Raw genomic sequence first — 57,543 nt, forward strand, 5'->3', positions numbered from 1 at the left:
GCACCGTACAGGACTCGGGGGCCAATCAGCGGGTCGGGGACACGTTCACCGTCGTGGTCAGCGACGGCGACACGCTGCGTATCGACGTTTCACAGGGGCGCTCGTGCAAGCCCAAACAGGACGGCGGGGACTGGGACTTCGACGCGGCCATCCAGGTCGGTGACAGCGACGACGACGGCGCGAACGATAGCGACGGGGACGGCGTCAGCAACGACGACGAGACCGACGCCGGTACGGACCCAGACGACCCGGACGACACTCCCGAAGACGATGGTGAGGAGTCAGACGATGGTGAGGAGTCAGACGATGGTGAGGAGTCAGACGATGGTGAGGAGTCAGACGATGGTGAGGAGTCAGACGATGGTGAGGAGTCAGACGATGGTCAAGACGAGGACGATTTCACGGACAGCGACGACGACGGACTGACTGACGAGCAGGAGGACGCCCTCGGTACCGACCCGAGCGACGACGACACGGACGACGACGGTGAGTCCGACGGAGAGGAAGTCGGTGATGAGGCCACTGACCCGACCGATACCGACGGCGACGGCGACATCGACGCCGTGGAGTCCGACGAGACCGATAGCGACGACGACGGCGTTCCCGACGAACGGGACGCCGAGAACGACGACGGTTCGAACGACACGGACGGCGATGGTGTCAGCAACCAGGAGGAGACCGCCGCGGGAACCGACCCGGAAGACGGCGGCGACACGCCGACCGACACCGACGGGGACGGAACCTTCGACGGCAACGACCCCGACGACGACGGCGACGGCGTCTCCGATGACCGCGAGGACGAGCTAGGGACCGACCCGACAGACGAGGACAGCGACGGTGACGGGCTCACTGACGGCGCGGAAGTGGACGCTGGCACGGACCCGACGGACGCGGACACGGACGGGGATGGCGAATCCGACGGCGAGGAGGTCGGCGACGATGTCGACGCGCCGACTGACACCGACGGGGACGGCGATGTCGACGCCGTGGAGTCCGACGAGGACGACGCTGACGGCGACGGCGTGGTCGACGAGCGCGACGCCGAGAACGACGACGGTTCGAACGACACGGACGGGGATGGCGTCAGCAACGACGACGAATCCGACGCCGGGACCGACCCGGAGGACCCCGACGATACCCCCGCCGATGAGGACTCCGGGGAAGAGGACGATGGTGAGGACTCCGGGGAAGAGGACGATGGTGAGGACTCCGGGGAAGATGACGATGGTGAGGACTCCGGGGAAGATGACGATGGTGAGGACTCCGGGGAAGATGACGATGGTGAGGACTCCGGGGAAGATGACGATGGTGAGGACTCCGGGGAAGAGGACGATGGTGAGGACTCCGGGGAAGAGGACGATGGTGAGGACTCCGGGGAAGAGGACGGCCCCACGGACAGCGACGGCGACGGGCTGACGGACGAGCAGGAGGCCGACATCGGCACCGACCCGACCGACGACGACACCGATGGGGACGGCGAGACAGACGGCGAGGAGGTCGGCGACGACACCGACGAGCCGACCGACACGGACGGTGACGGCGACATCGACGCCGTGGAGTCCGACGAGGAGGACGCCGACGGCGATGGCGTCCCCGACGAGCGCGACGCCGACGATGACGACCCGTCGAACGACAGCGACGGCGACGGCATCAGCAACGAGGACGAGAGCGACGTCGGCACCGACCCCGAGGACGACGGCGAGACGCCGACCGATACGGACGGGGACGGCACCCCGGACGAACTCGACGATGACGACGACGGCGACGGCGTTCCCGACGCGGACGACGACGCACCGCTCCAGCCCGAGGACGAAGACGGTGTCGAGGACGGCGACGGTGCGCCGGAGACCGACGCCGACGGCGACGGGCTGACAGACGAGCAAGAGGACGACCTCGGCACCCACCCGACGAACGGCGATACGGACGACGACGGCGAATCCGACGGTGAGGAGGTCGGCGACGACACCGACGCGCCGGTCGATACGGACGGAGATGGCGACATCGACGCGCTCGAACCGGACGACGAGGACAGTGACGACGACGGCGTGGTCGACGAGCGCGACGCCGACGATGACGACGGGTCGAACGACAGCGACGGCGACGGTGTCAGCAACGAGGACGAGACCGCGGCCGGAACTGACCCCGAAGACGACGGCGACACGCCGACCGACACGGACGGGGACGGCACCCCGGATGCGCTCGACGATGACGACGACGGCGACGGGCTGACGGACGAGCAGGAGGCCGACCTCGGGACCGACCCGACCGACGCGGACACGGACGGTGACGGAGAAAGTGACGGCGAGGAAGTCGGTGCGGACACCACTGACCCGACCGATACCGACGGCGACGGCGACATCGACGCCGTGGAGTCCGACGAAACCGATAGCGACGACGACGGCGTTCCCGACGAACGGGACGCCGAGAACGACGACGGGTCGAACGACACGGACGGCGACGGCGCCAGCAACGACGACGAATCCGACGCCGGCACCGACCCCGAAGACGACAGCGACACGCCGACCGACGGCCCGTCGCTGACGCTCTCGGAGTCGGCCGTCCAGTTCTCGCCCGTCGGCGCGGGCGACCGGGCCACCGTGACCGTCGACGTGACCAACACCGGTACCGACGCCGGGGAACTCTCGAACCTCAGCATCACCGGGACGGATGCGGACCAGTTCGCCGTCGCCAACGACTCGCTCGTCGTCGCTCCCGGAGAGTCACGTCAGCTCTTGCTGACGTTCGAACCGACCGTCCACGGCGAGTTCGACGCGGCGCTGGCCGCCGACGCCGCGACGACGCTCCTGACGCTTTCGGGCTCGGCCGTCAGACCGACGATTGGCATCGACGTGGACCGCCTCCAGTTCGACGCCGTCTCGGCCGGACAGACGGTCTACATGAACGTCACCGTCCGGAACCTCGTCCAGTCGCGGACGAACCTGACGGTGACCGACCTCCCCATCGTCGGGGAGGACCCCGACGAGTTCGCCGTCGCCCGCGGCGGGGCGCCCTTTACCCTGGCGCCCGGCGAGTCCCGCGACATCGAAGTCGCGTTCACCCCGATTACGGACGGTAACCGGAGCGCACAGCTCCAGATATTCAGCAACGCGGCGAACCGCTCGCAGATATCGGTCTGGCTCTCGAACACGCGCTCGTACGTCGTCGTCCAGGGCGTCGACACGGACGCGACGGCCGAGAACACGGTCAACGTCGACGTGAACAACGCCGTCCCGGGCGGCTGGTTCGCCGTCAACGTCTCCCAGGTGTCGACCCGAGACCACGCCGTCACCGTCGACCGCCTGGAGATGACGGCGATTCCCGGCGGCGACTTCCTGATGAACCTCACGCAGTCGGCCGACCCCATCGCCCGAGCGCCCGAGTTCAGCGTGGCCGACGGCGAAATCGCACTCCAGCATATCGAACTCACCCACTCGATCCCGAACTCGGATTTCGACGACACCGCCATCGTCTTCCGGGTCGACCGGGACGCCCTAGACGAGGGCACCGACCCCGCGGCGGTCGCGTTACACCGGTACAACACGACCGAGGGCCAGTGGAACCGTATCGACACCGAACTGGTCCGCACGACGGCGGGTCACTACCACTACCGCGTCGAGACGCCGGGCTTCTCGCAGTTCGTTATCACCGGCCCGACGGCCGGGTCGGGCGACTCGACCGACAGCGGCGGAAGCGCCGGTGACACGTCGAGTGGGGGAAGCGCCGGTGACACGTCGAGCGGCGGAAGTGCCGGTGACACGTCGAGCGGCGGAAGCGCCGGTGACACGTCGAGCGGCGGAAGTGCCGGTGACGGTTCCGGTGCTGACACCTCGACTGACGGGAGTTCCGGCGACAGCTTGACCGCCGGAAGCACGGCCTCACCGAGCAGTACCGACGGCCCGTCCGCCGGAAGCGGCGGGTCCACCGGCGGGAGCGCGACGACCGCGACCGGAGGTGCCTCCGGCGGCACGTCGACCGACGGCGGTTCCGGCGACGGTGACAGCTCCGACGACAGCGAGCCGTCGGGCGGGAGCGACGGCCCCTCGGGTGACAGCGAGGGCGGTGTGACCGACGGTGACGACGCCGAGGACGACACGTCCACCGACGACGGGCCGACCGGCGACAGCGCCCCGAGCGCGACCGACGGCTCGACGGCGACCAGTACGCCCGTCGCGGCAGCCGGGAGCGGGTCCGGCGACGCAGCGCCCAGCGCGGACGAGTTCCAGTTCGGGGGGAACCTCTCCGTCCTCGGCGGAATCGTCGGCCTCGCCGGCCTGCTCGCCGGGCTGTTGGCCGTCGCCCGGCGGCGCAGACGGGACACGACGCTCTCGCTTACCGCCACCGACCCGGCGCTTCGCCTCGAACCCGGTGAGGGCACCGACGGCGTCACCGTGACGCGGCTTCGCCGGCCCGACGCCGCGTCGACCGCCGACCGCGAGGACGCGCCGCCGGAGCGAGCCGTCACCGACGGCGCCGGCGCCGCGAACCTGTTCGACGCGCAGGTGGTCCTCGAACCGTCCGAGCGCCGCCCCGAACCGGCCGCCGGGCTCCACGTCGCGTTCGAGCGGGACGGCGACGGCGTCGGCCCGACCGACGCGAACTCGGCGCACTTCGCGGACGTCTTCGAGGTCGTCAACGGTGGCGTCGATACCGTCGCCGTCACCGCCAGCGGTATCGAGACGCCACGCGTCGCGCTGCTCGCCGGGAGCGACGCGCTCTCTGACGGGGCGGTCCGCCTCGGCCCGAAGGAACGGCGCTCGGTCAGCGTCACGTTCGAGGCCGACTTCCGGGCGGGCGAGGACGTCGAGGCGACGCTGACGACCGCCGCGGAGTGACCCTGCCTCCGACAGGAGGATTGACGCCGCTGGAGTGCCACCCGTGGGATAGATGAGCCTCGACCGGCCGCCGTTCGGACGCGCCCTCCGACAGCGGGTCGAGGGCCGGGACCTCGCGGTACTCGCCGTCGTCCCCTGTGTCCTCCTCGCAGCGTTCCTCCTCCCGGTGTCGACGCGACAGGCGCTCGCATTCGAGTACGCCGACCCGTCGCTGCTGTCGGCGTTCGCGAGCGCGTACGTCCACACGACGGCGGCACACCTCGCGGTCAACCTGCTCGGCTACCTCCTCGTCGGCTCCGTGACGTTCGCGACGACGCTCCTGTGTGGCTACCGGACCCGGCTCTACGTCGCCCTGTTCACCTATCTCACCGTCTTTCCGTTCCTGCTTGCGGGTTTCGGACTGCTGTTCGTCCGTCAGGGAGTCGGCCTCGGCTTTTCGGGGGTGTTGCTCGCGCTCTATGGCTACCTCCCCCTCGCGCTGAGCGACTTCGTCACGGAGCAGTTCCACCTCGACGCGGAGCGCAACGCCGCGCCGCTGCTGTTTTTCCTGGGGCTGGGTATCGTCACCGTCCTCGGCGTGTGGCCGTCGCTCTCGGACGGGACGGTCCTGCTGGGGTCGGCCGGGCTGGTGGTCGTCATCGCGCTCGTCCTGGCGTGGTACGGGCTCGCCATCATCGACGAGGACGACGAGTTGCGAACGACGCTGTCGCTCGCCTGGCGCGCCTCGGGCTACGCCGAACTGTTCGTCGTCGCGCTGGTCGTGTTCGTCACCTTCCCCCTCGCCATGTTCCCGCCCGATATCGTCCCACAGCGGACCGTCGTCGACACCTACACCCACCTGCTGGCGTACGCGCTGGGGTTCACGGCGACGTACGTCGCGTCGCTCGCCAGCGACGCCCTCGCCGACGGAGAGCGGGCCTGGCTGTGACCGGTCCGCTCACTCGTCGTACTCGATATCGGTCACGCGGCCCCGCCAGGCCCGCAGGTCGCCCGCCGGGAGCCCCCAGATGACCTCACCCGTCCGTGGAACCACCAGCCCGTCGCGGCGTTCGTAGTCGCTCCAGCGCCCGGTCCAGGGCGTCCGCTCGAACCCGTCGCCCACGCGCCGGTAGCGCTCGCCGTGAACTTCCGTCACTCGTCCGTCGTCGAACGTGAACGTCAGCGAGGCCGTGACGCCGGCGCGTTCGACGGTCGCCTCGGCCGTCCGGTCGTCGATTGGCTCCCAGCGAACGCCCTCGCCGGGGAGCAGCGCCGTCGGATACCAGACCGCCTCGGCGAGGTAGCGCTGGAGGTCGGCCTCGACCAGTTCCGGACTCGTCCCGGCGCTGTCGATTGGGAGGACACCCCACAGCGAGACGGCCGCCGACCCCTCGCCGTCGCGCAGCGAGTCGCGGACCCAGACGTCCGCGAGCGGTGCGAGGCGCACCCGCGCGTCCCACAGGAAGCCGGGCGGGTCGACCGTGACGTGGTGGGTCGCCCGGAAGGGGCGCCACCGCGACGACGCGTCGCCGGTGCGCAACTGCCCCGTCTGCTCGACGCGTGCCGTGTCGACGAGGGGCCGCCCGTCGGGAATCGCCGCCGTCAGATACCGGCGAACGGGGCCGGGGAGGGCCGCGACCGAGTCGGGCGAAAACGTCGCCTCGCGCCCGGTGGCCGCCGACCGCCGGAGTGTGGCCACTCGCTGCCTCGACCGGCGCGCCCGCACGCGTCGGACGGCGACGGCGGCGCCCGCCATCGCGAGTCCCACACCGGCGAGTCGCCGTGGTGAGTGCATACGAGTTGTTTCCCGGCCCGCGCTGAAAAGCCGTCCCCCGTCGCCGTGACCGCCGGCGGTGTCGCTCGCTCACGTGCCCGCACCTCGGAGCTGTCGTCGTCCCACGGCCCCCGCTCCCGCCTACTGGGTCCGTATCTCGAACCGGGCCCCGCCCAGTTCGCTCGTCGCGACCGATATCTCCCAGCCGTGGGCACCGACGATTTCCTCGACGATGGAGAGGCCAAAGCCGGTCCCGTCCGCGTTCGTCGTGTAGCCGTGGTCGAAAACCTCGGCCCGCGCCTCGGGCGGGATACCGACGCCGTCGTCTTCGACGGCGAAGCCGGCGATACCGCCGCCCGGTGCCGTCTCGACGACGGAGACGCGGACGGTCAGGGGTCGACCGTCCGTGGACCCGTGTTCGATTGCGTTGCGAAAGAGGTTCTCGAAGAGCCGCAACAGTCGGGTGCGGTCGGCCTCGACCGTGACGGTTCCGGGGACGTCTACGTCGAGTGTCGCCCCGTCCGTCTCGACGGTCGCCCAGCCGTCCCGCGCCGCCGTCGTGAGGGCCACGGGCGCGCGCTCGTCGACCGACTGCCCGGACCGTGACAGCGCCAGCAAGTCCGCGATGATGGCTTCCATCCGCCGCCCGGACCGCTCGACTGCGGCGAGATGCTCGCTCTCCTCGCGCTCTCGCAGATACGCCACCCGACCGAGAATCACCTCAAGCGGGTTCCGGAGGTCGTGGCTGACCACGCTCGCGAACTTATCGAGGCGCTCGTTGTGGGCTACCAGTTCCTGCTCGCGTCGCTGCAATCCCTCTCTGGCCCGAATCGAGTCGATGGCGTGTCCGACCGTCTCCCCGAGTTCGCCAAGCACCGCCAGTTCCTGCGTGTCGAAGTCACCGTCGCTCGCTCCGACCCCGAGCAGTCCGTGGACGTCGTCGGTCCCGACGATGGGGACGACCGCCAGCGACTCGACGCCGCCCGCTTCGAGCGCCTCCCGCGCCGTCCCTATCACGTCGTCCGCTCGCACGTCCGTGACGACCTGTACGGTCCCCGTCTCGACTGCCGCGGTGGACGCTGTCTCCGGTCCGACGGGGAGTTCGAGCCCGTCCAGCGCGGCGCCACCGGGGCCAGCCGACGCTACCACCCGCACGTGTGTCTCCGCCGCGTGGTACCGCCCGACCCACGCCGTCTCGTAGGCCGTCGATTCGGTCAGCCGGCCACAGACCGCCCGTTCGAGCGCCCTCCGGTCGTGCTGTTCGACCAGCTCTCCCGTCGCGATTCGAAGCGTCTCGTTGAGTTGCCCGACCGCCTCTAGCGCACGCTTTCGCTCCGCGGCGCGGGCGTCGTAGACGCCGACGATGGCGCCGACGAGCGCGCCGAACGTGGTGATGGTAATCCCCCCGACCGGCCTGCTCAGCAACTCGTTGCCGGCGAACACGATTGCCAGGCCGTAGAGATACGCGGCGAGGACCGAGAGCGACACCACGCCGCCTGCCATCCACGCCAGCAGTCGCGGGAGGTACCGCGCCTCGATGAGCCGACCGTGAGCCAGCAACACGCCGGTGCCCGCGAGCATGAGCGAGAGGGCAATCGGATACGCCTGGACGGTCCAGTACACCGACTCAGAGGTTATCGCCGCGTCCACGAGCAGGAACACGGCGAGGCCGCTGCCCAGCAGCGCGATGAGTCCGCCACTCAGCTGTCGACGCTCCATGTCCACTACCTGCCGTGTCGTTGTTTCAGCCACGTGCGTTCGTCCTCGTAAACCGCAGCCGGACCGGGACAGCGACGGTTCAGCGAGAGATAGCCCTCGTCGGTCGTTGCACGGTATCTCGCCCCCTCGGTCGACTGTCCGCGACCGTTCATACGTCCCGTACTGGAACTGTCTATATCAGCCTACGGGTGCCGTTCTGGCCGTCGACCGCGCGTCTCCAATCCCTAGTCGAGTTCTCTCACGACCGTCGCCGGGTTGCCGCCCACGACGGCGTCGGCGGGCACGTCGTCGGTGACGACGGCCCCCGAGGCCACCACTGCGCGGTCGCCGATATCGACGCCCGGGTTGAGGACCGCCTGCCCGCCAATCCAGACGTCGTCGCCGACGGTGACGGGCTCGCCACACTCTCTCCCCGCTGCTCGCGTCTCCGCGTCCAGTGGGTGGGTCGCCGCGTAGACGTGGACGGACGGCCCCAGCAGACAGCGGTCGCCGAACGCTATCGGGCAGACGTCGAGAAAGACACAGCCGAAGTTCGCGAAGAAGTCGTCGCCGACGCTGAGTTGCTCGCCGTAGTCACACCGGAACGGGGGCTCGACGGTCGGGCGCTCGCCGACGGCGCCGAACAGTTCGGAGAGGAGCAGCCGTCGACTCTCGCGGTCGGTCGCACCCGTGCGATTGTACAACTGGACGAGTTCCCTGGCCCGTTCGCGTTCGGCGACGAGTTCGGGGTCCCGCGGGTCGTACAGCTCGCCGGCGAGCATCCGTTCTCTCTCGGTGGGCATACGAGTCGTTTCGGCGGCGAAGGGATACCACTGGTGCTCACGGGCCCGCCGTTCCCGGCGGTCTGCCGACGCTGCAGTTGCGACCGTGTCGTCTACGCGTTCCGTGCCAGTCGGTCACGGACAAAGCGCCGTTTGAGTCTCCCGAACCGTTATTTTATACCCAACTGACAGTATGCGTGATGGCACGTACATCGCTGCTCCTCCTCGTCGTCGTCTCGGTGACGATAGCCGGCTGTTCCGGCGTCCAGAACCCGGGCACACCGACGGCGGAGCCGACCGGCGTCCCGCCCGACAACAGCACCGTCGCACCCAACCAGATACCCGGTGTCTCGGACGGGACACTGACGAACGCCACGGCGCTCGCGACGGCCAACGGGGCCGGTATCGTCGACGGCGGCGCGACGGTTCGAATCACGCGGACGAACGGCGACAGCGAGGAGACGGCGCTGCTGACGGTGGCCGCCGACGGCACCGCCGAGTTCTCGCGGACGATGTCGGCCGGCGACAACGAGTCCACCGTCGCGTACTACGCCAACGACTCGGCGACCTACGTGCGGGTGGACAGCGGCGGCGAGACCCGCTACCGCGTCGTCGAGCAGGCCTTCCGACCCCTCGACGGCGTCAACTCGTCGCTCGAAACCGTGCTGGCCGCCGGAAACTTCACCGTCGCCAACGAGTCGACCGGCTCGGCGACCGTCGTGTTGACCGCCGACGAGTTCGACGCGCCGCTGGACGACGTCCTCGACGACGCGACGCCACAGCGCGCTCGCCTGGTGGTGGCGGCGGACGGCGGGGTCCGGAACCTCACGCTCACCGGCGAGCGAGACGGCGCGGCGGTTACCTACGCGTACGAACGACGTGACGCCGCCGTCGACCGGGTCCCCACCCCCGACTGGCTCGCCGACGTGCCGCCGACGGCCGACCTGCACGCCGACCTCACGACGGACGTGGTGAACGACTCGTACCTCCGTCTCGACCACGACGGGGGCGACACGGTCCCGGGGAACTCGACGCTCCGGTTCACCGTGAACGACACCGCCGGCACCGTCACGTTCGACGCGCCGTTCGAAGCCGGCGACACCCGGTACGCCTACTTCGCGGCGTCGGACGGCTCGCTCGTGGTGAGCGACGACCGACCGGCCGCCGACGCGACGGCGTCCTTCGACAGTCCGGCGTCGGTCACGATTACGACGGCCGACGGCGTGACGCTGCTCAGTGCCGGGATGGCCTGGGGCTCCGAATCGGTGAGCGCGGAGGCCGCGGCCGACGGCGGCGGAAACGGGAGCGACGCGTAGCCGGTCCCGGACGGCCTCGCCGTAGCCGACAGCGTGCGGGCCGGGGTGCCCGACAGCGGCTATCACCCCGGTAGCGTCGCCCGTGGCCGTGGCGAGACGCCGTTCAGCGAAACGCTTCCAGCGTCGCTTCGTCGATACCCGACCGCGAGTGGATAGTGACGAAGTCGTTGGCCCGTATCTGTGTCGCCCCCGCTGGCGTGATGGCCTCGTCGTCTCGGTCGATACGGACGACCAGTACGTCCGAGGGAATCACCCCCTCCTCGTTCGCCTCTTCGAGTGTCATCCCCGCTACCTGGGCCGCGTCGCCGACCACGAGTTCCAGTACGTCCGCGTCGCCGGCGATACCCGAGACGCCGGTGACCGGTGAAATCGGTTCCTGCTCGCGGGAGCCAAACTGCGCGTAGGGCCGGAAGTACTCCCGGTGGACGAGGTCCTCGTCGTCGATTTCGATGCCGAGCGCCGCGATGTCCTGTGCGATTCGCGTGAGGTCGTCCGTATCTTCACCGACGACCTTGATGTGGAGGTTCCCCTTCCCGGACATTATCTCGCGGACGTTCACGACCCCGGCGACGTCGAGGACGCGCTGAGCGAGTTCCTGTCGCTCTGTCGCCGAGGTGCTACAGACGAGCAGGTCGGTCAACCGACCGTCGACCCGCTCGTACTCGACGTGGGCGTGGTAGCCGCTGATGACCCCCGCCTCTTCGAGCCGACGGATACGGTTGCGAACGGTCGGGGCCGACCTGTTCACCTGCTCGGCGATATCCGGTGCGGACGTGTGACGGGCTTCCTCGGTGAGATAGTAGAGGATGCGCTCGTCGACGGTATCGATTTGAATTCCCATTTTTATACGTCCCCAACATTCCCGTACGGCCACTTAAATCGTGTTTGGGGTTCGGCCGGGTGAGACGCCCCTCGTCGGATGCACGGGCCCCTCCTGACGCGAGAACTGTCACGACAGTCCGAGTATGTCGCCTTCGACAGAGATAAACGATAACAACAATTGCGACAAACTAACAAACGCATCAGTACTGAAAGCTAGATATATTTACGGTATCGTTCTAAATGTGTAGCTATGTACCGCCGGGCTCGCTCGCCGTGGAACCGAGCATACATCTCTGGAGGTCGCAGTATCTATGGATAACGTCGCCGACGATATCCCGCCCGCAGACCGCCTCCCCGTCGAACTCGTCGAACGCCTCGACGCGCTCGACACACAGCAACTCCGAGCGGTGAGCGACTACGTCGACGAACGACTCGCCCACGCCGGCCCGCCGACCGAGGCGGCAGTCAGGGCGGACACCGCGCGGACGGTCGTCGACGTCGCGAGGCGGGACCTGTACACACTCGTCTGGACGCGGTCGGAGGAGACCGCGGCCGAGAACGGCACGTCGCGGACAGCACTCTATCTCGTCCAGCGAGAGCGGACGCTAGACGGCGACGAACAGCTCCACTGGGCGTACCTCGGCGCGGTCAGGGACACAATGGAGTGTGACGAATGTGGCGCCGTGGTCGGACCGGACGACAACTGTCCCCGCTGTGGGAGCGGCCCGACACGGGGGGAGTAAGTATGTACATCATCGTCGTCGGTGCGGGTGACATCGGAACGCCGCTTATCGACATCGCCACGCGGGGCGGCAACGAAGTCGCTGTCATCGAACACGACGCCGCCCGTGCGAATCAGATCGCGGACCGGTACGACTGTCTCGTGCTCAACACGGACGCGACGGTCAAAGAGTCGCTCGCGGACGCCGGCGCCGAGCAGGCGGACGCCGTCATCTCGACGACCGACCAGGACGCGACCAACATCATGGTCTGTCTCCTCGCGAAGGAGTTCGACATCCCGGGCATCCTCTCGGTCGTCCACAACCCGGCACACAAGAACGTCTTCCGTCAGATCGGCGTCAACACCATGGAGAACCCCCAGCAGCTCATCGCGGAGTACCTGTATCGGGCGGTCAAGCGGCCGTCGATCGTCGATTTCATGCGAATCGGCGAGCGGGCCGAGGTCTTCGAAATCGAAGTCACCGACAGCGCGCCCATCGTCGGCAGGACACTTCGAGAAGCCGACGAGGCGGGTATTCTCCCCGAGGAAATCCTCGTCGTCGCCATCGACCGGCCGGAAGAGTCGGAGCCGATCACCCCGCGCGGTAACACCAACATCGAGGCCGGTGACCTCCTCATCGTCTACTCCGCGGTCGGCGCGCGCCCGGACGTTACCGACGTCTTCGGTCACTACGAGGACCACGCGGGGTGACTCCGTGTGCCACGTACCGAGTCGGTGCCCCGGAGGGCACTGACATGAGCGACACGACGGCGACGGTCGGGCGGGACGTCGGTCGGATACTCGAGGCGCTAGGGGGGCTCCTCCTCGCTTCGGTCGCCGTCCCGCTCGTGTGGGGCGAGTACTACGCGATTCCGGCGCTGCTCGTCTCGGCGGCGGCGCCGCTCGGAATCGGTCGGCTGCTCGCCACCGTGTATCGCGACGCGCCCAGTCCGGGGAAGCTCCACGGCATGGTCGTCGCCGCGTCGGGGTGGTTCCTGGTCGGCATCTTCGGGTCACTCCCGTTCACACTGATCGCGTGGACGGTACAGCTCGACCCGGCCGTCCTCGCGACGCCGGCCCAGACGGCGACGCTGGCGGCGTTTACCAACCCTCTCAACGGCGTCTTCGAGAGTATGAGCGGGTTCACCGGGACGGGACTCACGATGGCGGACCACGAGCAGGTGCTCCCGCGGACGCTCCAGTGGTGGCGGACGTTCACCGAGTGGGTCGGCGGCGTCGGCGTCATCGTCCTGACGACTGCCGTCCTCTCCCGTCCCGGTAGCGGCTCGCTCACGCTCTACGAGAGCGAGGCTCGCTCCGAGAAGATCCATCCCAGCATCGTCTCGACGGTGCGGACGATATGGTGGATATTCCTCCTGTTCACGTTCGCTTCGATTCTGGCGCTGTGGCTCGCCGGCATGCCGATGTGGGCCGCTATCAACCACGCCATGACGGGGCTGTCGACCGGGGGGTTCTCGGTCACCGACAACTCGATAGCGACCTACGACAGCGTCGCCATCGATTTCACGCTCCTTCCGGTGATGATACTCGGGAGCATCGCCTTTCCCGTCCACTATCTCGTGCTCCGTGGTGACCTGCGGAAGCTGTACGCCGACCTGCAGACGCGGTGGGTGTTTCTCTACATGGGCGCGGGCTCGCTGCTCCTGTGGGCGCTGCTGTATCTCACCGGCCCGTACCAGACCCCGTTCGCCGCGTTCCGGTACGGGGTCTTCCAGTTCGTCTCGGCGGCCAGCTGTACCGGCTTCCAGACGGCCGTCGACGCGACGAACGTGGCGCTGGGGAAGTGGCCCACGACGGCAAAGCTCACGGTCACGTTCGGGATGGTAATCGGCGGGGCCGCCGGGTCGACCGTCGGTGGGGTCAAACTCATCCGGGCGCTGACGCTGGTGAAAGGAATCCGGTATCAGATTACGGACGTCTTCTATCCGGACAGCGCCGTCCGTCGGCTGAAGATGAACGGACGGCGCCTGAGCGAGACGGAGGCCCGACAGGAGGTGTCCGAGGCGGCCATCATCTCGGTGCTGTGGGGGGCGTTCCTCGTCGTCGGCGTGTTCGGGTTGCTCGTCCTCCTGCCACCCGGCGAGTACTCGCTGGCGAACGTCCTCCTCGAGGTAGCGAGCGCCCAGGGGAACGTCGGGCTCTCGACGGGCATCACCGGGCCGACATCGCTGCCGACGGCCGGCAAGATACTGCTTCTGTTCAACATGTGGGTCGGCCGACTGGAGATAATCCCTATCCTGGTCACGCTGCGGGCGCTGTTCACCCGACGGGGGGTCTACGAATGAGGCCGCGTCAGCTACCGCTCGTCGGACACGTTCGGGACGCGGGTGCGGACGACGGCGTGTTCGATACCCTCCTGCTCGTCGGCCCGCTCGTCGTCGTCGTCGTCGCTCTCGTCCATCGGAACGCCTTCACGGAGGCGCTCGTGCTCGCGTATCTCACCGCGTTCGTCGGATACATTCTGTACCGCGGGCTCCGATAGGAGCGCGCCTCTCCGCCCGGCCGCCCGTCCGTTCTGCCCACGGAGGCAGCGGCCGTAGAAACCCATATCAGTCCCCGCTCCGGACCCCGGGTATGGAGGAACTAGCCGGGACCGTTCTCGCGGGTGAGTCGTTCGAGCCGACGCGTGGCCGCGTGGTCGTCGAGGACGGCCGTATCGAGGCCGTCGAGGAAGCCGAGACCGACTCGACCGATATCGTCCTCCCGGCGTTCGTCAACGCACACACCCACCTCGGCGACAGCGTCGCCAAGGACGCCGCCGTCGGGTTGTCGCTCGACGACGCCGTGGTACCGCCGGACAGTCTGAAACACCGCCGACTGCGAGCGGCCGACCGGGCGGAACTCGTGGCGGCCATGCGCCGGACGCTCCGGTACGCCCAGCGCACCGGCACCGTCTCCGCGCTGGACTTCCGGGAGTTCGGCGTCGAGGGCGCCCGGGCGCTCCGTGACGCCGCCGCGCCGCTCGACGTCGAGCCGTTCGTCTTCGGCAGCGACGAGACCGCCGTCCTCGACGTCGCCGACGGCTACGGCGCGTCGGGGGCGAACGACGACGACTTCACCGCCGAGCGGGCCGCCTGCGCCGAGCGCGGCCGGCCCTTCGCCATCCACGCCGGCGAGCCGAACCCGTCGGATATCCACCCCGCGCTCGACCTCGACCCCGATTTGCTCGTCCACATGGTCCACGCCGACCAGGACCACCTCGACCGGGTCGCCGACCAGTCGGTCCCCATCGTGGCCTGTCCGGGGGCCAACGCGGTCCTCGGCGTGGGCCGCCCGCCGATACGGGACTTACTCGACCACACGACCGTCGCGCTCGGGACGGACAACGTGATGCTGAACCCGCCGAACATGTTCCGCGAGATGGCCTACACGGCGACGCACTTCGACGTGAGCGCCCGCGAGGTCCTGGGGATGGCGACGACGGCCGGCGCCGACATCGCGGGGCTGGACTGCGGGCGTATCGAGCCCGGCCGACGGGCAGCGCTCATCGTCCTCGACGGCGACTCGGACAACCTGGCCGGCACGGCGGACCCGGTCGAAGCGGTCGTCCGCCGGGCCACCCCGCTCGACGTCGAGCGAGTGGTGCTCTGACCGGCGACGCTCCCCCGACGGTCGCGGCTCCGACGCCCCGCCGCGTCGGCAGTATCCTCACGCACGACACGCGTTCGTGGTGGCTACCCGGCATCTTATGTCAACAATCGTAGTTATTCTGTCCCGGCCCGTAGGGGTACCCGTCATGCTCGCAACGCTACAGCGGTTGAGTCAGCAGACACGTATCCAGTACGGCCTCATGCTCGTCTTCGGGGCCCTGTGTATCCTCGTCGCGGTCGCGCCGCTCGCGGACCCCCTCCGGCTCACGGCCGTCGGGACCCTCTTCGGGTTCACCGCCGGGCTCTGGGTCTCACACCTCGTCCAGGTGCTCGGCCGTGCCGCCGGCACGGACCGGACCGACGTCGCGGTGGGTGACTGAGATGACCCGACACGACCGTCTCGTCGACGGCCCGGAGTCCGCCCCCGACGGGACGACCGACTCGACGTTCCTCGGCGGCATCGAGTTCCTCACCGGCCCCGGCGCCACGCTCGGTTCGTTCCTCCTCGTCGTCGGCATCGTGACCTGCGTGTTCATCGCGCTGTTCCAGTTCGCGCTCCCGGACCCCGTCTCGAACCTGCTCACGGCCGGCGTGGTCTTCGTCACCGTGCTCACCGCCGGCTTCGCCGCGGCCCTCGAACGGGTCGGTTACTTCGGGCGGGAGACGCCGGCGAACGCCACGTCGGGCGAGCGGCGACCGGCCGCGAAGCCGTGGGTTCCCACCGAGAGACCGTCCGCTCCCCTGCCCCCGATTATCAACTTCGACGCCGAACTCCGGGCGTTCGCCGACATGTTCGACGGGACCCTCCCGCCGGCGTTCGACCCGTTCATCGAGGACTACCGCCGGCTGAAGACCAACACCGAGAACCGCGCGACGATAGCCAGCGACCTGCGGGCGGACCTCAACCCCATCGGGACCCTCTTCGAGGTCGGTTCGGAGGGCGACCGGCTCTACGAGGAGCTGTCCGACCGGCTCTTTCGCTACGTCAGTACGCGCAACCACCTGCGACTCGACCGGGTCGCGTTCTACGACGACACCGGCACGGAGACGGCCGTTACAGCCCTCGCCGACCGGCTCGGGAGCGTCGAGTTCGAGATTACCAACGACGGCGAAGCGGCCGACGTCGCGGCCGTCGTCACGCTGTTAGACGCCACCGGCTCGGCCATCGCCAGTCGGAGCTGTGACGCGGGGCGGATCAACCCGGGCGCGACGACGGCGCTCACCACCGATATCTTCGTGCCCGCGGACGCCGTCGACGCCAGCACGCGGCTCCGTCTCTCGGCCCCCAGCGGGACCACCACGGACGCCTGAGACGGCGTCCCTCACCACGCCGCGAAGCCGGGGTCGATGAGCCGCTCCTCGCGGCCGAGAGTGTCTATCTTCGCGAGGTCGTCGTCGTCCAGGGAAAGCTCCTGACTCTCCCAGTTCGCGCGGATGTGGCCCTCGCCGGTCGCCTTCGGAATCGCCGCGATGTCGTGCTGGCGGAGCCACGCCAGGCTGACCTGGGCCTCGCTGGCGTCGTGTTTCTCGGCCACCTCGGTCAGTTCGGGGACGTCGAACACGTTCCCGCGGGCGATGGGCGCGTAGGCGACGAGGGTGACGCCCTCGTCCGCGCAGTACTCGCGCAACTCGTCCTGCTGGAGGAGCGGGTGACACTCGACCTGGTTCGCGACGATGGGGGCCGCGGAGTGGTCCTGTGCGGTCCCGAGCTGTTCGGGCGTGAAGTTGCTCACCGCGACGTTGTCGACGAGGCCCTCGTCGTGGAGGTCGTTGAACGCCGCCATCGTCTCCGCGGCGTCGTAGGTATCGTTCGGCCAGTGGACGTACAGCAGGTCGAGGTAGTCCAGGCCGAGTCGGTCGAGGCTCGCCTTCGCGGCCGGAACCACGTCGTCGCCGGCCAGGTCGTCGTACCAGAGCTTCGTCGCGACGACGACCTCCTCGCGGGGCACCGACGACGCCTCGATACCGGCGCCGACCGCCGCCTCGTTGTCGTAGTACGCCGCGGTGTCGACGTGGCGATACCCCATCTTAAGCGCCGTCTCGACGCTTTCCGTGGCCTGCTCGCCCGTGTTCTTGTAGGTGCCGAGTCCGAGTGCCGGAAGCCCGTTCGAGACGGTGGGAACGTCCATACCGGACGGTGGCGGAGGAGACGGTTAGGCCCTCGGGTCCGGAGTTGACTGGTGAACGTCCGAGCGTTCGACACTCGCCACTGCGCCACGGTGGCAGGCAGTTCCCAGTCCGGCTCAGACGCCTTCGCTCTCGACGTCGAACGGCTCGCGCCAGCGGTAGCGGCGGCCGCCCCAGACGAAGGTCCGACGCGCGAGTCCGTACAGCATGAGCGGCATCGAGATCATTACCGCCGGGTAGGCGAGCAGGAACGTCCATCGCCGGCGACCGGCGGCAGTGTAGACACACGCGAGCGCGAGCGTCAGGACGGCGGCCACGGGCAGGGGGAACGCCAGCCCGCCTATCGTCGCGAGCGTGCCCAGGACCGCGTTGGTCGTGCTTCCCGCGGGGTCGTGGTGCCGGCCGAGCTTGGTGAAGCGGACGTGCCGCTCGAGGCTCTCCCGGATGGTCCCGCCCATCTCGACGCGGCGGGTCCGCCACACCGGTGTGATATCGACGCGGTCGGTGAGCAGGCCGTCGTCGCTGACCGTCCGGCCCAGGTCACACAGGAACGCGTCCCAGTCCGGCAGGTCGTCGCGCTCGAAGACGACGGCGCCGCCCCACGCGATGTCCCCGGCGTAGGTCCCGACCGTGCCGGCGACGGCGTAGAGCGGTTCGAGGAGGACGGCGAGCGGGTCCCGACCGACGAAGAAGGGCAGTTCGGTCGTCGGGCCATGCCGGTCGTAGTCGCCGTTGAGTCGGTCGAGCCAGTCGGCCGGGTGGTGGAAGTCGTCGTCGGTCCAGACGAGGCGGTCGTTGCTGGCGGCCTCCATGCCGGCGGCGACGGCGTTTGCCTTCCCGGAGCAGCCGTCGGGCTCGCCAGCGACGACGAGCCGCACGTTCTCGGGCCGGTCCGCGACGGCGTCGGCGATGGCGTCGGTCTCGCTGTCACAGACGACGAGCAGTTCGTCGGACGGGCTGAGCTGCTCGGTCAGTTCTCCGACGACGGCTGTCGGGGAGACGGTCGGCAGCAGGACGCTCGTGGGTGGATGGGTGCTCATGGCTGGGAACGCGGAGTGGTGGGTGTATAGTCCATATCTCGTGGCTAGGGTGTTGAGTTCGGGAGGGACGTGCCGGCGGCCTGTCGCCGTCGAACCCGCCGAATCGCCGCGTCGGGGATGCCGTCGATGACGGCGTTCCGGAGCCGACAGCCCAGCGTCGACTGCATCGTCCCGAGGCGACCGAGGCGCCGGGACTCGGCGCGCACCCGGTCGGCGCGGGGCTTGCGTTCGCCCTCGTAAGCCGCGAACGCACGCTCGTGGCTCCCGTACGTGTCGATTGTGTCCGCCAGACCGAGTCCGTCCTCGATGGCCTGTGCGGCGCCCTGGCCGGCGAAGGGTAACATGGCGTGGGCGGCGTCGCCGGCGAGGACGACGCGGCCCCGGGACCAGGTCGGCAGGGAGGGGAGGTCTTCGAGGCCGGTCACGACGAGTTCCGCGGGGTCGAGGCCGTCCAGAATCGCGGGAATCGGCTCGGGGTAGCCCGCAAGGTGGTCCCGCAGCGCCGCCTCGACCGTCTCGGGGGCCGCGTCGTCGGCGGTGAGTGGCTCGGGCGCGGTCGCGAACCAGTAGAACCGGTCCTCGTCGACGGGCGAGCCGCCCGCGTAGGCGCCGTCGCCCCATATCTCGAACCCCTGGGTCCGGTACGCTTCGGGGAGCTCCAGCGTGACGAGCGCGCGGTAGGCGACACCGTCGAGCGGGCGCGGATCGACATCGGGGGCGACCGCGTCGCGGACCGTCGAGTGGATGCCGTCGGCCCCGACGAGTATGTCGGGCCGGACGGTGGTCCCGTCCTCGAAGTGGACGACCGGCGACTCGGTCCCGTCGACGCCGACACAGTCCATCCCGGTTCGGACGTCGGTGTCCAGTTCCTCCAGGAGGATGCGCTGGAGGTCGGCCCGGTGGATAGCCACGAACCCGTAGCCGAACTCCCGGCGTTCGACGCCGTCCAGGTCGAACCGCGTCATGAACCGACCCTCCGGTGAGCGCAGTCCGCCGCCGTCGAGCCGCGTGCCGGCGGCACAGACGGCGTCGGCGAGACCGAGGCGGTCCAGGACGAGCAAGGCGTTCGTCTGGAGGAGGATGCCCGCACCGACCGGTCTGTACTCGGTGGCGGCCTCGTACACCGTCGGCGAGTGCCCGCGCTGTTCGAGCGCGACCGCGGCGGTGAGCCCGCAGATACCGCCGCCGACGATAGCGATGTCCCGGTCCGACCAGTCGCCGGAGACCGTCCGAGTCGTGTGGGCCTGCTTCGACGGCGTCGGTTCCGTAGCGTGGTTCGCCATGTCCGTATCGAGGGGCGCGACACGGAACGGGCTGGTGTGGGTTATCCACGATTCTTTAAGTCGCGTGGCCGTGTTGGCGGTCGTATGCGGTATCTGACGGTGCGGCTGGTCCCGACCGAAAGCGGGGGGTTCCACCCGCTCGGACAGCAGCTGTCGGCCGAGTCGGCGGTACGGCGCGAGGCGATTCACCACGTGGAACTGCTCGACGACGGGACGGTGCTGACACTCGCCGAGGGGAGCGGCGACAGAGAGCGCTACGAAACCATCATGGCCGCCTCGCCGTCCGTTCACCGGTACATGCTCTCGGGCGAGGAACGGTGGATGGCCGTGAGCCAGTTCGAACCGACCGAGCCGGTCCGACGGATTCTCGCGTGGCAGCGGCGGGCCGACGTCGTCGTCGAGACGCCCATCCGCTTTGGCGACGGCGGGAGCCAGACGGTCACCTTCCTGGGCGACGACTCGGCGTTCAGGGCGATATTCGACGCGGCGGAGACGGCGGCGTTCGACCTCGAAGTCGTCCAGACCGGCGAGTACGACCCCGACGCCCGGTGGTTCACCCGCTCGCTGACGAACCGCCAGGCGGACGTCCTCGCGGCCGCCGTCGACGTCGGCTACTACCGGGCCCCCCGCGAGGCGACACAGGAAGACGTCGCCGAGGCGGTCGGCCTGGCGCCGTCGACCGTCGGCACCCACCTCCGGAAAATAGAGGCGAAGGTCTTCGAAGCGCTGGCCCGCTGAGTGGCCTTCGCCGTGGTCGGGAGCTATCCCCGGAAAGACGACGCGCCGGACCGCGTGAAAACGACCGGCGACGACCCCGAGGCCGTGAGCGAGGCGGCGGCGTGGCTCAGCGAGCGCATCGAAAGGAGGTAGCGACTGTCACAAAGTCGGCCGCCGGCTGAAGCCGGGTTCGGGCCGGCGGCTACGGGTCGGTCTCGTCGAGCGTCACCGCCACCTGGTCACCGTCTTTCAGCACGTACGTGTCGGGGTCGACCCGGTCGCCGTCGACGGTGACGACGAACGAACTGCTGGTCCCGTTCTCGCGATAGGTCGTCCCGTCGTAGGTCATCGTGTCGCCGGAGACGTTCGTGCCGGGGAACGTCGAGAGCGCGTCGGCGACGGTGAGAGAGAGCGAGTGGGCGTGCCACCGCTCGCCACCTTCGTCGCCGTGGAAGTGGAACCGCTCGCTCGCCAGGACGTAGCGGTCCTGCGTGAACTCGACCGGCTCGCCCGCCACCGTCATGTCTAGCTGTCCGTGGGAGTGCGGGTGAGACTGGTCGAGCAGCCGGTCCGCCGACTGCTGCCCGTCGGTGTCGACGCGAACGACGAGTTCGTGTGCGGGGTCGAGGTCTTCGAGCCGGTACTCGCGGGGGTCCTCGATGGGTGTCCCGGCGACGCGGTACGTAATCGTCGTGTTCTCGTCGCTCTCGTCGTAGGTCCGGCCGTCGATAGTCAGTGACTCGTCTGTCGCATTGACGCCGGCCGTCTCCAGCGCGGCGGCCAGCGACATCGACTCCGTCGCGTGCCACGTGTGTCGGTCCTGGTCGTCGAACCGGAAGTCGCTGTCAGCGCTGGTCGAGAGGTGGCGTTCCTCCCCTTCGACGACCACGAGTAGCCGGCCGGAGAGCGCCGGCTCTGGCGTCTCGGTCGTAGTCGTGGGAGTCGATTCGGTGGCGACGCTGTCGTCTGCCGGCGTCGACGGTCCCGCTTCGCTGAGGCCGGAACACCCGGCGAGCAGGACGACCACGGCGACGAGTATCGCCGTCGCGGTCGAGTGTGATACGTTGGGTTTCATGCGCCTCCCACTCTGTCCGCGACGGTTCTTACTACTCGGCGGGTAAGGTCGGCTCCCGGTCGCTCCGGGGCCACCGAAACCGCGCGAACCGCCCCACAACACCCGCTCTGTAACAGCGTCGGCCCGCTGTGGGGGTTACCCACCCGATAAACGGCACTACCAGCCGCGTAGTAAACCGCCCCACCGTCTTCTCCCGAGGCGTACGTGATGTTCGACATATCGACACGACCGTTGCTCACGGTGTTCGTCGCCGGACTGCTCGTCTTCGGGGCCGGGTGTGCCGGCCTGGGGGCGAGTGAAAGTGCGACCACACCGTCGGCGACGGACACGACGACGGCACAGCAGACCCAGACCAGTACAGCGACGGACGGACACGGTCACGACCATAGCCACAGTCACGACGGGACCGAGTCGACCCAGACTACGGCGACGAACACGACCGGCGACGCGGCCACGGGGAAACTGACGGTCGTCGTCGCGGCCGACGAGCTGTCGCTGCCGGCCCGTGACGAGGCCGGCGACGGCTTCGACGTGGCCGGACCGCACACGTGGGAGTCGAGCGCCGACCTCACGCTCGCGACGGCCCTGTCCCGACTCGGTATCTCGGCGACCGGGACCGCCCTCAGCGTGGACGGCGAGACCTACACGGCCGGCGACGGCACGACTCTCTCATACCGGGTCAACGGCGAGTCGGTCGACCCCGAAGCCGTGACACTCGCGGACGGCGACGAGGTCTGGGTCACGGTCGAGACGCCCGGGATGAACGCCTCCCTCCCGGGGACGTACATCGACAACGAACAGCAGCACATCCACGGTGACATGACCGTCACCGTCGACGGCGAGGAAGTGGACTTCAGCCAGTCGCGCTATCAGTCCAACGACCGGTACTTCCACTTCGAGGGCGGCGTCGGGGAGTACTGGCACTCCCACTCGGCGAACCTGACGCTCGAGTACGCGCTCGACTCGCTGCACGGCGTCGACTACGCCGACGACTCGCTCACTATCGACGGGACGACCGACGACGCTGAGACGACGGTGACCTACGAGGTCAACGGCGAGGCGGTCGACCCGGGCGAGTACCATCTGAAAGACGGCGACGACGTGACGATTACCGTCGGCTGAACCGCGGGAACGCGTCGTCGCTGACCGACGAGACTCTCGACGGGGGTTGGCACGGAGAAGCTGCGGGCAGACGAAAACCGGCGGCTAGCGGTCGCCAGCGTCGAAGCGTCGGCCTATCCCGACCGCGAGGACGGCGAGGTTGCAGACGACGACGGCGACCAGGAGCGGAGTGGCGAGCGTCGGGAGGAGGGACCCCACACCGAGACCGATGAGGGTGCAGGAACTGAGAGCCAGCGCCAGCGGCACGTCCCCGCCCGAGTCGTCGGTCGTGGTCGCCGCCGGGAACCAGTACCGGCGCAGCGCGTCCGCCGCCGGCCCGACCGTGACCGTCTTGGCCGTGGCGTCGTACACCACGAGGTCGGCGTCGTCTAGCTTCGGCAGGTGGGTCTGACACAGAGAGATGTAGACGCTGTCGTAGATGTCGTCGGCGGACCCGGACGGCCCCGCGACGTCGGCTGCGATCCGTTCGCTCAACTGGCGGACCGCCCACACGTCGTCGGAGTCGACCAGTAACTTGAGACAGCGGCGTCGCCGTTCGTTGCTGAGTATCTCGTAGACGGTGGTCTCGTCGATGGTGGACGACGTCGGACTCGACTCGCCGTCGGAACCGACCGGTCCCGTCATCGAGAGGAGCGGTGAGGGCACCGGCATGTCCTATCGACCCTCCGTCCGGTCGTCTCCACCACCAACCGCCGTTCGTATCCGAATCATCGGTGCCATTCAGTTCCTGAGTCGCTCGGGGAGCGTCCGCGCGAACTCCGGCGAGGACTCGCTCAGCCAGTGGCTCGTCGCCAGCAGCGCGAACAGGACGCTCACGAGGATGCCGACGCCGAACTGGGTCGACGGCATCGGTAGCACCCCGCTCGCCAGCGCGGAGAACACGGCGAGGCTCCCGCCGGCGGCGTAGAGATACCGTCTGTACCACCGCTGGTCGACGGGCCCGTCCGTGATATCGGCGGCCGTCCCGGGCCGCCCGTCGTCGTCTGTCCCGTCGCCCAGCAGCGACGGCTCGCTGCCGAGATAGCCGGCGAACCGCTCGGCCAGCGGCGTCGCCTCGACGTAGCCACGGCTCTGATTGTAGTTGATGATGCCGACCTTGTCCATCTTGAGCAGGTGAGACTGATAGAGCGCGATGTAGACCCGCTGGCGCTCCTGTGACTGCAGGGCGTCGACCGTGGTGTCGTGTTCGACGGCCGCGATGTGCTCCGCGATGTCGCTCATACGGGCGGGACCGTCGCCGTCGTACTCCTGGAGATATTTGAGGACAAGGCGACGCCGGCGACACTGGAGGACGTGGAACATGTCGTCCCGGGTCAACTCCGTCTGCGTGTCCGCGTCCGCGTGGGCACTCGCTTCGTCCGCGCTCCCGTCTGCGTCCCGGCTGGCGATTTCCGTCTGGGCGCCATCGTCGTCGGTCTGTGCGGTCTGTGAGTCGCTCATGTTCGATTCCCGCTTCAGCCCATATCCAGATATAAAGGGTCGAACGTCCCGACAGGTTTCGAGCACTCCAACTGTTTCAGTCGTTTCAACGACGGGAAAACGGTTCATTAAACGTTTAACCGGGCGTTTTCGCGGGATTCGAGACCGGTCGGCAGACGACGAAAATCGGGTTCGAGCGAGGGAGCCACGGCTCTACCCGGCGTTTCGGTCGAAAACTCCGCGGTCTCCGGACGCGGGAGGGTGCTCGTTCGGCCGGCGGACAGTTGTCGACGGACCAGTGCCCCGGCTGTCGGCTACTCGCGTCCCGCACGGTGTCGGGGCCCTGTGGCGGGTCTGGCACCGAAGATGCCACTGTGAGACCGGTCGTACGGACGCGGCCGGCAGGGGGCGTCGACGCGGGTCAGATGCCGCCCGAGACGGCCCCGTTGGGGGGTGACAACCCGGTGTCGGTGCGTGGGTCGGAGGTTACCACCGCGGGCTGGGCGTGTTCGAGGCAGACCAGGTTCTCACGACCGAGGCGGAGCTTCGTGATTTCTCCGTCGTCGGCTTTCTTCGAGAGGACCCGGCTCACCTTCGACTTCGACCAGTCGGTGGTCTCGACGATGTGGCTCTGTTTCATCCGCCCGTCCTCGGCTCGGAGCATCTCCCCGACGAGCTCCGAGTCGGTGACCAGGCCGTCGTCGGAGCGCGCTTCGACGACCGCCGCTGCGGACGTGGGGCTCGCGTCCCCGCCGGTGTCCTCGTCGCCAGGCCCCGCATCCGCCGTGTCTGTGACTACCTCGCTCTCGGTCGTCGCCTGCCGTCCCACGACCGCGTCCTCGACTCCCCGGACGCGGTCGACGGCGTTGCTGATGTAGCCACGGCGAATGGACGGCACCAGCAACCCGGTACAGACGAGCGTGCCCCCGAGCGCGGATAGCCACACCAGCGTCAGTCGACTGGTCGGGTCCGTGCCGAGCGTCGACTCGACGCCGTCGCTCAGGTAGTCGCCGTCGGAGTCGACGGTCGTCGGGTCGGTCCCGAGTCGCTGCTCGCGGCCGTCGGTGAGGCCGTCGCCGTCGCTATCGGGGTTCAGGAGCGCGGTCCCGACCGCTACTTCGCGGCCGTCGGCGAGGCCGTCGCCGTCGGTGTCGGCGGCCAGCGGGTCGCTACTCCGTTCTAGTTCGCTGCCGTCGGAGAGGCCGTCGCCGTCGGTGTCTCCGCTCAGCGGGTCGCTCCCGATGGCCGTCTCGCGGCTGTCGCTGAGCCCGTCGTCGTCGGTGTCCGACTTCGTGGGGTCCGTTCCGAGTTGCTGTTCGCGGCCGTCGGCGAGGCCGTCGCTGTCCGTGTCCGTGGCCAGGGGGTCGCTCCCGAGGTCACGTTCGGTGCCGTCGCCCACGCCGTCCCCGTCGGTGTCTGCAAGCGTCGGGTCGGTCCCTGCGGCGAGTTCCGCCCCGTCGAGGACCCCGTCACCGTCGGTGTCCGGTGCGGTCGCGTTGTAGCCGGCGGCGACCTCGACGTCGTCGGTAATCCCGTCGCCGTCCGTGTCCGCCGCGGTCGGCGACGTCTCGTACTCGAACAGCTCCCGGGCGTCGGAGAGCCCGTCACCGTCCGTGTCCGCCGCGACAATCGAGGTGTTGTACGCCGTGGCTTCGACCCCGTCGGTGATGCCGTCGCCGTCCGTGTCGTTCGCCGTGAGGTCCGCACCGAGGCGTACTTCCGCCGCGTTGTTGAGGCCGTCCCGGTCGGCGTCGTCGAGGCGCGAGAGCGGCTGTAAGGTGTAGGACTCGTTGTCGATAACCTCGCCCGGGGACCCGTCCCAGAGGGAGATGTCGACCCCCGTCGACCGCTCGGTCGCGTTCCGCGAAATCTCGAAGGAGACGGTCGTCTCGTTGCCCAGCGCGCGACACGTCGTGGTGCCGTTGTGAGAGAGACAGACGGTAGACTCGTTGCTGGCTGACGCCGTCTCGACGCTCAGGAGATACGTCTCGACGGTCAGCCCCTGGGAGGTGTGCCGCCAGACGTACGTGGTGTTTCCGATGGTGTCCGCCGTGTGCGTGTGACCCACTGACGCTATCGACCCGGTCGTCTCGTTTCCGTGGTCCACTGTCGTCTCCGAACCGGCCGCGACCCCGGTAGACAACAGCAAGACCACCGATACCCCTAACAGAATAGTTACCAGACGCTTCACCTTTGACCCAGACATACTTGCGAGTCAATCTCGCGTTTTACGGATATCACTTACGGCCGCGTCCGCTATCCGTCAGACACGTAGCAGATGACGCAAAAACTGTTTAATTAACAGCATCAAACGCGGAAAATGTGTTTAATTGTCCGTTAACGGCCAGCTGACGAACGCACCGTAATTTACAACCGGACTAATATCGAAAACTACCGCGAACGCGCCATTACCAGTCAACGTCCGGATGCGACCGTGGTCCGAGTTGTCGACACACTGGACCGCCAGTACGCCCGAGACGGCTAGCTGTTCATGGGCGGTAGAGACGACGCGACGGTCAGCTCTGCCCACGCCGACCCGGCACCGACTCGTGGTCGCCGTCGAACGCGACGAGCGTACAGGGATCGACGGCGTCCTGCGCGCCGGTCGACTCCAGCCAGGTGGAGATGTCGTTGATGCGGAGTTTGAGCCGCCAGGGGAGCTCCTGGACGTCGGGACAGCCGTCGAATATCTCCCGGTCGAGGTCGGACTGCTCGTACAGCCGCTCGCGGTCGGGCCACGGCCCGTCGTACCCGGAGACGAACGGCATGGCCCGCCGCAGGAAGTTGTCTATCTGGTTGAACGTGTAGGAGTCGTGGGGTCTGTCCGGCGGGCGGTGGTGGAGGATGTCGCCGTCGAGCTTCCGAAGCGCCTTGATGTAGGTCTGTGTGGTCCGTCTCTCCGGCGGCGTGGCGAGGTGCCACTCGATGAGCTCAGCGTCCAGGGAGACACAGGACTCGATGAACTGGTCGCACAACTGGAACCGGAACGGCCGCGAGGGCTGGTTCAGCATGCCGAACAGGGCCATCCCGTCGTGGAGGTTGTCGAAGCGGTGGTCCCAGCGGTCAAGCACCTCCTCGACGCGGCGGTTGAGGAACGCCTTGCCGGACTCCTCGACGACGATGCCGTCCCGGGACAGGCACTCGGCGGCGGGCAGGTAGCCGAACTTCTGGGCGAAGTGGCTCGTGACGTCCGGGTCCGGGTCGATGCGGTACGGCGGGCACTTGCGGTCGAACAGTTCAACGCCGCTTATCGGCTGGAAGTGGCCCCGCATGACGGTATCGGCCAGCCCGCCGTGGTAGATGGTCCGGACGTCGAGCTGGTCCATGTAGCCGGCGTGGTGGATGTGTAGCGACTCCATGATGCCGTGTCCGTACCTGACCGTCTCGAGGTCCGTGTTCAGGTACCGCTCGTCGGCCGTGAGCGTCCGGTGGCGGATACCGTACTGGCTCGCGAGCTTCTCCGCCACCGACAGTTCGGCGCTGTCCCGCTCGCCGACGGTGTAGGCCGTCTCCAGGTCCGAGATGCCGGCCAGTATCGTCCGGGAATCGTACCCGCCGCTCAGGAGGACGCCCTTCTTGCCCGGGAGGTCGTCGCGGCGTTCGAGCGCCCGGCGAAGCCGTTCGGCCAGCTCCGTGGCGTAGTCGAACTCCCGGGGGTCGTAGACGAACCGTCCGAGCTCACCCGTTCCCGTGGCCGACACCCAGCTGTCGAACGGGACGCGCCTGACCTGCTCGAGCACCGTCCGGTCGTCGAACACGATGCCGAAGTACAGGAACTCGAGCAGGGGTTCGTACTCGACCGTCGGGGCGGGGACCGCCGCGGCGACAGTCGCCGGGTCCGTCCCGAACACGCGCGCGCCCTGCGTGTCGGCGTAGTAGCACTCGCGGCTCCGGACGCTGTCCGTCGCGACGATGCCGCCCCGGTCGTCGTGGTCGGCGACCGCGACGAAGGAGCCGTTCAGCGCGCTCAGTGCCTCGGGGCCGCGTCGGCCGTACTCCTCGAGCAGCCACGACGCCGGCTGGTCGCCGTCGATAGACCGCGGATACACCTCGCCCCAGAGCACACAGGCGCCGTCGTCGGTTTCACACGCTGTCGTCCGGCCCGGAACGCCGAGTTCCGAACTCCGGACACCGACGGTCAGGTTCGGGCCCGAGACGAGGCGGTCGAACGCCGCCGGCGACCGGAACTGCTCGAAGGTCCGGCGGCCGCCGAAGACGCCGAACAGCTCCTTGTTCATCGGTCGGACGTCCCGTTCGACGGCTGTCAGCTCCGGGGTCATCACTGGACGGTGACGCTCTTGGCGAGGTTCCGCGGTTTGTCTATCGAGCGGTCCAGTTCCTTCGCGGTGTGGTAGGCAAACAGCTGCAACTGGACGTTCGCGAGGAGGTTCTGACACACCGGATGCGTGTCCGGGACGGTGAGATAGATATCAGACGCCGCCTCGCCGGGGCCGCCCGCCGGCCCGACGCCGATTATCTCGGCCCCGCGCGTCCTGGCCTCCATCGCGTTGGTGACCGTCTGTCCGGCCTCCTCGCCGGTGAACACACCCACGACTGGCGTCTCGGGCGTGACGAGCGCGAGCGGGCCGTGTTTCAACTGCCCGGCCGCGAACCCCTCGGCGTGCTCGTAGGTTATCTCCTTGAACTTCAGGGCGCCTTCGAGCGCGACCGACTGGCTCATCCCCCGGCCGATAAAGAAGTACGCGTCGTACTCCAGCAGCCGCGTCGCCAGGTCGCTCGCCCGACTGGACGTGACGACCTGCTCTACGTGTTCGGGAATCCGCTCCAACGCCGTCAGGAGTTCGGGGAGGTCGTCGCGGGGGGTCGCCCCGGGGAGGTCCGCCGCCAGTTGCTGTGCGAGCAGCGTCAGCGTGACCACCTGGGACGTGAAGGTCTTGGTCGCGGCGACGCCGATTTCCGGTCCGGCACGGATGAAGAGGCTCTCGTCGGCCTCGCGCGCGGCCGTCGACCCGACGACGTTCGTGACCGTCATCGTCGCGGCCCCACGCTCGTTCGCCGTCCGAAGCGCCGACAGCGTGTCCGCCGTCTCGCCGCTCTGGGTGACCGGGACGACGAGCGTCGTCTCCGAGACCGGCCCCGCGGTCTTCGCGTACTCGCTGGCCCGGAACACACGCGTCCGAACGCCGACGTCGGAGAGCATCCGCGCCCCGATGAGCGCCGCGTGATAGGACGTGCCACAGGCGACGAAGTGGACGTCCGCGACGCCGTCGAGAACCCCGGTGTCGAGTTCCTCGAGGCGGACGCCCCGCTTGTCGTCGGCAATCCGCCCGCGGGTGGTCTTGCCGAGAGAGGCTGGCTGACTGTGTATCTCCTTGAGCATGAAGTGGTCGAAGGTGCCCTTGCCGACCTCCTCGGAGTTCCAGTCGACGCGCTCGCGCCGCCGCTCGACGGGACTGGCGTCGGCGTCGAACACCTGGGCACCGTCTGGCTCCGCGACCACGACGTCGCCGTCCTCGAGGTAGACGATGTCGCGCGTGTGCTCGATGAACGCGGGGATGTCGCTCGCGAGGTAGCAGGCGTCGTCGTCGACGCCCAGCACGAGCGGCGACCCGGCCCGGGTCGCGTAGACGCGGTCCTCGCCCTCCACGACGGCGGCGATGGCGTAGCTCCCCTCGAGCCGGTCGACCGCGCGTCGAAACGCCGTCAGCGTCTCGTCCGCCTGGCCGAGGAAGTGCTCGACGAGGTGCGGGACGACCTCCGTGTCGGTGTCGCTCGTGAACTCGTAGCCCCGTTCGCTGAGGAAGCCTCGCAGTTCCGCGTGGTTCTCGATGATGCCGTTGTGGACGACGGCCACCGTCCCGCCGTCGCTCGTGTGTGGATGGGCGTTCGCGTCGGTCGGCGGCCCGTGTGTGCTCCAGCGGGTGTGGCCGATGCCGACCGACCCGGCGGGCGCCGCGGCCTGAATCTCGTCGCGAACGTCGGCCACCTCGCCCGCGTGCTTGTGGACGGCGATGCCGGCGTCGTGCTGGACGGCGACGCCCGCGGAGTCGTAGCCGCGGTACTCCAGGCGTTCGAGGCCGTCGACGAGGGCCCCGACGGCGTCGTCCGGGCTGGCACGAGCGATGATACCACACATCAGCGACCACCTCCGGTCGCGGCGATGTGACTGTCACAACCCGACGCTGCGTGTGGCTGGGCGGTTCCGTACTCGGCGCGACTGGACGGTGGTGATGGCGTGCTTGCGGTCATATGTCTCTCACCCACGCCCGTCAGGAGGGGCAGGGCTCGTCCGAACCGTGGTTCGTATGGGCCATTCCTATACAGGGACTAAGCGGGAGGGTGGCTGAGTCGGCCGTCTGGCCGCGTTCGGTCGCAGTGGCGGCACGCTTCGCACCGCGTCGCTTACCGGCTCAATAATGAACCGGATACCAGTCGATGCACGGACGATGCCAGACCAGACGTCACGACGACGCTTCGTCGCCGCGCTCGCGACGGGGTCGGCCGTCTCCACCACCGGCTGTGCGAGCCTCGTCAACGCAGCCGACGGCGCACGCGCGTCGAAACGGCCCGAGACAACGACCGATTCACACTCTCCACCGCCCGATACCACCCCGACGGAGCGCCGAACCGACCAGTCACCGTCGTCACCCACCGATACGGGGTGGTCGGCCGACGACGTAGAGATAACCCGACCCGAGCTATCGTTTGGCTCCGTCGCGGTCCCCGACGACACCGCCTCCCCGACGATGGGCGAGGCGACGGCGACGGTCACCGTCTACGGCAACTGGAAGTGCCCCTACACGCGCGAGTTCGTCCTGACCCAGCTCCCGGGGCTCGCCGACGACTTCGTCCGTCCCGGCGACGTGTCGGTCCGGTTCCGGGCGCTCGCCTACCGCGGCGGCGACCCGTTTCTGGGGGCCGACGCGCCGCAGTCGGCCCGGGCCGGACTGGCGGTCTGGGAGACCGACCCCGAGGCGTTCTGGACGTACTTCGCCACCGTGTTCGTCAACCAGCCCCAGGAGCGCTACGAGTGGGGGACGCCCGACCTCCTCGCCCGGTTCGCCGCGGCCGCCGGCGTCGACGACCCGACCGCCGTTCGCCGTGCGGCGGCGGGCGAGGCGTACGAGTCGCGGCTCCGGCAGACCGTCGCGAGCGCGACGGAACACGGCATCTGGTCCGTGCCCAGGGTCGAGTACGACGGGGCCGTCACCGCGCCGACGCTCGACCCCGCGAACACCCGCGAACAGTTCGAAACCGCGGCCGAGCACTGAGGACGCGCTGTTCGGCCTCCACGAGTGTCCATAGCCGGCGGCCGTCCGGCCCGACGCTTCTCGATACGCCGCTTCATCCCGTCGTCGCTGACGGGGGAGTCCAGCAGCTGTTCGGGTTACTTAACGGAGATTTAAGCAGTACGACCCGCGCTTCACGAGCCGGAGACGCCGACGTACTGGCCGGTACAGGGCTTGCACCGAGCTACTCCCCTGGCGAGGCGACTGGGAGCAGTGGCGACCGGCCGACGCTCGGACGAGCGTCTCCGGACCCGCTTAGGGAGTTGGGAAGCGACTGGCCGCTTCGGCCGTTTTCGCCGCCGGACCGGCCTCGAACCTCGCGTTTCCTCGCTCGAAATCCCTCGAAGCGCTTACCCGGCGTATAGGAATGCCCCCACAGGGCCGTGGTGTGGACGAGAACAGCCCGTCCGGTGGCACGGGCTGGTGACCGGTGAACTCCATGAACCCACTCCAACGCACGCAGACACCAGACGGCAAGGCGTCGACCGAGAACCACAGCGACATCATCCCCGAGGAGACGACCGTCTGTGTCGTCGGGCTGGGATACGTCGGACTACCGCTCGCGGTCCGGTTCGACGAGTCCGGCTACGACGTCATCGGCTACGACATCTCGGCGGAGACGGTCGACCGTCTCGACGAGGGCATCGACACGACCGGGGACCTCGGTGACGCGGCCATCGCGGACGGCGAGGTGACGTTCACGACCGACCCCGCGACCATCGAAGCGGCGTCGTACGTCCTCGTCACCGTCCCGACGCCTATCGACGAGACCCACGACCCGAAACTCGACTACGTCGAGAGCGCGGCCGAGACGGTCGGACAGCACATGACGGCGGAGACGACGGTAATCCTCGAATCCACCGTCTACCCCGGCGCGACCCGAGAAGTGATGGGGCCCGCGCTCGAGGCCGCGTCCGGACTCGACTGCGGCGAGGAGTTCTCCGTCGGCTACTCCCCCGAGCGGGCGAACCCCGGCGACGAGGACCACGGGCTCCGCAACGTCGTGAAAATCGTCAGCGGACAGACCGACGCCGTCACCGAGGACGTCGCGACGCTGTACGACCACGTCGTCGACGCTGGCGTCCACCGCGCGCCGTCGATGGCGGTCGCCGAGGCAGCGAAGGTCGTCGAGAACGTCCAGCGGGACGTCAACATCGGCCTCGTCAACGACCTCGCCAAGACCTTCGAACGGCTCGACATCGACACGGAGGCGGTCCTCTCGGCGGCCGGGACGAAGTGGAACTTCCACGACTACCGTCCGGGACTCGTCAGCGGCCACTGCATCCCGGTCGACCCGTACTTCTTGCTGCACCGGGCGAAACAGGCGGGGGCCAGCCCGGACCTCATCGAGGCCAGTCGGTCGGTCAACGAGTCGATGCCGAAACACGTCGCCGACCTGATGGTCAAGGCGCTGACCGAGGCCGGGCGGCCGCTTGCCGACGCCCGCGTGCTGGTCGCCGGGCTGACCTACAAGGCCGACGTCGCGGACATCCGCAACGCCAAAATCGGCGCCGTAATCGAGGAACTCCGCGAGTACGGCATCGAGGTCGTCGGGTACGACCCGCTCCTCTCCGACGAGACCATCGCGGCCCACCTCGACATCGAGAGCCGGGAGAGACTCTCCTTCGAAGGTGTAGACGGCCTGTTGCTGGGGAGCGCCCACGAGGACCTGCGGGAGCTCAACCCGAACATCGTCGCGGCCGAGATGGCGAAACCGCCGGCCATCGTCGACGTCAACGGCATCTTCGACGTGACAGACGTCTCCGACGAGGTCGCCTACAGGAGGGTCTGAGATGTACCGCGGGAAGACGGTCGGGGTCGTCCTGCCGGCGTACAACGAGGCCGCCCACATAGCGGGGGTCATCGAGTCGCTCCCGGCGTACGTCGACCGGGTGTACGCCATCGACGACTGCTCGACCGACGAGACGTTCGACGTGATTTCGGCGTACGCCGCCGAGAGCGACCAGCCGGTGGTCACGGTCGACGGGACGACGGGTGAAGCGAGCCAGCGGCGGGTACGGTCGGACGGACACGGCGGGGCGGCCACGCAGATTATCCCCGTCCAGCACACCGTCAACCGGGGTGCCGGGGCGACGCTCAAGACGGGCTACATGCTCTCGGCCCGGGACGGGATGGACGCCACCGTCACCATCGACGCGGACGGCCAGATGGACCCGGACCAGATGTCCCGGCTGCTCGACCCGCTCGTCGAGGGGCGGGCCGGGTTCGCGAAGGGCAACAGGCTCGCCGACGCCAGCACCGCGAGCGGGATGCCCCCCTTCCGGCTGCTGGGCAACGGGCTGTTGACCCTGCTGATGAAGCCCGCGAGCGGGTACTGGGGGCTCCGCGACCCGCAGAACGGCTACACCGCCATCTCGCTCGACGCACTCGAGTCCATCGACATCGAGGCCATCCCCGACGACCACGACTACCCCAACGACCAGCTCACCCGCCTGAGCGCCGCCGGCGTCACGGTGGCCGACGTGCCGATGCCGGCCATCTACGGCGAGGAGGAGAGCACCATCCAGTTTACCGACTTCGTCCGGCAGACCTCCGCGACGATACTGGCGGCGTTCCTCTGGCGGCTCCACAGACTCGTCCGGGGCGGGCAGTCACACCTGCCGGCGCTGTACACCGCGGGCGTCGTCGGCGTCCTCGCCGGTGTCGTCCTCGCCGGACTGGTGGCCCTCGCCGGTCTGTTACCCGGGCGACTCGCCGACAGCTGGTCCGGCGCGGCCACGCTCCTCGGCGCCGGCGGCCTCGCCCTCGGGTTCGCGCTGCGTTCCGACTGGCGAAACGATGCGGGGGTGGTCCGCGAATGAAGGTCGCCGTGACCGTTCAGCACGCCGGCCACGTCCACTTCTTCAAACACGCCATCGCGGCGTTGCGCAGACGCGGACACGACGTCCGCGTGTTCGCCCGGGACAACGAGGCCTCCATCGAACTGCTCGAGGCCTGTGCCATCGAGTACGAGGTACTGGCCGGCGAGTCGGACTCGCTGCTCTCGCTCGCGGCCACACAAGGCGTCTACGAGGCGCGCCTGCTCCGGCGAGCGCTCGCGTTCGAGCCGGACGTGCTGACGGCCATCGGCGGCGTCGCCGTCGCCCACGTCGCCCCGCTCGTCGGCGCCCGCAGCGTCGTGTTCTACGACACCGAACACGCGACCATCATCCGGCGGCTGGCCTTCCCGTTCGCGGACACCGTCTGTACGCCCGACTGTTTCCGCGACGACGTCGGCGACAAGCAGGTCCGGTACCCGTCGTATCACGAACTCGCCTACCTCCATCCGGAGGCCTTCGAACCGGACGAGGCGATTCTCGACGACGTCGGCGTGGCCCCCGACGACACGGCCGTCCTCGTCAGGCTCGGCGACTGGAGTTCGTCACACGACGTGGGCGCGAGCGGTATCGACGACCCCGCCGACCTCGTCGAGCGACTGGAAGCCGACGGGGCGGCGGTGCTGTTGAGTACCGAGGGCGACCTGCCCGACGGACTGGAATCGCACGGGTTCGACATCGACCCGGGCCGGTTCCACGACCTCCTCTCGGCCGTCGACCTCTACGTCGGCGAGGGCGGGACGACGGCAGCCGAGTGTGCCGTACTGGGGACGCCGGCCGTCTACGTCAGCGACCTCACGCTTGGCTACCTGGACGAACTCGAACACGAGTTCGGCCTCGTGCGAAACTGCGCCGGGGACGACACCGCGTCGGCAGTCGACGCCGCCGTCGCGTTCCTCGACCGGCCGGCCGCGGAGTTCCGGCGACGGCGCGAGGACCTGCTCGCGGCGAAGTCCGACCCGCGCGACACCATCGTCGAACAGATAACCGGGACCCCGGCCGGAGCGACTGCGAGCGCCGACCCGGTCGAGACGCCGGCGAAGCACACGGGGTAATCACGTGCGCGTACTCCACCTGACGACCGGCCGACGCTCCTTCTTCGAGCAGCAGGTCGCCGCGCTGCGGGACAGCGGGGTCGACTGCACGGTGCTCGAAGTGCCCGGGGACTACGCGGCGGACGACCCCCGGTCGGTCGTCGACTACCTCAGGTACTACCCGCAGGTCGTGAACGGGGGGTTGGGCGGATACGACCTCGTCCACGCCAACAACGGCCTGACCGTGCCGTTCGCGCTGGCCCAGCCCACCGGCCCCGTCGTGGCGACGTTCTGGGGGAGCGACCTCATGGGTGAGCGCGGCTGGCTCGGACGGCTGAGCAGGTTCGGCGCGTCGATGGTCGACCGGGTGATTCTGCCCAGCGAGCGGCTGAGCGCGTACGTCGACTGCCCGTACACCCACGTGCCGTTCCCGGTCGACACGGAACTGTTCCGACCGATAGACCGGGCGACCGCGAGAACACACGTCGGCTGGGACCCGGACGAGTCCGTCGTCCTGTTCCCCTACGACCCCGACCGGCCGGAGAAGGACTACGAACGGGCGCGAAACGTCGTCGCCGCGGCCGACACCGACGCAAAACTGCGGACACTAACGGGCAAGTCCCACGCGGAGATGCCCTACTACCTCAACGCGAGCGACGCCGTCCTCGTCACGTCGAAACGCGAGAGCGGGCCGATGGTCGTCCGCGAGGCGGCCGCGTGCAACGTCCCGGTCGTCTCCACCGACGTCGGCTTCGTCGCGGAGACGCTCGCCGACGTGAACCACTCGTTTGTCTGCCGATCCGACCTCGAACTCGCCGGGGCGCTGGAACACGTCCTCGACGCGGCCCAGCGGTCGGCGGCCAGAGACCGGGTTCCCGAACTCGGTCCGGACCAGTTCGGCCGGCGACTGCAACGGGTGTACCGGTCGGTCGCCGAGGAGGCAGTAGTTCCCGCATGAACGTCCAGCGGACCCTCGACCGGTGGCTGCCGACGCGGCTCGACACCGGCGCGGCCGTCCTGGGCCTGTGTCTCGCCGCCCTCATGTTCCCGCTCAGGTTGTTCGCCTCGCAGGTGTACATCGAGACGATTCCGGTGGTGCTCGGAACCGCCTGTCTGCTGTATCTCGCCGCCGGCGTCCGCGACGACCGGGCGGCCACCGGCCTGCCGACGCTGTCGCGCGACGTCCGTCGGCTCCTGCCGATACTCGTCACCGTCTGTGCGAGCGCGCTGGTCGTCGTCGCCGTCGAACACGGCGAGCGGTCGCTGCTGTTCTACGACGTCGCCGGCGTCGCCGGAACGTTGCTGCTCGCCCAGATACTCTTCGTCGACGAGCGGTCGTTCGACCGGACGCGCGTGCTCTGGCAGGTCGTCCTGCTGGCGGCCGTCGTCCGCCTGAGCGCGCTGTACGTCACGCCGGGCCTCGTCGGCATCGACATCTGGACGCACGTCACGCAACTGGCCCACGCCGTCCAGACGAGCGGGAGCGTCGAGGCCATCGCCGACAACAAACACTACACGTCGCCGCTGTATCACCTGCTCGTCGCCGCCACGGCGCTACTTGCGGACGTGCCGCTGCGACTGGGGCTGTACCTCTCGCTCGGGGTCGCGATGCCCGTCGCGCTACTGGCCGTCTACTCGTCGGCGAGCCTGCTCGTCGAACCCCGATGGGCGGCCCTGGCCGCGGCGCTGTTCTCGCTGGGCGACTACGTCATCGAGTGGGGCATCCACCTCATCCCGACCAGCATGGGACTGCTCTTCTTCCTCGCAGTGCTGTACTGGCTGTTGCGGGTGATGCGGACGGGCTATGGCCGGCGCGAGTTCGGCCTGCTGGTCCTGTTCAGCGCGGCCGTCATCCTCACCCACCAGGTGTCCTCGTTCATCATGCTCGTGGTGCTGACCGCGGGCCTGCTGGCCTATCTCGTCCTGAACCACTCGCTGTTCGACCGGTCGCCGCTGGAACCGGACGTGTTCCGGCCGCGCAACCCGCTGAACATCGCCGGCCTGCTGGCGTTCGACGCCGGCTTCATCACCTTTCTCTGGTCGTTTACCCCGTACAACGGCAACTCGTTTCTGGTGACCGTGCTCAGCTACCTCGAGGAGACGCTCGTCTCCAGTGCGGGCGTGCTGAACCTCGCCGGCCAGTCGTCGGGCGGGGGCGGCGGCGCGGCCGCACAGAGCGTGACCCTCGCTCAGACGCTGTCGACGTACGTCGACACGGTCGGCTTTCTCCTGTTGCTGTTTGGCGCGTTCGTCGGCTGTCTGTACGTCGTCAACCGCCACCGCGCCCAGCAGTCCGCGTTCACGCTGCTGGCGGCGTCGGCCGTCATGCTCGTGTTCGTGCTCGGCCTGCCGCTGTTCGGTATCCGGAACTTCATCCCCCAGCGCTGGTTCGCGTTCCTCTACGCGCCGCTGGCGCTGCTTTCGGCCATCGGCATACGGTATCTCGCGACCGAACTGGACCGGCGGCTACTCACGGCCGTCGCCCTCGTGTTCGTGCTCGTGTTCCCGAGCGCGATGGTCATGTCGAGCCACGGCACCGTCGACAACCCCGTGTTCGACGACCAGTCGGCCGCACTGGCGTACTCCGAGGCCGAGATAGACGCCGCCCACACCATCGGCCGGATGACCGGGTCGCCCGGCGGCGACGACCTCCGGCCCGACCAGGTGCTCTACACCGACCACCCGTACCAGACGCTGTTCACGCGGACGGGGTCGTATCCGGCCGACACGGCCCGCATCAACGACACCGAACTCGTCGCCCACGACGTGACCGTCTACCGGACCGAACAGACGACGTCGGCGACGTACTTCCTGAACCGCAACGACGTCGGCGAGAGCCGCAACGTCCCGGAAGACCGAATCTGCCGGTCGAACCAGGCGGTGCTCTACACGAACGCCGACGTGGAACTGTGCGTCGAACCGCCCGCGACGGACACACCGGTCGGGTAGCGAGCGCAGATGTATCTGTCGAGACTGGCCTGGGCGATACAGTCCCCGATACGTCGCCGATTTCCGCGCGCTCGGACGCGCGCAGAGACACGCGTCGAGAGGGTTGCGAGGAACCCGGCAGCGGGTCGTGTCCCGGGGAGGCGCTCGTACCCAGTCCGGCGGACCGTGCAGCGACCGTTCCCGACAGAGACACGACGAACGGGAAACGCGGTGAGACAGCCGTAGTGGGACCACCGCCAGACCCAGAAGGGGAGGGTGGACACACCGGTCCCGACCCCCCGTTACGGACGCTCCGGGGTGAGTTTACCCTCACGCACGCCGATATCGCACTGACACAGGCGACGGCGGCCGTCCCCGGCGTCACCGTCCGTCCGGAGCAAGTCGTCGCGGACGGGGCCGAGACAGTGCTCGTGTTTACTGTCCAGGGCGACGAACTCGACACGTTCGAGCAGGCACTGGAATCCTCGGAGCGTGTCCTGGAGCTTCTCCTCCTGAGCGACGACGCAGACGGTCGCTGTTACCGGGCGACGCTCGGCGGCGAGGTGCTCGCCGTCTCGACGATACTGACCCGTATCGGCGTTCGGCTCCTCGACGTGGTCGGGTCGGAGGGCGAGTGGAACGTCCGTGCGCAGTTCCGGTCGCGGGAGCTGTTCCTGCAGCTTCGGGACTACTGTGGCGCCCACGACATCGCCTTTCGGCTCCGCCGCCTGAGCCGGGACGACGGCGAGGCCGACTGGCGTCTCAGCGGCCTGACCCCCGAGCAGTGGGACACACTCCGACAGGCCCACGAGGCGGGGTATTTCAACGTCCCGCGTGAGATCACACAGTCGGAACTGGCCGACCGGCTCGGCGTCTCCCCGTCGGCCGTCTCCCAGCGGCTCCGCCGTGCGATGAGTCAGCTCATCGACGCACAGCTACCGACCGACGACTCGTGAGCGGCACCCGCGCACCGGGCAGTGCGGTAGACTGGCGACGGTCCCGAACGTGACTCTCTCCCGCGCGACCTTCCCGAGGCCGGATACCGACCGAGTACAGTTCGGTGCAGCTGCAAGCGCCTTCTCCCCGCGTTTCAGCGGTTTTAACTCGCCATTAAGATTCAGAGTATGGAGGTGCTACGATTGTCGAATCTCGCATTAAATAATGTAATTATCGGTGACAGATTACTTAATACCTGCAATCAGCCAGCTAAACGCTATTCCCTGACCAGTCCAGCCATCTACGTAGATTCACCGTGCCACGTAACTCTCCTGCCGACACCGATGCGAGCGAACAGCCCCGGTCGAGTTCCGGACCGGAAGGGGGCCCGACGCTGGGCCGGCGAAGCGTGCTTCAGAGTATCGCGACTACGGCGCTTGGGGGGACACTCGCTGCCGTGACCGGGCGCGCGACGGCGTCGAGGACTGCGGACCGACTCGACCAGTACCGCGAGGAGTTCGGGACGGTAATCGACGTCGTCGAAGCGGGCGCGGACGACACCGGCACCGAATCCATCGTCGAGACGCTCCGGGACTGCCGGGGGGACGACACGCTGCTGGTCTTCCCGCCGGGGGAGTATTACATGGACGAGCAGGTGCGCTTTACCGGCTTCGAGACGTTCGGGCTCGTCGGTACCGACGCGACGCTCGTCCCGGCGGACTACCACACTTTCGACGGCCCGCAGTACCGCCTGTTCAGGCTGGGGGTCGGCTACAACCCCGGGAACCGGCTCGTCTTCGACGGCTTCGACGTCGACCAGACCGCACCCGAGACGGGCATCCGCGTCATCGACACCGTCGTCGGGGACGGGCTCGAAGTCAGAGACATCGCGGTTCACGGCGAACACGACAGCGGGACGTGGGGCCCCGGTCGGTTCGCTATCTCCGACCCGAACGGGACCGGCCTCGTCGAGCGGTTCGACGTCCCGGACGGCGGTGCGTGGGAAGACGAGACGCCGAACGCGGGCAACATCTGGCGCGGCCCGACGGGCCTGCTCGCCAACTCGAACAGCGGGCGGCTCACCTTCCGCGACTGCGTCGTGGGCGCGTTCCCGGACAACGGGCTGTACGCGTCCGGCGGCGACGGCGTCATCGAGGTCGACGGCGGCCACTTCTCGAACAGCAACGCCGCGTCGCTTCGCGTCGGCGGCGACGGCAGCAGTATCGACGGTGCGACCGTCGTCGTCGACCAGAACCGCCCGCGAGACGAGTCACACCGGGCCGTCCGTCTGGAGAACGGCGGCGACATCCGCGTCGAGAACGTGACCGTCCGGAACACCGCACCGCTCCCGAACAGCTTCGCTATCTCGGTCATGGGCTCCTGTACCTCGGCCTGGATAGAGAACGCGGACATCCACATCTCGGGCGACGAAGTGACCAACGCCGTGGTCACCGCCCCGGACTGTGGCGAGGTCACGTTCGTCGACTCCCACGTCGAGATGGACACCCCCGGCGGGTTCGGCATCGAGATAAACGACGGCGACAACTCCGGACAGGTACTGCTCGAGTACGTCGACTTCGTCGGCAGCGTAGGCGACGAAATCGCGAAGGCCGCCGTTCGCTGTGACCGCGACGACGTCCGGCTCGGCGCCGTCAACGTCGACCAGCCCGGCGGGTCGCAGCGACGCGCCGTGGTGAACACGGGCGACGACGTCACGATTTACAGGGGGGACTACGTCGCCAGCGAGTACCCGATTATCGACCTCGGAGACGGGACACACGTCGAGGATATCTACGCCAACTCCTACGCCGACGTCGAGGCCTACTGTCTCTACCCCGAGAGCGCCAACGTCTACCTCAAGCAAAACAGGCTCCGCGGCGGCATCAAGGACCACGGCTGTGACGACCTCAGGACCGTCGGGAACGAGTTCTGAGACGGCGTCTCCGACCCGACACGTCGCTCCCCGCCGATACCCCGGCGCTCGTGTCCAGTTCGCCCGTGTACTGGCCGGTCAGCTACCATCCGGCGACCCGACTCCCGGCACGAATCCCGCTCCGGGGCAGTCGTCGACGACCCACACCGCCAGCGCGGTGCCGAGCAACGCGAGTTCAAGCCCCAGGAACAGCATCCCCCGGGGCGTCGTCAGGAAGGCGAGGAAGCGCACGAGGTAGTACCGGAAGTTGTCGAGGAACCCGCCGTGGCCGCCGCTCTCGATGACGACGAGCGGCCAGACGTACGCCTCGGGGCGCAGCGGATTCCCGACGACGAGCTGGTAGAGGGCGTCGGCGGGGACGTGTGCGGCGTAGGCGACGCAGAACGCCGTGCCGGCCGCCAGCCGCCCCAGCCAGCCGGTGAGGAGCAATACGACGGCACAGAGCGTCGCCACGGTGAACACGGAGTGAGCGACGGAGACGCCGCTGGGGAAGACGGCGACCGTCCACGCGAGCGGTTTGTCGACGAGGTCGGGGAACAGCGCCCCGACGGCGACGGCGACAGCCGCGAGCGGTCCCGGTGACTCCCCGTGCCGAAGGTGGACGTAGCCCGAGTACAGCAGGTAGCCGACGGCGACGTGTTCCCACGGCCACATCGGTCAGACCCCGGGCGTCCGCGGCGACGGTCGCCGTACGGCGCGTGTCGTGGGCGACATCGTAGCTGTGCCCATCAGTTGACCGTAATCGGGAGCCGCAGCGTTCGATAGGCGTCGCCGGGGCTGGGGTCCGCCGGTGCCTGGCCGCGGTACAGCGAGACGAGCAGTCGGCGGTCCGAGCCGCGTCGGTCGGGCGAGACGTCGAACTCGACGGTCCGGCGCTCGTCGTGGGCGAGTGAGACGCGCTGGCTCCCCGCACGGGTCGACTCGAGCACGTCGGCGTCGGCCCCGGTGCCGTTCACCCGCTGTATCTCGACCACCGCCTCGTAGGTCTGTCGCTCGTGTTCCTGGTTGACGATAGTGACCGGCACTGTCCGCGTCTCGCCGACGGCGAACTGCGAGGGGTACATCGACTGGCTGTCGCCGCTGACGTCGCCGGTGTCGACGTAGAACTCGGTGAACCCACCGGCCTGGGGCGGGTTCACGGCGGCGTAGCCCACGGAAGAACAGAGCAGGAGGACGCTCGCGGCGAGGCCGACGTTGTACAGCCGACGGCGGCTGTCTGTCCCGCCGAAGGCGCTCGTCGTATCGACGTAGCCGAGGTTCGAGACGACCTGGCCGAACTGGGGCGTGTAGCGACTTTCGGCCGGCAGCCGTCTCCGTCGAAAGAGCCCGCCGATGGTGCACGCCAGCGTGAGGCCGGCGAGCGCGAACAGGAGCGGTCGAACAGCGAGACCCCATGGCGAGACGCTCGTCAGCAACGCGACACAGGGGACGAGAACGAGCGTCGAAACGACCGCGAAGACGACCCGCTCGACCGTGTCGACGCCGCGTTTCGACGGCAGCGGGTTCCGTAACCCGCGCTGGGTTTCGTCGACGGTCCGGACGGCGTGGTTTCCGGACGACGGGTACAGCAGGGCGACGAACGCGTAGCCGGGAAGGAGCGTGACGAGCGGGACGACGGCGGCGATTCGCACGACGCCGGTCGCGTCGGCGGTGACCGCGAGGACTGCCAGCCCGGTCAGCAGTGCGACGAGCGAGAGGTCGATATACCAGCGGTCGAGATGTGACATCGAGCGCCCGTAGCCCCCATGAGGCCCTTATTATTCGTCGGATAAGCCGTGTGTCGTGCCGGCCAGGCGACCCCCGGGTTAGCCGTGGGCGGCCTTCCGACGGACACCCGACCCGGCGCTCCAGAGGACGCCCGGCAACTGCCGGACCGACAGGCGGGCGTCTTTGAGATAGCGAGCGGCGTCGACGAACGCTCCCTCCTCCAGATAGGCCTTCGTCAACACCAGATTGTGGGCCGTTCGTACGTTGTAGCCGTCTCGCTCGGCCGCCCGCACGAGCGACGCGTGCTTCGAGATGAACGCCTCGTCGGCCCGTGCTATCGCGGCGGCCGACGGCGTCCCCGTCTCGTATCGGGTCACGAGCGGTTCGTCCACGTACGCGAGTTCCCCCTCCTGAATCACGCGCAGGAGGAAATCGGGGTCCTGAAACCGGTCGAGTGTGACGTCGAACCCCTCGATGGCTCGCGCGACGGCCGTCTCGACGAGGAGGGTAGAGCCCGCACCCGAGTGGAGGTGGTCCGCGAGAATCTCGCCGGCGAGTTCCACGCCGCCCTCCTTGGGGCGTTCCTCGTCGGTCCTCGAGAGCATCTCCGCGACCGTCGAGCGAAAGTCCCCGCTGGTCCCGTCGAGGTCGTACTCGAAGTCACAGTACACCGCCACGCAGTCGTCCGGCGCCGCCTCGTACCGCCGGAGCTGTCGTTCGAGTTTCCGCGGGTGCCAGCTGTCGTCCGAGTCGAGGAAGGCGACGAACTCGCCGTCGGCGTGTGTGATGCCGGTGTTCCGGGCCACGTTCGCCCCCCGGTTGGTCAGGTGCGTGATGACCTCGAGGCGGTGGTCGTCGTAGGCATCGAGCATAGAGAGGGTCCCGTCGTCCGAGCCGTCGTTGACGACCACGAGCTCTATGTCTTCGCAGGTCTGTGCCAGCACGCTGTCGACTGCCCGCCCGAGTTCGTCGACGCGGTTGTACGTCGGGATGACCACAGTTACCGTCGGCATGCGTCTGTGGTGGCGTCCTGACGCATTTACTAGCCACCCGGTAAGCGGCGGCTCAGTACGTCGTCCCCGTGACGAGGACGGCGCTTCCCCCGTCGTCCTCGATGCCGTCCGGCAGTTCGTTGTTCTTGACGCGCACCGTGTCGGCCGACGGGCCGATGCGGATGGAGCCGGTGCCGGAGTAGCTGTTCAGATAGTTGTCCTCGACCCAGACGTTCGTTCCGCGGGCGTGTACCGGCCAGTCGGAACTCTGAATCCGGCAGTCGTAGACGACGGCATCGTCGCCCAGGAGCGCGAGGCCGCGACGGCGGCCCCCGCCCCACTGGTCGACGGTCAACTGTCGGAACTCGCTCCCGTCCCGTTCACACCGGACGGCGTGACGGAGCGTCTCGCCCGTGGCGCCGCCGCCGACGTGGCCGCCCTGGACGACGAGGCTGCCACCGTCACCGAGCGCCCGAATCGCGTTCCCGCTGCTCTCGATGTCGATGTTCACGTCGACGACCGAGAGCGGGCCGCTGCCACGCCTGGCGACGATACCGGAGGCGGGGACGGCGCCGATACTGACGTCGCTCTGCCTGATTGTGGCCCGCTCCACGCCCCCGCGTAACTGCAACGCGTCGCCGTTGGGTGTGGCGAGGGCCAGGTCGACGCCCTCGACGTCGACGGCCTCGGCGTAGTCGAACCGCATCGGTATCTGGGCGCGGTAGTTCGGCGCCCGGTCGTCGACGACGACGGTCGCTCCCTCGACGGCGGCTTCCCGAGCCCCGATGCGGACGTTCACCGGGCCGCTGTTCGCGAACCGGCCGCCCCGGACCGACACCGTCCCCTCGCCTTGCACGTACAGCCCGTTGTCCGGGAAGTTGTTGACGACGCAGTCCCGGACGGTGAGGTGTCCCCGATGGTCGTTGACGAGTATCCCCGTCGGACCGCGCCAGAGGTCACCGGGCGTCTCGGTCTCCCAGTCCGCGCCGTCCGGCATCCGGACGCCCGAGACGACGCCGCTGCCGCCGGGGTCGGTGACCCGGACGAGCACTGGTCCCCACGTGCCGCTGTCGTGGCGGCCGACGATATCGACGTTCTCGAGCCGCAAGCTATCGGCGGCGCTCAGGTGGAAGGCGCGGATGCCGGTGCCGGTCCCGCGCTGGTCGACGTCGAAGTCAGCGACGCAGATGTCCCGCCCGGGGTCGTAGTGGGTTCCGAGGCGGAACAGCCGGTACGTCGGCCCCTCGAAGTCGTCGTAGTCGGCCGGAACCAGCGTCGCGTCGTCGCCCACCAGCCCCACGTTCGTGATACCGGACGCGCGGACCTGCGCGTCCATGTAGTAGCGTCCGGGTGGAAACCGCAGGAGCGTCTCGTCGTCGACGAGGTCCGCCAGGAGCGCGCTCACGGACTCGCCGCCACTCGCGTCCGCCCCCTCGTCTCGGACGTCGACGACCGTCCGATACTGGTCGTCGAGCGTCGCCGCTCCCGCGGTCCCGGTCGGTACTGAACCGAGGGCTCCGAGGCCGACCGCCCCCAAGAACCCCCGCCGACTCACCGATGCCGTCCTGTTGTCGCGATAGCTCACAGCCGTAGCTCGGCCGAATTGCCGATTATTATGCGGGCCCCAACGAGGCGCTTAATCGGACGTTGAGCGTGGCGACGTAACGGTGGTCGGCGGCGGCTACTGGGCCCCGACCCGTCAGAACAGGTCGGGAGCCAGCACCTGTGGCAGACTGATTTCGAAAAGCCCGTCCCCCGTCTCTTTTGACTCGTTCGTCGCTGTCTCGGTCCGGGTCGCCGTTTCCGTCGGCGTGGGTGTCGCGGTTTGTGTGGCAGTCGGTGTTTCCGTCGGCGTCGCTGTCTCGGTCGGCGTTTCCGTCGGCGTCGCTGTCTCGGTCGGCGTTTCCGTCGGTTCTGTCGCCGTCGGCGTCTCGGTCTGAGTCGGCGTCGGGGTTTCCGTGGCCGTCTCGGTCGGCGTCGGGTCGTCGAAGAACCCGCCGTCGTCCGTCTCGGTCGCGGTTTCCGTGGCCGTCTCCGTCGGCGTCGAGTCCCCGAACAGCCCGCCGTCGTCCGTCTCGGTGGGCGGTGGCGTGGTGGTCTCCCGGGGTTCGTCCGTCGTGAGCCTCCCGGTGGTCTGTTCCGGCGACGCCTCGGGCGTCGCCGTCGTCTCGGCGGTTGGCGTGTCGGCGGCCGGGCCCACCCCCGGTGTGTCGGTGCCGACGAAGTCCATCGCGGCGATACCGGTCCCGGTCGCAAACAGCAGCAGGCCGACGAGCAGGAGCCAGAACTGGCCGCCGTCGGGGAGGAGTGTGCGCCACATCGTGCTACGCAGCCTCCCATCGATTCCTCGCACGGTGCTCCCGACTGGGTCCGGGAACCGCGACAAGATGTCCACGCACTCGCGCGGCTGAAGTGCGCCGGTCAGAAAAGCGACGAGCAGGAACACCGACAGGCCGACCGGTGGCACGACGACCAGCGAGAGCAGGTCGGCCGAGACGACCCCGCTCAGCGAGGGCGGTACCGCGCCGACGACGTACCCCGGGAGCAACAGAATCGGCCCGGCGGCCACCGCGACCGTCAGGCCGACACGGAGCAGTCGGGCGTCCGCGAGCGGGTCGAACCCGAGCCGGCGAGCGCTCCAGACGTGGAACGCGAACATCGACGCGTAGCCGACGCTCGTCGCTATCGCGGCCCCGGTCATCCCGTAGCGGGGGATGAGCAGGAGGTTCAGCCCGAGGTTCAACACGGCCGCGGCGCCGGTTGCAAGTACCGAGTAACGCAGCGTCCCGTGGCCCTCCTCGATGGCGATGGTAGGCCGCACGGCCGCAAATCCGAGCGCGCCGGGGAGCAGGAGTAACATCGGCGTCACGGCCGGCGCCGCCGCCGACCCCCAGTACAGCGGGACGACCCGGTCGGCGAGCGACGCCAGCCCGAGCGCCATCACGGCGGTCAACAGGAGCGTATAGCGCGTCGTCCGCGAGGCGAGGCGGCCGATGCGGTCGGTGCGGTCCTGGGACCACAGCTTCGAGGTGGAGTGGACGTAGACGGTCTGGAGCGTCATCGGGACGAACCAGAGGAACTCCGCCAGCGTCAGCGCGGTCTTGTAGTTGCCCACCGCCGTGCTGTCGGCCAGCGACTGGAGCATGATGACGTCGACGTGGTACAGCGACATCATACAGACCGTCAGCACGATAGCCATCGTGTTGTACGTGAGCAGTTGCTGCCGGGGCAGCGCCGACCCCGCCGGCACGACCAGCGACCGCACCGAGGTCCGCCGGACGACGAGTGCGAGGCCGACGACGCCGACGACTACGGTACCGACAATCTGGCCCGTCAGCGCCCCGATGACGCCGTACCCGCGGTGGACGAGACCCAGCGCCGCGACGGCGAAGGCGACGTGGTAGACGACTTTCAGCGGCTCCGAGTACCGTTCCAGGCCAAAGCCCATGAGCGTCCGTCTGGCGTAGGCCCAGAACTGGGCGGCGACGACCATGACGACCATGAGCCGGAAGTACGGCTCGAAGGTCGGGTCGAAGTACCAGGCGACGACGCCCGTGCGGACGGCGCCGAGGTAGACCAGCGCGCCAAGCCCGGCCAGCAGCGTGGCCATCCGGAAGTAGAAGCCGACGACGTTGCCCTCCCAGTCGGTGCCGGGTCTGTCCTCGGCGACGAACTTCCGCACGCCGTTCGTGATGCCCGAGGAGACGAATATCATGAACAGGGCGTGAATCGACATCACCGTCGTGTACTCGCCGAACTTCCCCGGGCCCAGCAGCCGGAACAGGAGCGGCATCGTCACCATCGTCACGCCCAGCGTGAGGACCTTTCCCGAGAGGACCGAGAGAATACCGCCGAGGAGATTTCGTCGCATATGTTGTGTGCGTTCGTATCAGTGTGCCCGCAGCCGCCGGTGGTCGTCCGTCGCGTGGCGGCGTGTCGTATCTGAACTGCGCGGTCGTTCGAGGCATAGACGCGTACCTTCTGGCTCGAACTGTCGACCCAGGGGTGGTTTATTATATAGCCGGTAAACGACGCTCACTCGGCCCGCAGCGCCGTCGCGACGGCTCACGCGTAGCCGAGGTCGCGCAACCGCTCCTCGACGACGTCTGTCGCGACGTCCGCTCGTTCGCTCGACGACTCGCCGTCGCGAATCTCCTTTCGCGGCCCCTCGTCGTAGACGTGCCAGGGCACCTTCGTCAGTTCCTCCGTGTGGATGCCCGACGGGTGGCCGTACTCGCGCATGGGCAGCGGGAACGACCGCTCGCCGAACATCTCGCCGTGGTCGGCGCTGACGACGGTCTTGCCCGAAAGCGAGTCCAGCAGCCGCTCGACGCTCGGGAGCGCCACTTCCAGGTTCTCGCGGTAGGCCCGACGCAGCGTCTCGGGCTCGATGTCGACCTCGCCGTTCATGACGCGGTTGAAGAAGTCCAGCGAGTCGTTGTCGAAGTGTTCCCGCCCCGTCGGCCCGAGATACGGGTAGTGGGGCTGGAGGAAGTGGACCAGCAGCCGCTTGTTCGGGTACCGTTCGGCGGCCCGCTCCGTGGCGTCGGCCACGGTCTCGGGGCGGACGGTCCGGTGGGTCTCGTCCCAGCCGTCCTCCTGCCAGACCTCGACGACGTCGTGGAACTCGACCGAGACGAACTCCCGTTCGCTCTTGCGGTAGTGTTGCGGATTGGCCGTGACGTACACCGTGTCCGTCAGCTCGCGGCCGTCGAGATAGCGGCTCAGGAACTCGATGGTGGAACTGGACGCTACGTGTCGAGCGCCGAGGGCGCCGGTCAGGTCCGCGATATCGGCGAACGTGTCGTAGCGACAGGCGTCGAGGAGCAACAGGTTGTCCCACTCCTCCTCGAAGTAGTCGACCCGCTCGGTCCGGTCGACGTACTGGCTGTGGACGTCGAAGTACAGTTCGTTCAGTCGCCGAACGACGAGGTGCGGTTCGGACAGTCCCCGGCGAATCTGCGCCGGAAGCGACGATCGGGGGCGTTTCATCTGCCCGAGCCTTCCCGACGCGGGGCCAATATTATGTACCTGCTATGTAGCCAGCCACAGTGACGGGGCCACCGACGCGACTCGCGTGTGCGGCAGTGACCCTGTGAGACCGACACGAGGGCGGGTGAGACGCCCCTCGCCTGGTCGCCGCGACCCGCTCTATGGCGTCGTTTCCGCGGTCGAGGGAACCGCATTCCTCGACCCACTCGATGGACTTAACGGCGGGTTAAGAGTCCGCTCGACCGACGCGCCGGCCACTGGCCGGCCTCTGACGAACGGGAGCGGTCGTTCTGGCGATTCGAGACCGCGCGTCTCCCAAATCCGAGTCCCTGTCTGTCGGTCGCTCGCCGTCGGCGCCACCGGACGTGGACAGTCTCGACCAGGTGCGGCCTGCCCGAGTGCGCAACTCCGTACCGGCTTCTCTCCGCCGTCTCTCAGCTGAAACCCTGGCCACTCACCGTACACAGCCATGCAGTTAGATATCCTACAGTAGTGTGGATTCGATGCCACCACTCCTCCTCGCGCTCGATGCACCGCTGGCCACTGAGCCGTCTCTCACGGGCGGGAAAGGCGCCACGCTCGCCCGACTCCGACAGCGCGGCTTTCCGGTTCCCGACGGGGCCGTCGTCACCACCGAGCTGTTCGACCGGGTGACCGACGACCCGGCTATCGAGCGGCTCCGCGACCGCCTCGAACGCGCCGACGAAGACGACACGCCGGCCCGACGCGCCATCGCGGCCGACCTTCGCCGTGCTATCCGCGACCGCTCCGTGCCCGCCGACCTGCGCGACGCGCTCACCGCGACACTCCCCGATGGTCCCTACGCCGTTCGCTCTTCGGGCACCAGCGAGGACAGCCCGGACGCCTCCTTCGCGGGACAGTACGAGACCACACTCGGCGTCGCTGGCGGCGACCTCGCCGGGGCGATTCTGGCGTGTCTGGCGAGCCTGTTCTCCGACCGTGCGGTCGCCTACCGCGCCCGCAACGACCTCGCCACCGCGGCGCTCTCGATGGCCGTCGTCGTCCAGCGCGTGGTCGACGCGGACGTCTCGGGCATCTGCTTCTCGGCGGACCCGCTGACGGGAACTCGCTCGGTGTCGGTCATCGACGCCGGGAGGGGGCTGGGCGAGGCCCAGGTCTCGGGCACGGCGACCGCCGACACGCTCCGCGTCGACCGCACCGACGGCAGTGTGCTGGCGTATCACGTCGGCGCCGACCGCACGGACCCGGTTCTCACAGACCGGGACGCGACCGCTCTCGTCCGCATCGCCGCGCGCATCGAAGACACGCTCGGCCGCCCGCAGGACGTCGAGTGGGCCATCGCCGACGGCGAGATAGCCGTCCTGCAGGCGCGGCCGATAACCGCCCTCTACCCCGTTCCCGAACGCGAACCGCCCGGGGGCGACGTTCGGGTGTACTACAGCTTCGGTCACCGACAGGGGATGCCCGAGGCGATGCCGCCGCTCGTCCTCGACATCTGGGAGACGGAGGTCGAGTTCGTCCGCGAGCACTTCGGCCTCGCCGAGCGCTTCGGAGCGACGGCCGGCGGACGGCTCTACATCGACCTGACCGCGTATCTCACCAGCCCGTGGGTCCGCGACCGCCTCGTCCGGAACCTCGACATCGTCGACCGACCGGCCGCGAACGCCCTGCGAACGCTGTCCGAGGACCATCCCGAGGCCATCGCGTCTCCCGCCGGCCCCGGCAGCGGGGGCCTGGGTCCGCTCCGGACCCTGCGGTCGACGTGGCCGCTGCTCCGGGCCATGGTCGGGTCGATTCCCGGGTCCATGCTCGATTCGACGCCGGCGGCGACGCTCGACGGGATTCGCCGGCAGTACACCGACGCCGGCGACGCCGCCATCGAGCGCATCGACGCCGCCGAGGCGCCCGCGGAGCGGTTCACCACCGCTGGACGTGAACTCGAATCGGCTATCGACTGGCTGCTCGACCCGTTCTACGGCCCGCTCCTCTCGGCCATGCTCGCCGGAGCGGCGCTCCGGCGACTCGTCCCCGAGGAAGCGGACAGCGTCGACGCGCTCGCTCTCGGCATCGAGGGCGACGTCGTCTACCGGATGACGCGCCAACTCGGCGAACTCGCCGACGTCGCTCGCGAGTCGCCGGCCGTCGCGACGGCGCTCACCGACGGCGACACGCCGTCGCGGGCCGACCTCGCGGCTCTCGACGGTTCCGAGGCGTTTCTGGACGCCTTCGATGGGTTCCTCTCGACGTACGGCTTTCGCGCTATCGGCGAAATCGACGTCAGCCGGCCGCGCTACCGCGAGGACCCCACGCCGCTGCTGACCGTGGTCGCCAGCACGCTGGAGACACGCGCCGGCACGACCCAGAACGACATCGACGTAGCGTTGCGCGCCCGTGCCGGGGCTGCCGAAACCCGTCTCATCCGGGCCGCTCCCGCGCCGGTTGCCCCCCTCGTCCGGCGACTTATCCGGACGCACCGCGGGTATCTCGGCATCCGCGAACTGCCGAAGTTCGCCCTCGCACGACTGCTCGCCGAGCTTCGCGAGGCCGCCCTCGCGGCCGGCGACGAACTGACCGGGCGCGGGGCGCTCCCGGACGCCGGAGACGTCTGGCTGCTCACCGTCGCGGAGGTCACGCAGGGCCTCTCGGACCCGCGGACGCTCTCCGGCATCGACATCGCGGGACGACGGCGCGAGTTCGAGCGTGACCGTCGCCTCACCCCGCCACGGATTATCACGAGCACCGGGTACGTGCCGCCACAGCGGGACTCCGAGCCGGCGGCCGACCGACGCCTCCACGGCACCGGCGCCGCGCCTGGCGTCGTCGAAGGCACCGCGACCGTCGTCACGGACCCGCGGACCCAGCGCGTGGGCCGGGGCGACGTGCTGGTCGCGGCGTACACCGACCCCGGCTGGACGCCGCTGTTCGTCAACGCCGCCGTCGTCACCGAGGTCGGTGGGCGGCTGACGCACGGCTCGCTGGTCGCCCGGGAGTACGGCATTCCCGCGGTCGTCGCCGTCGACGGCGCGACCGAGGCGCTGGCGGAGGGCTCCCGCGTTCGCGTCGACGGTACCAACGGTGTCGTCGAGATACTCGAGTGACCGCCCCTCCCTGCCTCGACCGGCCGTTCGTCGTGGCGGGACACGCCGGTGGCGACGGGTCGGCGGCGGCCACAGCCAAACCCTTACGGCCGCCAGACTCTCACAACGAACGGATGGACGTCGCACTGCTCACCGTCGGCGACGAACTGCTGGCCGGTGACACGGAGAACACGAACGCGTCGTGGCTGGGCCGACAGCTCACGGCGGCGGGCGCGACCGTCACGCGCGTGCTGACCGTCCCCGACGACGAGTCGGTCATCGCGGACGCCGTCGCCCGGTACCACGAGGCGTTCGACGCGGTCGTCGTCACCGGTGGTATCGGCGGGACGCCCGACGACGTGACGAAAGCCGGGGTCGCACAGGCGTTCGGTCGCTCCCTCGTCGTTCCCGACGACGTTCGCGCGCATCTCGAAGCGAAGGCCGACGCGTTCGCCGCGGACAACCCCGAGATGGTCGACCGCTACGACATGGACCTGGACCTCGACGCGTGGGCGTCGATTCCGGCGGGCGGCCAGGCGCTGTTGACCGACGAGAGCTTCGCCGCCGGCTGTGTCGTCGAGGACGTCTACGTACTGCCCGGCATCCCAGAGGAACTGAAGGCGATGTACGCGACCATCGCCGACGCCTTCGACGGGGACCGGACGACGGAGACGATTCACACGCCCGCGCCGGAGGGCGCGCTGGTCGGGTACGTCACCACGGCGCGCGAGAAGTTCGGCGTCGCCGTGGGGAGCTATCCCCGGAAGGCGGACACGCCGGGCCGGGTGACGGTGACCGGCACGGACCCGGCGGCCGTCGCCGACGCCGCCGAGTGGCTGCGCGAGCGCATCGAGACGGTGTGAGCGCCGATAGCGGTGCGTTCGGGAGGACCGCGATTCGCCGGTCTGACCCGCCGCGACGTCGGCTACGACACGTCACGGAGTAGCGACCGACACTGCGAGACGACGCTCGCCTGGCCCGTCGGCGAGAGGAAGTGCCGCTCGCGGGCGAGTGTCCGGTGGGTCGCCCCGGGGAGATACTCGCCGGCCCGCTCGTGGAGCCACGCCGCCGGGAAGAACGGGTCCCGTCCCGCCCCGGCGACGAGCGTCGGCGCGTCGAACCGGGCGAGCGCCTGCGGCCCCTCGGGCCCGGGAAACTCGGCTCTCAGGTCGGCCGTGCGCAGCGCCGTCGCGACCGTCTCGCGAACGACCGGGGCGACCCCGTCGACCGATTCGGTAAACAGCGGCGACAGCGCCGCGTCGAGCACGCGCTCGCTCGGGCGGAGGCGATACAGCAGCGACAGGCCGACCACGCGAGCCAGCGACAGCGACGGCGAGACGCCGAAGCCGGCGGGGACGACGAGGGCCGCGGCCGCGATGCGGTCGGGCGCGTGGGCCGCCGCTTCCAGCAGGACGCCGCCGCCGTGGGAGATACCGACCGCCGGCGCTCGGTCGATACACAGCCCGTCGAACACGTCGGTCACCCACCGTCCGTACGACGCGGGGGGCTCGGTCCGCGTTCTCGCCGGTTCGCCGGGCGTCTCCGGTGCGAGCAGGCGGTACTCGTCGGCCAGTCGCTGGACCCACGCGAGCGTGACCGGCGCGGTGACGTTCCCGCCCTGCAGGACGACCAGCGGGGGCGCTGTGGGGTCGCCAGCCTGCAGGACGGCTGTCTGCCCGGCCGACGTCTCGACGGTCGTCTCCGTCGTATCGACCGTCAGCAGCGACTCGCGAGCCCGGTCGTACAGCGACGCGAACGGACCCGCCCCGCGGTCGCTCGTCGGGTCGTCGTGACGCATCTGACGGTCCTGGGACCGCTCCGCGGATAGCTGTTTCCCCGGGCCAGCGCGCGAGACGGCTCCGCTCGCCGTGTCGGCCTCGCTATCAGTGGCCCGCTCAGGCGTAGTGCTCGTCGAGATACGCGACGATGTCGTCGCTCTCGTACATCGTCTCCTCGCGCTTGTGGTCGACGAGGAACGGAATCTGGTCCTCCCCGCCGAGTGTGCACAACGCCTCGTGTGTCTGCTCGTTCAGCGTCTCCCCGTCGTGTGTCCGGGGATTGTGAATCGTGTACGAGACGCCCAGGTCGGACAGTTTCTGGCGGGCCGTCTCCGAGTAGGGACAGCCCTCTGCCTGGTAGAGTTCGAGCACGCTTCGAAGGAGGGGCGCCGGACGGATAACGGCCGGGCAGGGCCGTCCCGATATAGTCCGTACCGGCACCGACCGAGTCCGCGAAGAAAAATACCGCGCGGTGTGACGGACCGACGCTATTCGGCCGTCTCGTTCTCGGCCGTCTCGTCCTCGTACACCTCGACGGCGAACGGTTCGTCGACGGGTGCGTCGTCGGTGTCGAGGTAGCCCGTCGCGACAGCGGTGTAGGCCTCGCCGTCCTCGACGGTGACGTCGACCGTCGCGACGACGTCGCCGTCGTCGCCGTCAGTCGCGTTCCGGACCTCGAGCGTGTAGTTACCGGCAGGGACCGTCTCGTACTCGGTCGCGTTGCCAAACTCCACGTCGTCGAAGAGGACGGCGCCGGTCTCGTTGACGGTCACGTCGACGGCCGGCGCGTCAGGTGCGAGGTGAGCGAGCCGGACCGCCGATTCGTTGTCGGCCGGGTCGGCGTCGTCGGAGAGCGCGAGGGCCACGACGTCCTCGCCGCTGTCGTTGAGTTCACCGCCGACGGCGACGGTGGCCTGGCCGGAGTCGACGTCTATCTCGTCTTCGTACACCACGGTGTCAGCGTCGTTCGCCGGCGTCACCGTGACGTTCTGTGTCCCCTCCGGAACCGACTGATACTCGCTCTCCTCGCCGAAGGCCACGTCCTCGAAGACGAGTTCGCCGTCGACGTAGACGTCGACGGCCGGCGCGTCAGGCACCGCGTGGACGACCCGGACCTCCGCGTCCGACTGGTCCGCCTGTGCCGCCGCGACACCGGCGCTGGCGACCACCAGGCTCCCGAACACGGCCGCCGCCAGGACGAGCGTGAGCAGCCGCGATACTGTCCGTTCGTGTGTTGCGTTACTGAACATGCGACCACAGTATCGGTTTATATCAATATTGTTATGATTGTCGTATGGCCGGGCTTTCGGCGGGCGGGGATTCGACCGATACTGGAAAGGCCGCCTTGCGCACGGACGCTGGCTACCTACTCGCATCCCTTTGTAGCTATCTGTGACATATCAGTACGCAACAGACCACGACTGCCCCGTCGACCCCGGTCCGCCTGTCTCGACCCGCGACGGGATACACCGCCAGCGCCGACCCGATTCCGGCGACCGATGCGCAGGGCAATCGAGTACTGTCGCTGTTGCAGTACTTTTACCGAAACAGTAAATATTGGGCGGAACATTTACCAGAGTGGTAGATAACAGTATGTTATATGAACGAGTTTGCCGATGGCGGGCGGCCGACGGACGGCTGGAGGTCGGATGACCGAACTGGTCGGAGTCGTCGGTGACCGCGGGCGCCTCAGGGATACGGTCCAGTACGTCCTGCAGGAGGCTCGCGAGGCCGCTCAGTACGAACCCATACCAGTCCGGTTTCTGATTCCGGTAGGGTCCGGCCACGACGGCCTCCCCAGGCCCGCGGCTGAAGCGCTTGCGACCCGAGTGGAGACGGTGGCTGACGCGGAAGCGCCCGGCTATCCCGTCGTCACCGCGTTCGCGCCGGTCTCCGGGGCGGACGCGGACGCCCGCGCTGCGAGCCTCGTGGACGCCGTTCCGGAAGGCGTTGCCCGGATTGTCCTCATGCCGGAACTGGCCGAGTTCGACCCGGTCGTCGTCGAGGGCGCGCTGGCTCGTCGGGCACGCGAGGGCGTCTCGATAGAGCGGGCGCCGGTGGGCCGACGAATCGTCCGACCGCCGCTCGCGCTGCCCAGGACGACCGGTAAAGTCCTCGCAACCTTCGGGCTCTCCCTGGCGTTTTACCTGTCGCTGGGCGACCCGACCAGTGCCTTCGACGTGGCGACCGGCGTTCTGAGCGCCGGGGTCGTCACGGCGGTCCTCTCACGCATCGTCTTCGAGGACGACCCCTCCGTTCGAACGCTCGCGAGCGCGCTCAGAGCCGGGCTGTTCCTGCCGTACCTGCTGTATGCCGTCGCGCGGGCCAACGTCGCCATGGCCGCCGTCGTCCTGGACCCGCGGCTCCCAATCGACCCGTCGGTCGTTCGCGTCCCCGCTCCAGCGGGTCGAATCGGGCGGGCCCTGCTCGCCAACAGCATCACGCTCACGCCCGGCACGCTGACGGTCGACGTCGTCGACGACGAACTGGTCGTCCACGCGCTGACTCGCGGGAGCAGCGACGCCCTCGAAGCAGGCCGACTCGCCCGCGCCGTCTCCTTCGTCGTCGGGGAACCCACGCCATCCGCGGACGCCCCACCGGACGGTGCGTCCCGGTGACGGCGACACCGCTGGCGGCCGACGCCCTGCTCGTCGGGGCCGCCGGGCTGATACTGCTGGCCGTCGCGCTGCTCGGCCGCGTCGTTCTCGGGCCGACGACGCCGGACCGGGTCATCGCGGTCAACGTCGTCGGGACGGCCACCGTGGTCGTCATCGCGCTGGTGGCCGCCGCGGTCGGCGAGCCGAGCTTCCTCGACGTCGCGCTGGTGTATGCCCTGTTGAACTTCCTGCTGTCGACCGGGCTGGCGAAGTTCAGCATCGAACGCGGGGGTGTCCTGTAGTGGCCACGCTCGCGACGGTCGCTGTCGCGCTGCTCGTCGGGGCCAGCGTGTTCTTCTCGCTGGTCGCCGTGGTGGGCTTTTACCGCCTCCCGGACGTGTACGCGCGCGCTCACGCCGCCTCGAAGAGCGAGACGCTCGGCGCGTTGCTCGGGCTGTCGGCGGCCGCGGTCACCTTCGGTCCACAGGCGACGTTCAAACTCGCGCTGCTGGCGCTGTTCGTCCTCGTGACGGGCCCGACGGCCGCCCACGCCATCGTCCGCGCGGCCGCCGACGCCGGCACCGTCCCCTGGACCCGCGACGACGCGCTCACCGACGGCGGCCGCGAGGTCGGACCGTCCGCCACCGCCCCGTCCGAGCGGGGCGACGAGCGGGAGGACCGGCGATGACGGTCCCGTTCGAGGTGGCGCTGTCGGTCGTCCTGCTGACGTTCCTCCTGCTCGTCGCGGTACTGACCGCCGTCGTCCGCGACGTCCTGACCGCCGTCGTCGTGTTCGCGGCCTACAGCCTCGGGCTCGCGATTCTCTGGGTCCTCTACCGCGCGCCGGACGTCGGGCTGACCGAGGCCGCGGTCGGGGCGGGAGTGACGACGGCGCTGCTCCTGCTGGCGATTAGCCGGACGGTCCGGCCCGCCAGCAGCGGCGTGTTCGTCGACCGGCGGAGCATCCGTCCCCGGTCGCTACTGGTGGCCGCGTTCGTCGCCGGCGGCCTCCTGCTGACGGTCCCGGCGCTCCCACCGGTCGGCAGCGTCGAGACGCCCGCGTTCGGGCCGGTCGCGTCGTTCTACCTGCAAGACACCGTCGAGCGCGGCATCGACAACGCCGTCACGGCCGTCCTCGTGGTCTACCGCGGGTTCGACACCTTCGGCGAGGTGGCAGTCGTG

General features: G+C 68.8%; 49 protein-coding genes (2 of these 49 cut by a window edge). 27 read left to right on the top strand and 22 right to left on the bottom strand.

All coding sequences use genetic code 11. The features are described 5' to 3' along the window. Both NDI86_RS10860 and NDI86_RS10865 read left to right on the top strand, forming a co-directional pair. Nucleotides 1-4,832, top strand: partial view of a choice-of-anchor D domain-containing protein gene (locus NDI86_RS10860; protein ID WP_310900445.1) — the 3' portion only. 235 nt of this gene lie to the left of the window's left edge; the window shows 4,832 of its 5,067 coding nt (coding positions 236-5,067); its start codon lies off the left edge, out of view; its stop codon occupies nt 4,830-4,832. Between the two features lie 52 nt (nt 4,833-4,884). Continuing rightward, nucleotides 4,885-5,760, top strand: coding sequence for a hypothetical protein (locus NDI86_RS10865; RefSeq protein WP_310900446.1), 876 nt, complete (start codon nt 4,885-4,887; stop codon nt 5,758-5,760). 9 nt (nt 5,761-5,769) lie between these two features. Here NDI86_RS10865 and NDI86_RS10870 read toward each other — a convergent pair whose 3' ends face one another. From NDI86_RS10870 to NDI86_RS10880, 3 genes are all read right to left on the bottom strand, one after another. Next, nucleotides 5,770-6,606 carry a DUF6920 family protein gene (locus tag NDI86_RS10870; protein ID WP_310900447.1) on the bottom strand — a complete coding sequence of 279 codons (837 nt, stop codon included), beginning with the start codon at nt 6,604-6,606 and terminating at the stop codon, nt 5,770-5,772. A 120-nt stretch (nt 6,607-6,726) separates the two neighbouring features. After that, complete coding sequence (locus NDI86_RS10875; protein WP_310900448.1) at nt 6,727-8,304, bottom strand: receiver/sensor box histidine kinase; 1,578 nt, start codon at nt 8,302-8,304, stop codon at nt 6,727-6,729. A 224-nt stretch (nt 8,305-8,528) separates the two neighbouring features. Continuing rightward, the gene (locus tag NDI86_RS10880) at nt 8,529-9,086 is read right to left on the bottom strand and encodes a sugar O-acetyltransferase (protein WP_310900449.1); all 558 of its coding nucleotides are present in this window, start codon (nt 9,084-9,086) and stop codon (nt 8,529-8,531) included. 179 nt (nt 9,087-9,265) lie between these two features. Between NDI86_RS10880 and NDI86_RS10885 the strand changes: the two genes are divergently transcribed. Beyond that, nucleotides 9,266-10,381, top strand: a complete 1,116-nt coding sequence (locus NDI86_RS10885) for a hypothetical protein (RefSeq protein WP_310900450.1) — start codon at nt 9,266-9,268, stop codon at nt 10,379-10,381. A gap of 103 nt (nt 10,382-10,484) precedes the next feature. Here the strand turns inward: NDI86_RS10885 and NDI86_RS10890 are convergent, their stop codons facing one another. Continuing rightward, nucleotides 10,485-11,222, bottom strand: coding sequence for an Lrp/AsnC family transcriptional regulator (locus NDI86_RS10890; protein WP_310900451.1), 738 nt, complete (start codon nt 11,220-11,222; stop codon nt 10,485-10,487). Between the two features lie 292 nt (nt 11,223-11,514). Between NDI86_RS10890 and NDI86_RS10895 the strand changes: the two genes are divergently transcribed. The 7 genes from NDI86_RS10895 to NDI86_RS10925 all read left to right on the top strand — a co-directional run bounded on the left by NDI86_RS10895 (nt 11,515) and on the right by NDI86_RS10925 (nt 16,846). After that, the gene (locus tag NDI86_RS10895; protein WP_310900452.1) at nt 11,515-11,946 is read left to right on the top strand and encodes a zinc ribbon domain-containing protein; all 432 of its coding nucleotides are present in this window, start codon (nt 11,515-11,517) and stop codon (nt 11,944-11,946) included. A gap of 2 nt (nt 11,947-11,948) precedes the next feature. Further along, nucleotides 11,949-12,635 (top strand): potassium channel family protein, encoded by a 687-nt coding sequence (locus tag NDI86_RS10900; protein WP_310900453.1) that lies wholly within the window; start codon nt 11,949-11,951, stop codon nt 12,633-12,635. A 44-nt stretch (nt 12,636-12,679) separates the two neighbouring features. Beyond that, on the top strand, nt 12,680-14,230 hold the full coding sequence (locus NDI86_RS10905; RefSeq protein WP_310900454.1) for a TrkH family potassium uptake protein: 1,551 nt from the start codon (nt 12,680-12,682) through the stop codon (nt 14,228-14,230). Then, entirely contained in the window at nt 14,227-14,427 is a 201-nt protein-coding gene (locus tag NDI86_RS10910; protein ID WP_310900455.1) for a hypothetical protein, read from the top strand. The genes NDI86_RS10905 and NDI86_RS10910 overlap by 4 nt, the downstream gene beginning before the upstream one ends. Before the next feature lie 92 nt (nt 14,428-14,519). Further along, nucleotides 14,520-15,536, top strand: coding sequence for an amidohydrolase family protein (locus NDI86_RS10915; RefSeq protein ID WP_310900456.1), 1,017 nt, complete (start codon nt 14,520-14,522; stop codon nt 15,534-15,536). A 145-nt stretch (nt 15,537-15,681) separates the two neighbouring features. Further along, entirely contained in the window at nt 15,682-15,915 is a 234-nt protein-coding gene (locus NDI86_RS10920) for a hypothetical protein (protein WP_310900457.1), read from the top strand. 1 nt (nt 15,916) lies between these two features. Next, nucleotides 15,917-16,846, top strand: coding sequence for a hypothetical protein (locus NDI86_RS10925; RefSeq protein WP_310900458.1), 930 nt, complete (start codon nt 15,917-15,919; stop codon nt 16,844-16,846). 11 nt (nt 16,847-16,857) lie between these two features. Here NDI86_RS10925 and NDI86_RS10930 read toward each other — a convergent pair whose 3' ends face one another. The 3 genes from NDI86_RS10930 to NDI86_RS10940 form a co-directional block, all read right to left on the bottom strand. After that, nucleotides 16,858-17,664, bottom strand: coding sequence for an aldo/keto reductase (locus tag NDI86_RS10930; protein WP_310900459.1), 807 nt, complete (start codon nt 17,662-17,664; stop codon nt 16,858-16,860). A 114-nt stretch (nt 17,665-17,778) separates the two neighbouring features. Then, a complete protein-coding gene (locus NDI86_RS10935) occupies nt 17,779-18,702 on the bottom strand; it encodes a glycosyltransferase family 2 protein (RefSeq protein WP_310900460.1) in 924 nt (307 codons plus the stop codon). Between the two features lie 44 nt (nt 18,703-18,746). Beyond that, nucleotides 18,747-19,985, bottom strand: a complete 1,239-nt coding sequence (locus NDI86_RS10940) for an FAD-dependent monooxygenase (RefSeq protein WP_310900461.1) — start codon at nt 19,983-19,985, stop codon at nt 18,747-18,749. A gap of 84 nt (nt 19,986-20,069) precedes the next feature. Between NDI86_RS10940 and NDI86_RS10945 the strand changes: the two genes are divergently transcribed. Further along, a complete protein-coding gene (locus NDI86_RS10945) occupies nt 20,070-20,723 on the top strand; it encodes a helix-turn-helix domain-containing protein (protein WP_310900462.1) in 654 nt (217 codons plus the stop codon). Beyond that, nucleotides 20,724-20,855: a hypothetical protein gene (locus NDI86_RS10950; RefSeq protein WP_310900463.1), complete on the top strand. Its 132-nt coding sequence runs from the start codon at nt 20,724-20,726 to the stop codon at nt 20,853-20,855. Nucleotides 20,856-20,904: 49 nt separating this feature from the next. Here NDI86_RS10950 and NDI86_RS10955 read toward each other — a convergent pair whose 3' ends face one another. Further along, entirely contained in the window at nt 20,905-21,777 is an 873-nt protein-coding gene (locus tag NDI86_RS10955) for a hypothetical protein (protein ID WP_310900464.1), read from the bottom strand. A gap of 207 nt (nt 21,778-21,984) precedes the next feature. Between NDI86_RS10955 and NDI86_RS10960 the strand changes: the two genes are divergently transcribed. Then, a complete protein-coding gene (locus tag NDI86_RS10960; RefSeq protein ID WP_310900465.1) occupies nt 21,985-22,899 on the top strand; it encodes a cadherin-like beta sandwich domain-containing protein in 915 nt (304 codons plus the stop codon). 84 nt (nt 22,900-22,983) lie between these two features. Here NDI86_RS10960 and NDI86_RS10965 read toward each other — a convergent pair whose 3' ends face one another. The 5 genes from NDI86_RS10965 to glmS form a co-directional block, all read right to left on the bottom strand. Continuing rightward, nucleotides 22,984-23,550, bottom strand: coding sequence for a DUF7344 domain-containing protein (locus tag NDI86_RS10965; RefSeq protein WP_310900466.1), 567 nt, complete (start codon nt 23,548-23,550; stop codon nt 22,984-22,986). Nucleotides 23,551-23,619: 69 nt separating this feature from the next. Continuing rightward, nucleotides 23,620-24,339 (bottom strand): DUF7344 domain-containing protein, encoded by a 720-nt coding sequence (locus tag NDI86_RS10970; protein ID WP_310900467.1) that lies wholly within the window; start codon nt 24,337-24,339, stop codon nt 23,620-23,622. 400 nt (nt 24,340-24,739) lie between these two features. Then, nucleotides 24,740-26,425 carry a DUF7343 domain-containing protein gene (locus NDI86_RS10975; RefSeq protein WP_310900468.1) on the bottom strand — a complete coding sequence of 562 codons (1,686 nt, stop codon included), beginning with the start codon at nt 26,423-26,425 and terminating at the stop codon, nt 24,740-24,742. 409 nt (nt 26,426-26,834) lie between these two features. Then, nucleotides 26,835-28,598 (bottom strand): asparagine synthase-related protein, encoded by a 1,764-nt coding sequence (locus NDI86_RS10980; RefSeq protein WP_310900469.1) that lies wholly within the window; start codon nt 28,596-28,598, stop codon nt 26,835-26,837. Next, nucleotides 28,598-30,415: a glutamine--fructose-6-phosphate transaminase (isomerizing) gene (gene glmS / locus NDI86_RS10985; protein ID WP_310900470.1), complete on the bottom strand. Its 1,818-nt coding sequence runs from the start codon at nt 30,413-30,415 to the stop codon at nt 28,598-28,600. Before glmS ends, NDI86_RS10980 begins: the two co-directional genes overlap by 1 nt. Before the next feature lie 310 nt (nt 30,416-30,725). Here glmS and NDI86_RS10990 point away from each other — a divergent pair, with 310 nt between their 5' ends. From NDI86_RS10990 to NDI86_RS11025, 8 genes are all read left to right on the top strand, one after another. Beyond that, on the top strand, nt 30,726-31,550 hold the full coding sequence (locus NDI86_RS10990; RefSeq protein WP_310900471.1) for a DsbA family protein: 825 nt from the start codon (nt 30,726-30,728) through the stop codon (nt 31,548-31,550). Between the two features lie 457 nt (nt 31,551-32,007). Beyond that, the gene (locus NDI86_RS10995) at nt 32,008-33,360 is read left to right on the top strand and encodes a nucleotide sugar dehydrogenase (RefSeq protein ID WP_310900472.1); all 1,353 of its coding nucleotides are present in this window, start codon (nt 32,008-32,010) and stop codon (nt 33,358-33,360) included. A gap of 1 nt (nt 33,361) precedes the next feature. After that, entirely contained in the window at nt 33,362-34,390 is a 1,029-nt protein-coding gene (locus NDI86_RS11000; protein WP_310900473.1) for a glycosyltransferase family 2 protein, read from the top strand. Then, the gene (locus tag NDI86_RS11005) at nt 34,387-35,460 is read left to right on the top strand and encodes a DUF354 domain-containing protein (protein ID WP_310900474.1); all 1,074 of its coding nucleotides are present in this window, start codon (nt 34,387-34,389) and stop codon (nt 35,458-35,460) included. The genes NDI86_RS11000 and NDI86_RS11005 overlap by 4 nt, the downstream gene beginning before the upstream one ends. Nucleotides 35,461-35,464: 4 nt before the next feature. Beyond that, nucleotides 35,465-36,397 (top strand): glycosyltransferase family 4 protein, encoded by a 933-nt coding sequence (locus NDI86_RS11010; RefSeq protein ID WP_310900475.1) that lies wholly within the window; start codon nt 35,465-35,467, stop codon nt 36,395-36,397. Next, nucleotides 36,394-38,388 (top strand): hypothetical protein, encoded by a 1,995-nt coding sequence (locus tag NDI86_RS11015; RefSeq protein ID WP_310900476.1) that lies wholly within the window; start codon nt 36,394-36,396, stop codon nt 38,386-38,388. Before NDI86_RS11010 ends, NDI86_RS11015 begins: the two co-directional genes overlap by 4 nt. 224 nt (nt 38,389-38,612) lie before the next feature. After that, nucleotides 38,613-39,323 (top strand): helix-turn-helix domain-containing protein, encoded by a 711-nt coding sequence (locus NDI86_RS11020; protein WP_310900477.1) that lies wholly within the window; start codon nt 38,613-38,615, stop codon nt 39,321-39,323. 437 nt (nt 39,324-39,760) lie between these two features. Next, complete coding sequence (locus NDI86_RS11025; RefSeq protein ID WP_310900478.1) at nt 39,761-41,236, top strand: right-handed parallel beta-helix repeat-containing protein; 1,476 nt, start codon at nt 39,761-39,763, stop codon at nt 41,234-41,236. A 78-nt stretch (nt 41,237-41,314) separates the two neighbouring features. On the opposite strand, the gene NDI86_RS11030 is transcribed toward NDI86_RS11025, so the two are convergent. The 6 genes from NDI86_RS11030 to NDI86_RS11055 form a co-directional block, all read right to left on the bottom strand. Beyond that, nucleotides 41,315-41,890 carry a metal-dependent hydrolase gene (locus NDI86_RS11030; protein ID WP_310900479.1) on the bottom strand — a complete coding sequence of 192 codons (576 nt, stop codon included), beginning with the start codon at nt 41,888-41,890 and terminating at the stop codon, nt 41,315-41,317. A 74-nt stretch (nt 41,891-41,964) separates the two neighbouring features. Continuing rightward, nucleotides 41,965-42,963, bottom strand: a complete 999-nt coding sequence (locus tag NDI86_RS11035; protein ID WP_310900480.1) for a DUF1616 domain-containing protein — start codon at nt 42,961-42,963, stop codon at nt 41,965-41,967. 78 nt (nt 42,964-43,041) lie between these two features. Next, on the bottom strand, nt 43,042-43,956 hold the full coding sequence (locus tag NDI86_RS11040) for a glycosyltransferase family 2 protein (RefSeq protein WP_310900481.1): 915 nt from the start codon (nt 43,954-43,956) through the stop codon (nt 43,042-43,044). Between the two features lie 52 nt (nt 43,957-44,008). Beyond that, nucleotides 44,009-45,520, bottom strand: coding sequence for a hypothetical protein (locus tag NDI86_RS11045; protein WP_310900482.1), 1,512 nt, complete (start codon nt 45,518-45,520; stop codon nt 44,009-44,011). A gap of 114 nt (nt 45,521-45,634) precedes the next feature. Then, nucleotides 45,635-47,806 carry an oligosaccharide flippase family protein gene (locus tag NDI86_RS11050; RefSeq protein ID WP_310900483.1) on the bottom strand — a complete coding sequence of 724 codons (2,172 nt, stop codon included), beginning with the start codon at nt 47,804-47,806 and terminating at the stop codon, nt 45,635-45,637. Nucleotides 47,807-48,000: 194 nt separating this feature from the next. Further along, complete coding sequence (locus tag NDI86_RS11055; protein ID WP_310900484.1) at nt 48,001-48,927, bottom strand: alkaline phosphatase family protein; 927 nt, start codon at nt 48,925-48,927, stop codon at nt 48,001-48,003. Nucleotides 48,928-49,430: 503 nt separating this feature from the next. On the opposite strand from NDI86_RS11055, the gene NDI86_RS11060 reads away from it, so the two are divergent. Beyond that, a complete protein-coding gene (locus tag NDI86_RS11060; protein ID WP_310900485.1) occupies nt 49,431-52,007 on the top strand; it encodes a PEP/pyruvate-binding domain-containing protein in 2,577 nt (858 codons plus the stop codon). A gap of 113 nt (nt 52,008-52,120) precedes the next feature. Further along, nucleotides 52,121-52,849, top strand: a complete 729-nt coding sequence (locus tag NDI86_RS11065) for a competence/damage-inducible protein A (protein ID WP_310900486.1) — start codon at nt 52,121-52,123, stop codon at nt 52,847-52,849. Nucleotides 52,850-52,911: 62 nt separating this feature from the next. Here NDI86_RS11065 and NDI86_RS11070 read toward each other — a convergent pair whose 3' ends face one another. From NDI86_RS11070 to NDI86_RS11080, 3 genes are all read right to left on the bottom strand, one after another. Next, on the bottom strand, nt 52,912-53,784 hold the full coding sequence (locus NDI86_RS11070; protein WP_310900487.1) for an alpha/beta fold hydrolase: 873 nt from the start codon (nt 53,782-53,784) through the stop codon (nt 52,912-52,914). Nucleotides 53,785-53,881: 97 nt separating this feature from the next. Then, on the bottom strand, nt 53,882-54,136 hold the full coding sequence (locus tag NDI86_RS11075) for a glutathione S-transferase N-terminal domain-containing protein (RefSeq protein WP_310900488.1): 255 nt from the start codon (nt 54,134-54,136) through the stop codon (nt 53,882-53,884). A 116-nt stretch (nt 54,137-54,252) separates the two neighbouring features. After that, nucleotides 54,253-55,014: a DUF4397 domain-containing protein gene (locus NDI86_RS11080; RefSeq protein ID WP_310900489.1), complete on the bottom strand. Its 762-nt coding sequence runs from the start codon at nt 55,012-55,014 to the stop codon at nt 54,253-54,255. 399 nt (nt 55,015-55,413) lie between these two features. On the opposite strand from NDI86_RS11080, the gene NDI86_RS11085 reads away from it, so the two are divergent. The 4 genes in view from NDI86_RS11085 to NDI86_RS11100 are tightly spaced (each overlapping or abutting the next) and all read left to right on the top strand, a layout consistent with a single transcriptional unit that may run on beyond the window. Continuing rightward, nucleotides 55,414-56,382, top strand: a complete 969-nt coding sequence (locus NDI86_RS11085; RefSeq protein ID WP_310900490.1) for a Na+/H+ antiporter subunit E — start codon at nt 55,414-55,416, stop codon at nt 56,380-56,382. Next, nucleotides 56,379-56,663, top strand: a complete 285-nt coding sequence (locus tag NDI86_RS11090) for a monovalent cation/H+ antiporter complex subunit F (protein ID WP_310900491.1) — start codon at nt 56,379-56,381, stop codon at nt 56,661-56,663. Before NDI86_RS11085 ends, NDI86_RS11090 begins: the two co-directional genes overlap by 4 nt. Next, on the top strand, nt 56,663-57,049 hold the full coding sequence (gene mnhG, locus NDI86_RS11095) for a monovalent cation/H(+) antiporter subunit G (RefSeq protein WP_310900492.1): 387 nt from the start codon (nt 56,663-56,665) through the stop codon (nt 57,047-57,049). The genes NDI86_RS11090 and mnhG overlap by 1 nt, the downstream gene beginning before the upstream one ends. After that, a protein-coding gene (locus tag NDI86_RS11100) for a DUF4040 domain-containing protein (protein WP_310900493.1) crosses the window boundary here: on the top strand, nt 57,046-57,543 show its 5' portion. The gene runs 54 nt beyond the window's last position; 498 of the gene's 552 nt are visible here — the first part of the coding sequence; it begins with the start codon at nt 57,046-57,048; the stop codon falls past the right edge of the window. The genes mnhG and NDI86_RS11100 overlap by 4 nt, the downstream gene beginning before the upstream one ends.

It is taken from the genome of Haloarcula onubensis (assembly GCF_031624605.1).
GTDB lineage: Archaea > Halobacteriota > Halobacteria > Halobacteriales > Haloarculaceae > Haloarcula > Haloarcula onubensis.

What these genes read in the sequence shown, in the direction of transcription:
- NDI86_RS10865 (WP_310900446.1), top strand. Translation starts at nt 4,885, where the DNA reads ATGAGCCTCGACCGGCCGCCGTTCGGACGCGCCCTCCGACAGCGGGTC.
- NDI86_RS10870 (WP_310900447.1), bottom strand. Translation starts at nt 6,606, where the DNA reads ATGCACTCACCACGGCGACTCGCCGGTGTGGGACTCGCGATGGCGGGC.
- NDI86_RS10875 (WP_310900448.1), bottom strand. Translation starts at nt 8,304, where the DNA reads ATGGAGCGTCGACAGCTGAGTGGCGGACTCATCGCGCTGCTGGGCAGC.
- NDI86_RS10880 (WP_310900449.1), bottom strand. Translation starts at nt 9,086, where the DNA reads ATGCCCACCGAGAGAGAACGGATGCTCGCCGGCGAGCTGTACGACCCG.
- NDI86_RS10885 (WP_310900450.1), top strand. Translation starts at nt 9,266, where the DNA reads ATGGCACGTACATCGCTGCTCCTCCTCGTCGTCGTCTCGGTGACGATA.
- NDI86_RS10890 (WP_310900451.1), bottom strand. Translation starts at nt 11,222, where the DNA reads ATGGGAATTCAAATCGATACCGTCGACGAGCGCATCCTCTACTATCTC.
- NDI86_RS10895 (WP_310900452.1), top strand. Translation starts at nt 11,515, where the DNA reads ATGGATAACGTCGCCGACGATATCCCGCCCGCAGACCGCCTCCCCGTC.
- NDI86_RS10900 (WP_310900453.1), top strand. Translation starts at nt 11,949, where the DNA reads ATGTACATCATCGTCGTCGGTGCGGGTGACATCGGAACGCCGCTTATC.
- NDI86_RS10905 (WP_310900454.1), top strand. Translation starts at nt 12,680, where the DNA reads ATGAGCGACACGACGGCGACGGTCGGGCGGGACGTCGGTCGGATACTC.
- NDI86_RS10910 (WP_310900455.1), top strand. Translation starts at nt 14,227, where the DNA reads ATGAGGCCGCGTCAGCTACCGCTCGTCGGACACGTTCGGGACGCGGGT.
- NDI86_RS10915 (WP_310900456.1), top strand. Translation starts at nt 14,520, where the DNA reads ATGGAGGAACTAGCCGGGACCGTTCTCGCGGGTGAGTCGTTCGAGCCG.
- NDI86_RS10920 (WP_310900457.1), top strand. Translation starts at nt 15,682, where the DNA reads ATGCTCGCAACGCTACAGCGGTTGAGTCAGCAGACACGTATCCAGTAC.
- NDI86_RS10925 (WP_310900458.1), top strand. Translation starts at nt 15,917, where the DNA reads ATGACCCGACACGACCGTCTCGTCGACGGCCCGGAGTCCGCCCCCGAC.
- NDI86_RS10930 (WP_310900459.1), bottom strand. Translation starts at nt 17,664, where the DNA reads ATGGACGTTCCCACCGTCTCGAACGGGCTTCCGGCACTCGGACTCGGC.
- NDI86_RS10935 (WP_310900460.1), bottom strand. Translation starts at nt 18,702, where the DNA reads ATGAGCACCCATCCACCCACGAGCGTCCTGCTGCCGACCGTCTCCCCG.
- NDI86_RS10940 (WP_310900461.1), bottom strand. Translation starts at nt 19,985, where the DNA reads ATGGCGAACCACGCTACGGAACCGACGCCGTCGAAGCAGGCCCACACG.
- NDI86_RS10945 (WP_310900462.1), top strand. Translation starts at nt 20,070, where the DNA reads ATGCGGTATCTGACGGTGCGGCTGGTCCCGACCGAAAGCGGGGGGTTC.
- NDI86_RS10955 (WP_310900464.1), bottom strand. Translation starts at nt 21,777, where the DNA reads ATGAAACCCAACGTATCACACTCGACCGCGACGGCGATACTCGTCGCC.
- NDI86_RS10960 (WP_310900465.1), top strand. Translation starts at nt 21,985, where the DNA reads ATGTTCGACATATCGACACGACCGTTGCTCACGGTGTTCGTCGCCGGA.
- NDI86_RS10965 (WP_310900466.1), bottom strand. Translation starts at nt 23,550, where the DNA reads ATGCCGGTGCCCTCACCGCTCCTCTCGATGACGGGACCGGTCGGTTCC.
- NDI86_RS10970 (WP_310900467.1), bottom strand. Translation starts at nt 24,339, where the DNA reads ATGAGCGACTCACAGACCGCACAGACCGACGACGATGGCGCCCAGACG.
- NDI86_RS10980 (WP_310900469.1), bottom strand. Translation starts at nt 28,598, where the DNA reads ATGACCCCGGAGCTGACAGCCGTCGAACGGGACGTCCGACCGATGAAC.
- glmS (WP_310900470.1), bottom strand. Translation starts at nt 30,415, where the DNA reads ATGTGTGGTATCATCGCTCGTGCCAGCCCGGACGACGCCGTCGGGGCC.
- NDI86_RS10990 (WP_310900471.1), top strand. Translation starts at nt 30,726, where the DNA reads ATGCCAGACCAGACGTCACGACGACGCTTCGTCGCCGCGCTCGCGACG.
- NDI86_RS10995 (WP_310900472.1), top strand. Translation starts at nt 32,008, where the DNA reads ATGAACCCACTCCAACGCACGCAGACACCAGACGGCAAGGCGTCGACC.
- NDI86_RS11000 (WP_310900473.1), top strand. Translation starts at nt 33,362, where the DNA reads ATGTACCGCGGGAAGACGGTCGGGGTCGTCCTGCCGGCGTACAACGAG.
- NDI86_RS11005 (WP_310900474.1), top strand. Translation starts at nt 34,387, where the DNA reads ATGAAGGTCGCCGTGACCGTTCAGCACGCCGGCCACGTCCACTTCTTC.
- NDI86_RS11015 (WP_310900476.1), top strand. Translation starts at nt 36,394, where the DNA reads ATGAACGTCCAGCGGACCCTCGACCGGTGGCTGCCGACGCGGCTCGAC.
- NDI86_RS11030 (WP_310900479.1), bottom strand. Translation starts at nt 41,890, where the DNA reads ATGTGGCCGTGGGAACACGTCGCCGTCGGCTACCTGCTGTACTCGGGC.
- NDI86_RS11035 (WP_310900480.1), bottom strand. Translation starts at nt 42,963, where the DNA reads ATGTCACATCTCGACCGCTGGTATATCGACCTCTCGCTCGTCGCACTG.
- NDI86_RS11040 (WP_310900481.1), bottom strand. Translation starts at nt 43,956, where the DNA reads ATGCCGACGGTAACTGTGGTCATCCCGACGTACAACCGCGTCGACGAA.
- NDI86_RS11050 (WP_310900483.1), bottom strand. Translation starts at nt 47,806, where the DNA reads ATGCGACGAAATCTCCTCGGCGGTATTCTCTCGGTCCTCTCGGGAAAG.
- NDI86_RS11055 (WP_310900484.1), bottom strand. Translation starts at nt 48,927, where the DNA reads ATGAAACGCCCCCGATCGTCGCTTCCGGCGCAGATTCGCCGGGGACTG.
- NDI86_RS11060 (WP_310900485.1), top strand. Translation starts at nt 49,431, where the DNA reads ATGCCACCACTCCTCCTCGCGCTCGATGCACCGCTGGCCACTGAGCCG.
- NDI86_RS11065 (WP_310900486.1), top strand. Translation starts at nt 52,121, where the DNA reads ATGGACGTCGCACTGCTCACCGTCGGCGACGAACTGCTGGCCGGTGAC.
- NDI86_RS11070 (WP_310900487.1), bottom strand. Translation starts at nt 53,784, where the DNA reads ATGCGTCACGACGACCCGACGAGCGACCGCGGGGCGGGTCCGTTCGCG.
- NDI86_RS11080 (WP_310900489.1), bottom strand. Translation starts at nt 55,014, where the DNA reads ATGTTCAGTAACGCAACACACGAACGGACAGTATCGCGGCTGCTCACG.
- NDI86_RS11085 (WP_310900490.1), top strand. Translation starts at nt 55,414, where the DNA reads ATGACCGAACTGGTCGGAGTCGTCGGTGACCGCGGGCGCCTCAGGGAT.